55 protein-coding genes, 1 tRNA gene and 2 pseudogenes (3 of these 58 only partly in view) are annotated in these 57320 nt (G+C 53.1%); 29 read left to right on the top strand and 29 right to left on the bottom strand.

Annotation, left to right across the window (positions count from 1 at the left end):
• Positions 1–16 carry the 3' end of an urease accessory protein UreE gene (ureE, locus tag ACZA91_RS07825; RefSeq protein WP_234407068.1) on the top strand. The gene continues 581 nt to the left of window position 1, outside the view, so only the last 16 of its 597 coding nucleotides appear in the window; its start codon lies beyond the left edge, outside the window; its stop codon occupies positions 14–16.
• A protein-coding gene (locus tag ACZA91_RS07820; protein WP_463185890.1) for an urease accessory protein UreF crosses the window boundary here: on the top strand, positions 1–701 show its 3' portion. The gene continues 58 nt to the left of window position 1, outside the view; only the last 701 of its 759 coding nucleotides appear in the window; its start codon lies beyond the left edge, outside the window; the stop codon is at positions 699–701. Before ureE ends, ACZA91_RS07820 begins: the two co-directional genes overlap by 74 nt.
• Before the next feature lie 76 nt (positions 702–777).
• Positions 778–1350, top strand: a complete 573-nt coding sequence (locus tag ACZA91_RS07815) for a Uma2 family endonuclease (RefSeq protein WP_463185888.1) — start codon at positions 778–780, stop codon at positions 1348–1350.
• Positions 1351–1455: 105 nt separating this feature from the next.
• On the top strand, positions 1456–1815 hold the full coding sequence (locus ACZA91_RS07810) for a nucleotidyltransferase domain-containing protein (protein WP_463185886.1): 360 nt from the start codon (positions 1456–1458) through the stop codon (positions 1813–1815).
• A 259-nt stretch (positions 1816–2074) separates the two neighbouring features.
• Here ACZA91_RS07810 and typA read toward each other — a convergent pair whose 3' ends face one another.
• A complete protein-coding gene (gene typA, locus ACZA91_RS07805; RefSeq protein WP_099532669.1) occupies positions 2075–3868 on the bottom strand; it encodes a translational GTPase TypA in 1794 nt (597 codons plus the stop codon).
• 313 nt (positions 3869–4181) lie between these two features.
• Positions 4182–5426: a (E)-4-hydroxy-3-methylbut-2-enyl-diphosphate synthase gene (gene ispG / locus ACZA91_RS07800; protein ID WP_463185883.1), complete on the bottom strand. Its 1245-nt coding sequence runs from the start codon at positions 5424–5426 to the stop codon at positions 4182–4184.
• A 47-nt stretch (positions 5427–5473) separates the two neighbouring features.
• Here ispG and ACZA91_RS07795 point away from each other — a divergent pair, with 47 nt between their 5' ends.
• The 6 genes from ACZA91_RS07795 (at position 5474) to ACZA91_RS07770 (ending at position 10372) form a co-directional block, all read left to right on the top strand.
• Entirely contained in the window at positions 5474–5737 is a 264-nt protein-coding gene (locus tag ACZA91_RS07795; protein ID WP_463185881.1) for a hypothetical protein, read from the top strand.
• Entirely contained in the window at positions 5704–5910 is a 207-nt protein-coding gene (gene tatA / locus ACZA91_RS07790) for a twin-arginine translocase TatA/TatE family subunit (RefSeq protein ID WP_190353443.1), read from the top strand. Before ACZA91_RS07795 ends, tatA begins: the two co-directional genes overlap by 34 nt.
• Positions 5911–6178: 268 nt before the next feature.
• Positions 6179–7177 (top strand): zinc-dependent alcohol dehydrogenase family protein, encoded by a 999-nt coding sequence (locus ACZA91_RS07785; protein ID WP_463185880.1) that lies wholly within the window; start codon positions 6179–6181, stop codon positions 7175–7177.
• A gap of 113 nt (positions 7178–7290) precedes the next feature.
• Positions 7291–7875: a Uma2 family endonuclease gene (locus ACZA91_RS07780; RefSeq protein ID WP_463185878.1), complete on the top strand. Its 585-nt coding sequence runs from the start codon at positions 7291–7293 to the stop codon at positions 7873–7875.
• Positions 7876–8082: 207 nt separating this feature from the next.
• Positions 8083–8658, top strand: a complete 576-nt coding sequence (locus tag ACZA91_RS07775; protein ID WP_463185876.1) for a Uma2 family endonuclease — start codon at positions 8083–8085, stop codon at positions 8656–8658.
• Between the two features lie 25 nt (positions 8659–8683).
• A complete protein-coding gene (locus ACZA91_RS07770) occupies positions 8684–10372 on the top strand; it encodes a glycosyltransferase family 39 protein (protein ID WP_463185874.1) in 1689 nt (562 codons plus the stop codon).
• Positions 10373–10496: 124 nt separating this feature from the next.
• On the opposite strand, the gene ACZA91_RS07765 is transcribed toward ACZA91_RS07770, so the two are convergent.
• Positions 10497–11459: a protochlorophyllide reductase gene (locus tag ACZA91_RS07765; protein WP_099533996.1), complete on the bottom strand. Its 963-nt coding sequence runs from the start codon at positions 11457–11459 to the stop codon at positions 10497–10499.
• A 68-nt stretch (positions 11460–11527) separates the two neighbouring features.
• Here ACZA91_RS07765 and ACZA91_RS07760 point away from each other — a divergent pair, with 68 nt between their 5' ends.
• Positions 11528–11659 (top strand): hypothetical protein, encoded by a 132-nt coding sequence (locus ACZA91_RS07760; protein WP_463185871.1) that lies wholly within the window; start codon positions 11528–11530, stop codon positions 11657–11659.
• Between the two features lie 209 nt (positions 11660–11868).
• Positions 11869–11941, top strand: a tRNA-Met gene (locus ACZA91_RS07755).
• A 973-nt stretch (positions 11942–12914) separates the two neighbouring features.
• Here ACZA91_RS07755 and ACZA91_RS07750 read toward each other — a convergent pair.
• The 5 genes from ACZA91_RS07750 to ACZA91_RS07730 all read right to left on the bottom strand — a co-directional run bounded on the left by ACZA91_RS07750 (position 12915) and on the right by ACZA91_RS07730 (position 17501).
• Complete coding sequence (locus ACZA91_RS07750) at positions 12915–13649, bottom strand: calcium-binding protein (RefSeq protein WP_463185869.1); 735 nt, start codon at positions 13647–13649, stop codon at positions 12915–12917.
• A gap of 216 nt (positions 13650–13865) precedes the next feature.
• Positions 13866–14015, bottom strand: coding sequence for a hypothetical protein (locus ACZA91_RS07745; protein WP_463185867.1), 150 nt, complete (start codon positions 14013–14015; stop codon positions 13866–13868).
• Between the two features lie 462 nt (positions 14016–14477).
• On the bottom strand, positions 14478–15785 hold the full coding sequence (locus tag ACZA91_RS07740) for a dihydrolipoamide acetyltransferase family protein (RefSeq protein WP_463186408.1): 1308 nt from the start codon (positions 15783–15785) through the stop codon (positions 14478–14480).
• 174 nt (positions 15786–15959) lie between these two features.
• Complete coding sequence (gene ilvN / locus ACZA91_RS07735) at positions 15960–16478, bottom strand: acetolactate synthase small subunit (protein ID WP_099533066.1); 519 nt, start codon at positions 16476–16478, stop codon at positions 15960–15962.
• Between the two features lie 300 nt (positions 16479–16778).
• Entirely contained in the window at positions 16779–17501 is a 723-nt protein-coding gene (locus tag ACZA91_RS07730) for an ABC transporter ATP-binding protein (RefSeq protein WP_199858033.1), read from the bottom strand.
• Between the two features lie 115 nt (positions 17502–17616).
• Between ACZA91_RS07730 and ACZA91_RS07725 the strand changes: the two genes are divergently transcribed.
• The gene (locus ACZA91_RS07725) at positions 17617–18474 is read left to right on the top strand and encodes a sulfurtransferase (protein ID WP_463185864.1); all 858 of its coding nucleotides are present in this window, start codon (positions 17617–17619) and stop codon (positions 18472–18474) included.
• A gap of 244 nt (positions 18475–18718) precedes the next feature.
• Positions 18719–19387, top strand: coding sequence for a hypothetical protein (locus ACZA91_RS07720; RefSeq protein ID WP_463185862.1), 669 nt, complete (start codon positions 18719–18721; stop codon positions 19385–19387).
• A gap of 184 nt (positions 19388–19571) precedes the next feature.
• Here ACZA91_RS07720 and ACZA91_RS07715 read toward each other — a convergent pair whose 3' ends face one another.
• A complete protein-coding gene (locus tag ACZA91_RS07715; protein ID WP_463185860.1) occupies positions 19572–19715 on the bottom strand; it encodes a hypothetical protein in 144 nt (47 codons plus the stop codon).
• Between the two features lie 117 nt (positions 19716–19832).
• Between ACZA91_RS07715 and ACZA91_RS07710 the strand changes: the two genes are divergently transcribed.
• Positions 19833–20288, top strand: coding sequence for a Fur family transcriptional regulator (locus ACZA91_RS07710; RefSeq protein ID WP_099531468.1), 456 nt, complete (start codon positions 19833–19835; stop codon positions 20286–20288).
• Positions 20289–20677: 389 nt separating this feature from the next.
• On the opposite strand, the pseudogene ACZA91_RS07705 reads toward ACZA91_RS07710, so the two are convergent.
• Positions 20678–21007: pseudogene (locus tag ACZA91_RS07705) on the bottom strand (winged helix-turn-helix transcriptional regulator); the annotation flags it as partial.
• A gap of 408 nt (positions 21008–21415) precedes the next feature.
• Here ACZA91_RS07705 and ACZA91_RS07700 point away from each other — a divergent pair.
• The 3 genes from ACZA91_RS07700 to ACZA91_RS07690 all read left to right on the top strand — a co-directional run bounded on the left by ACZA91_RS07700 (position 21416) and on the right by ACZA91_RS07690 (position 23220).
• Positions 21416–21670 carry a CDGSH iron-sulfur domain-containing protein gene (locus ACZA91_RS07700; protein WP_463185857.1) on the top strand — a complete coding sequence of 85 codons (255 nt, stop codon included), beginning with the start codon at positions 21416–21418 and terminating at the stop codon, positions 21668–21670.
• Positions 21671–21874: 204 nt separating this feature from the next.
• Entirely contained in the window at positions 21875–22627 is a 753-nt protein-coding gene (locus ACZA91_RS07695; protein ID WP_463185855.1) for a pirin family protein, read from the top strand.
• Between the two features lie 128 nt (positions 22628–22755).
• A complete protein-coding gene (locus tag ACZA91_RS07690) occupies positions 22756–23220 on the top strand; it encodes a YggT family protein (protein ID WP_463185853.1) in 465 nt (154 codons plus the stop codon).
• 109 nt (positions 23221–23329) lie between these two features.
• On the opposite strand, the gene ACZA91_RS07685 is transcribed toward ACZA91_RS07690, so the two are convergent.
• Together ACZA91_RS07685 and ACZA91_RS07680 are read right to left on the bottom strand one after the other, a co-directional pair.
• Positions 23330–24835, bottom strand: a complete 1506-nt coding sequence (locus ACZA91_RS07685; RefSeq protein ID WP_463185852.1) for a DUF3685 domain-containing protein — start codon at positions 24833–24835, stop codon at positions 23330–23332.
• A 15-nt stretch (positions 24836–24850) separates the two neighbouring features.
• Complete coding sequence (locus ACZA91_RS07680) at positions 24851–25429, bottom strand: hypothetical protein (RefSeq protein ID WP_099531474.1); 579 nt, start codon at positions 25427–25429, stop codon at positions 24851–24853.
• Between the two features lie 354 nt (positions 25430–25783).
• Here ACZA91_RS07680 and ACZA91_RS07675 point away from each other — a divergent pair, with 354 nt between their 5' ends.
• Complete coding sequence (locus ACZA91_RS07675; protein ID WP_463185849.1) at positions 25784–28801, top strand: S-layer homology domain-containing protein; 3018 nt, start codon at positions 25784–25786, stop codon at positions 28799–28801.
• A 295-nt stretch (positions 28802–29096) separates the two neighbouring features.
• Complete coding sequence (gene metH, locus ACZA91_RS07670) at positions 29097–32705, top strand: methionine synthase (RefSeq protein ID WP_463185847.1); 3609 nt, start codon at positions 29097–29099, stop codon at positions 32703–32705.
• 230 nt (positions 32706–32935) lie between these two features.
• On the opposite strand, the gene ACZA91_RS07665 is transcribed toward metH, so the two are convergent.
• The 9 genes and pseudogenes from ACZA91_RS07665 to ACZA91_RS07625 all read right to left on the bottom strand — a co-directional run bounded on the left by ACZA91_RS07665 (position 32936) and on the right by ACZA91_RS07625 (position 38027).
• Positions 32936–33571: a hypothetical protein gene (locus tag ACZA91_RS07665; RefSeq protein WP_463185845.1), complete on the bottom strand. Its 636-nt coding sequence runs from the start codon at positions 33569–33571 to the stop codon at positions 32936–32938.
• Positions 33572–33951: 380 nt separating this feature from the next.
• Entirely contained in the window at positions 33952–34287 is a 336-nt protein-coding gene (locus ACZA91_RS07660; RefSeq protein WP_463185843.1) for an element excision factor XisI family protein, read from the bottom strand.
• Positions 34275–34688, bottom strand: a complete 414-nt coding sequence (locus ACZA91_RS07655; RefSeq protein ID WP_463186407.1) for an element excision factor XisH family protein — start codon at positions 34686–34688, stop codon at positions 34275–34277. Before ACZA91_RS07655 ends, ACZA91_RS07660 begins: the two co-directional genes overlap by 13 nt.
• A 42-nt stretch (positions 34689–34730) precedes the next feature.
• A complete protein-coding gene (locus ACZA91_RS07650; RefSeq protein WP_463185841.1) occupies positions 34731–35087 on the bottom strand; it encodes a nucleotidyltransferase family protein in 357 nt (118 codons plus the stop codon).
• Positions 35088–35165: 78 nt separating this feature from the next.
• Positions 35166–35330, bottom strand: a pseudogene (locus ACZA91_RS07645) (element excision factor XisI family protein); the annotation flags it as partial.
• A 57-nt stretch (positions 35331–35387) separates the two neighbouring features.
• On the bottom strand, positions 35388–35630 hold the full coding sequence (locus tag ACZA91_RS07640) for a hypothetical protein (RefSeq protein WP_393012574.1): 243 nt from the start codon (positions 35628–35630) through the stop codon (positions 35388–35390).
• Positions 35631–35765: 135 nt separating this feature from the next.
• Positions 35766–36365 (bottom strand): Tll0287-like domain-containing protein, encoded by a 600-nt coding sequence (locus ACZA91_RS07635; protein WP_463185838.1) that lies wholly within the window; start codon positions 36363–36365, stop codon positions 35766–35768.
• Positions 36350–36679, bottom strand: coding sequence for an ArsR/SmtB family transcription factor (locus tag ACZA91_RS07630; protein WP_393011373.1), 330 nt, complete (start codon positions 36677–36679; stop codon positions 36350–36352). Before ACZA91_RS07630 ends, ACZA91_RS07635 begins: the two co-directional genes overlap by 16 nt.
• Positions 36680–36704: 25 nt before the next feature.
• Positions 36705–38027, bottom strand: a complete 1323-nt coding sequence (locus tag ACZA91_RS07625) for an NAD(P)/FAD-dependent oxidoreductase (protein ID WP_463185836.1) — start codon at positions 38025–38027, stop codon at positions 36705–36707.
• A 160-nt stretch (positions 38028–38187) separates the two neighbouring features.
• Here ACZA91_RS07625 and ACZA91_RS07620 point away from each other — a divergent pair, with 160 nt between their 5' ends.
• Together ACZA91_RS07620 and ACZA91_RS07615 are read left to right on the top strand one after the other, a co-directional pair.
• The gene (locus ACZA91_RS07620) at positions 38188–38628 is read left to right on the top strand and encodes a DUF302 domain-containing protein (protein ID WP_463185833.1); all 441 of its coding nucleotides are present in this window, start codon (positions 38188–38190) and stop codon (positions 38626–38628) included.
• 272 nt (positions 38629–38900) lie between these two features.
• Positions 38901–39881, top strand: a complete 981-nt coding sequence (locus tag ACZA91_RS07615) for an arsenic resistance protein (RefSeq protein WP_190532960.1) — start codon at positions 38901–38903, stop codon at positions 39879–39881.
• Positions 39882–40056: 175 nt separating this feature from the next.
• On the opposite strand, the gene ACZA91_RS07610 is transcribed toward ACZA91_RS07615, so the two are convergent.
• Together ACZA91_RS07610 and ACZA91_RS07605 are read right to left on the bottom strand one after the other, a co-directional pair.
• A complete protein-coding gene (locus tag ACZA91_RS07610; RefSeq protein WP_463185827.1) occupies positions 40057–41136 on the bottom strand; it encodes a sensor histidine kinase in 1080 nt (359 codons plus the stop codon).
• Positions 41137–41143: 7 nt separating this feature from the next.
• Entirely contained in the window at positions 41144–42310 is a 1167-nt protein-coding gene (locus tag ACZA91_RS07605; RefSeq protein ID WP_463185823.1) for an FIST signal transduction protein, read from the bottom strand.
• Positions 42311–43041: 731 nt separating this feature from the next.
• On the opposite strand from ACZA91_RS07605, the gene ACZA91_RS07600 reads away from it, so the two are divergent.
• Together ACZA91_RS07600 and ACZA91_RS07595 are read left to right on the top strand one after the other, a co-directional pair.
• Positions 43042–44427, top strand: a complete 1386-nt coding sequence (locus tag ACZA91_RS07600; protein ID WP_463185820.1) for an ATP-binding protein — start codon at positions 43042–43044, stop codon at positions 44425–44427.
• Between the two features lie 15 nt (positions 44428–44442).
• The gene (locus ACZA91_RS07595; protein WP_463185818.1) at positions 44443–48720 is read left to right on the top strand and encodes a WD40 repeat domain-containing protein; all 4278 of its coding nucleotides are present in this window, start codon (positions 44443–44445) and stop codon (positions 48718–48720) included.
• 92 nt (positions 48721–48812) lie between these two features.
• On the opposite strand, the gene ACZA91_RS07590 is transcribed toward ACZA91_RS07595, so the two are convergent.
• Positions 48813–49361, bottom strand: coding sequence for a hypothetical protein (locus ACZA91_RS07590; protein WP_099534860.1), 549 nt, complete (start codon positions 49359–49361; stop codon positions 48813–48815).
• A 314-nt stretch (positions 49362–49675) separates the two neighbouring features.
• Between ACZA91_RS07590 and ACZA91_RS07585 the strand changes: the two genes are divergently transcribed.
• Together ACZA91_RS07585 and ACZA91_RS07580 are read left to right on the top strand one after the other, a co-directional pair.
• Entirely contained in the window at positions 49676–50971 is a 1296-nt protein-coding gene (locus ACZA91_RS07585) for a vWA domain-containing protein (RefSeq protein ID WP_463185813.1), read from the top strand.
• Positions 50972–51202: 231 nt separating this feature from the next.
• Positions 51203–51616 (top strand): FmdB family zinc ribbon protein, encoded by a 414-nt coding sequence (locus ACZA91_RS07580; RefSeq protein WP_190353510.1) that lies wholly within the window; start codon positions 51203–51205, stop codon positions 51614–51616.
• 62 nt (positions 51617–51678) lie between these two features.
• Here ACZA91_RS07580 and ACZA91_RS07575 read toward each other — a convergent pair whose 3' ends face one another.
• On the bottom strand, positions 51679–52095 hold the full coding sequence (locus ACZA91_RS07575) for a hypothetical protein (RefSeq protein ID WP_463185808.1): 417 nt from the start codon (positions 52093–52095) through the stop codon (positions 51679–51681).
• Here ACZA91_RS07575 and ACZA91_RS07570 point away from each other — a divergent pair.
• Complete coding sequence (locus tag ACZA91_RS07570) at positions 52094–52273, top strand: hypothetical protein (protein WP_463185803.1); 180 nt, start codon at positions 52094–52096, stop codon at positions 52271–52273. The two genes, ACZA91_RS07575 and ACZA91_RS07570, sit on opposite strands and share 2 nt — an antisense overlap.
• 51 nt (positions 52274–52324) lie before the next feature.
• On the opposite strand, the gene ACZA91_RS07565 is transcribed toward ACZA91_RS07570, so the two are convergent.
• Together ACZA91_RS07565 and ACZA91_RS07560 are read right to left on the bottom strand one after the other, a co-directional pair.
• Positions 52325–52744, bottom strand: a complete 420-nt coding sequence (locus tag ACZA91_RS07565) for a type II toxin-antitoxin system VapC family toxin (RefSeq protein WP_463185800.1) — start codon at positions 52742–52744, stop codon at positions 52325–52327.
• Between the two features lie 416 nt (positions 52745–53160).
• On the bottom strand, positions 53161–53325 hold the full coding sequence (locus tag ACZA91_RS07560; RefSeq protein WP_190532935.1) for a helix-turn-helix domain-containing protein: 165 nt from the start codon (positions 53323–53325) through the stop codon (positions 53161–53163).
• An 81-nt stretch (positions 53326–53406) separates the two neighbouring features.
• Between ACZA91_RS07560 and ACZA91_RS07555 the strand changes: the two genes are divergently transcribed.
• Positions 53407–53721, top strand: coding sequence for a sunset domain-containing protein (locus ACZA91_RS07555; protein WP_463185795.1), 315 nt, complete (start codon positions 53407–53409; stop codon positions 53719–53721).
• Between the two features lie 111 nt (positions 53722–53832).
• Here the strand turns inward: ACZA91_RS07555 and ACZA91_RS07550 are convergent, their stop codons facing one another.
• Positions 53833–56010: a Calx-beta domain-containing protein gene (locus ACZA91_RS07550; protein ID WP_463185793.1), complete on the bottom strand. Its 2178-nt coding sequence runs from the start codon at positions 56008–56010 to the stop codon at positions 53833–53835.
• A gap of 329 nt (positions 56011–56339) precedes the next feature.
• Here ACZA91_RS07550 and ACZA91_RS07545 point away from each other — a divergent pair, with 329 nt between their 5' ends.
• Positions 56340–56468 (top strand): hypothetical protein, encoded by a 129-nt coding sequence (locus ACZA91_RS07545; protein WP_463185789.1) that lies wholly within the window; start codon positions 56340–56342, stop codon positions 56466–56468.
• Between the two features lie 607 nt (positions 56469–57075).
• Here the strand turns inward: ACZA91_RS07545 and ACZA91_RS07540 are convergent.
• On the bottom strand, positions 57076–57320 hold the end of the coding sequence (locus ACZA91_RS07540; protein WP_099532664.1) for a hypothetical protein. Its footprint extends 472 nt past the window's final position; only the last 245 of its 717 coding nucleotides appear in the window; its start codon lies off the right edge, out of view — the gene reads right to left on this strand; the stop codon is at positions 57076–57078.

Below are 57320 nucleotides of genomic sequence, written 5' to 3'. Positions count from 1 at the left end.
CCACCACCATGAGTGAGCCACTGTCCCGATCGCTTGCCCTGTTGCAATTGGCTAGCCCGGCCTTGCCCGTGGGAGCCTTCAGCTATTCCGAGGCGATCGAAACCTTGGTGGACAAGGGCCGGGTGCGATCGGCTGCCGATTTGACCGACTGGTTGCGGCAGGAGTTACGGGTGGGCAGCATTCGCCTGGAAGCGGCGGCCCTGTTGAAGGCCCGACAGGCGATCGACCAGGGCGATCGGGACTCCATTCACCACTGGAATCAATGGATTTCGGCCCTACGAGAAACGGAGGAGTTGCGGTTACAAAGTTGGCAAATGGGGCGATCGTTGGTCACCTTGGCCAAAGATCTCAACCCAACCGATGCCACCTTAGTGGCACTGAACTTGCAACCGGTAAACTACGCGATCGCCTTTGCTAGTTTGGCTGCCCATTGGCAACTGAGCCATGCAGAAATGTTGACCGCCTATCTACAATCTTGGGCTAGTAATTTGGTGAGCGCCGGGGTTCGCTCGATCCCGATCGGTCAAACCCAAGGTCAGCAAACATTACTCAATTTATGGCCCGATTTAACCGCCGCCATCGCTGAAATTCAGCAACTCGCCACCGCCGACACCGATGATGATTGGTTTGCTTGCGGTTGGGGTCTCTCGATCGCCAGCATGATCCACGAAACCCAATATAGCCGCCTCTTCAGAAGCTAGTTAGACACTTGGCTGATGTTTTTCTCGTTGACCTGAAGCACAATAGAATCAGCCCAAAAATGCCAGGAGAAAAACAATGGTTGCTGCAAGAGAGAATCAGCCCCATTTCACGCCGGAAGCCTATTTTGAGTGGGAAGCCCAACAGCTCGAACGGCACGAGCTAATTGATGGTTATGTCTACGCCATGAGCGGCGGTACTCAAAATCACGGTGAGATCGCAATTAACATTCTTACGTTGATTCGTCCTAATGTACGAGGTGGTCAATGTCGAGTTTTGAATTCTGATGTGAAAATCAACATTCTTAATACGTTTAATTATATTTATCCTGATCTGAGTGTGACTTGCGATCCACGCGATCGGGAGCATCCACTTTACATTACCTATCCCTGCTTGATTGTTGAAGTTCTTTCCCCTAGTACTGAATCCTATGATCGCTGGAAAAAATTTGAAAAATATCGCCGCAATCCAAATCTGATTGATTACGTGTTAGTTAGTTCCGAAGAGGTAGCCGTTGATATTTATCACAAGAATAGTGCGGGAGATTGGGTGATTTTGAGCTATCGATCGGGCGATCGGGTCGAACTGCAAAGTATTGGGCTGACCGTGGCGATCGAGGAATTCTATGAAGGAATTTTATTTGAGGAATAGTCCAAATCTGCCGATACGAGATCATAAGGGTAAGGGGCTTAAGCTCCTTACAATAAAGTCTGGGAACAAGACAATCAATCACTCTATTTTTATCAGGATTGTTGAATGATAAATTCATCGATTCGTCTGATTACCGATCAACAGATTTCGGGAATTTGTCAAGCTATTGTTGAGCAGTTTCAACCTGAAAAAATCATCTTGTTTGGTTCCTATGCTTACGGTCAACCTCACGAATGGAGCGATCTCGATTTGTTGGTAATTATGGATTTCGAGGGACGGGCAATCGATTTATCTGTGGAGCTTTGGCGAGCAACAAAGCCGGAATTTTCAGTGAATTTTATTGTCAAGACCTCCTATGAAATTCAATGGCGATATCAACAGTTTGATCCGCTAGTGCGAGTAGCGATTGATCAAGGCAAGGTTCTTTATGACGCAAGTTATTCAAGAGTGGCTAAAGCAATCTGAAGAGGATTGGCAAATTGCAAACCTTCTCATTCAGTCAGATTTAGATAGCTATGGATCAAGGTAGTGCCGTAATTCAGTAATAATGAGCTGGTGAAAGTCTTGCGGTGTAGGCGATCAGTCACCAAAAATCATCACCTCACAGGCACTACCCCCATCGAGGCTAGCACAAAATTCTAGACAGCAAAAAGGCAGGAGAGATCAGTGCCTCTCCTGCCAGATGGGGAAGACGATCGCCCCGGAGCGATCGCCCTAAAACGACTTAGCGCTTAGCGAGCTTTTTTGCCGGGAGCTTCCGCAACCGAATCGATTCGGGAGTGACTTCCACCATTTCATCGGAGCCGATATATTCCAGCGCCCGTTCCAGCGTCATTTGTACCGGCGCTTGCAACTGCACCAATTCATCGCCACCGGCCGCGCGGTGGTTGGTGAGCTGCTTGGTTTTGCACACGTTCAGGTCAATGTCTTGCGGGCGGTTGTGCTCACCCACAATCATGCCCTTGTAAACCTTTGTGCCCGGTTCAATGAAGAACACACCGCGATCTTCAGCGTTCTTCATGGCGTAGAAAGTGGCCACGCCTTCTTCAAAGGAAATCATCACCCCGTTGCGGCGGGTGTCGATGTCTCCCACGATCGGGCGGTAGTCATGGAAACTGTGGTTCATGATCCCTTCGCCTCGGGTCATGCGCATAAACTCGCCCCGGAACCCAATCAAACCCCGCGCCGGGATGATGAATTCCAGTTGGGTGCGGCCGTTTTCGCCCACACGCATGTCCTGCATTTCAGCGCGACGAGTCCCCAGCTTTTCGATGCAACTGCCGGATGCATCGTCGGGCACATCCAACACCAACAATTCGTAAGGTTCGCAGGGTTGGCCGTTCACTTCGCGGAAGATCACCTGCGGCTGCGACACTTGGAATTCATAGCCTTCGCGGCGCATGGTTTCGATCAAGATGCCCAGGTGCAGTTCACCCCGACCGGACACGGCCCAGCGATCGGGTGAGTCCGTTTCTTCCACACGCAGAGCCACGTTGGTTTCCAACTCGCGCATCAGCCGATCGCGCACTTGCCGCGAGGTCACAAACTTGCCCTCACGACCGGCAAAGGGTGAATCGTTGACCACAAAGGTCATTTGCAGCGTCGGCTCGTCCACCTTGATCAGCGGCAGCGCTTCGGGGTTTTCGGCGCTGGCCAAAGTTTCCCCAATGTTGGCATCGGCAAAACCGGAAATGGCCACCAGGTTACCGGCCGAAGCCTGCTCGATTTCCACCCGTTGCAGCCCTTCAAAGCCCAACAGCTTGGTAATCCGCCCCTTGGTGATTGACCCGTCTTCCTTAATCAAAGCCGCTTGTTGACCAGCGGTGACCGTCCCGTTATGGATCCGGCCAATCACAATCCGACCCAGGTATTCGGAATAGTCCAGGGTGGTCACTTGCAGTTGGAAGGGTTTTTCGGGGTCGCCCACGGGCGCGGGCACATGCTCCAGAATCGCTTCAAACAAGGGCTGCATATCCTTGTTTTCGTCGGCCAAGTCGTTCTTGGCAAAACCAGCCATCCCCGAAGCAAACAGGTAAGGGAAGTCGCATTGGTCGTCATCGGCTCCCAGCTCGATGAACAAATCCAACACCTTATCCACGGCGGTCATGGGTTCCACACGCGGGCGATCGATCTTGTTGACCACCACGATCGGGCGGAGACCCTTTTCCAGCGCTTTCTTCAGCACGAAGCGCGTTTGGGGCATCGGCCCTTCGTTGGCATCCACAATCAGCACGCAGCCATCAACCATGCCCAACACCCGCTCCACTTCGCCACCGAAGTCCGCGTGGCCAGGGGTGTCAACGATGTTGATCAGTGTTTCTTTGTAACGAACCGCAGTATTTTTTGACAGAATCGTGATGCCGCGCTCCCGTTCGAGGTCGTTGGAGTCCATCACGCAGGTGGGCACTTCTTCGCCCTCGCGGAAAATGCCAGATTGCTTCAGCAGCGCGTCAACCAGGGTGGTTTTACCATGGTCAACGTGGGCAATGATGGCAACGTTACGAATCGGGAGGCTCATAGGTTGATTAGCGATGGGTTCACACGGGCCCCGCTGACAGCAAGCAGTCCAGCAGGTTGGGTCTCGGAAAGACGATTTTTGTAAAAATCTGTAATGATTCTAGCCCAGGATTGCCAATTCGCATGGGCAATGTTATTGGCAAGTGTGATTGGCCACTGACTTTTGCCGCCAAATGTGCCAAACAGTGATGCCAAGTGGCTATGCCAAACCAGCTCGCCAGCGTCCGGCCACCAAGCGCAAAGGCGAGCTTGAGGGACAGTCTGGGAAGCTGGTTTGGGGCTAGGGCCGCATCAAAAACAGTTGATCGCCCGGTTTAACTGGTCGGCGGATCCACCCAACGGCCATCGGCCTTAATCAGTTCAATCAGCGCCGATACGCCTTCGGTTTCCGGCACGCGCTTAATTTCGTCGCGACCCCGATAGAGGGCGATCGTCCCCGGCGTTTTGCCCACATAGCCGTAGTCCGCATCGGCCATTTCGCCCGGCCCGTTCACAATGCAGCCCATCACGGCAATGTCCAAGCCCACCAGGTGTTTCGTGGCTTCCCGCACTTGGTGCAGCACCTCTTCAAGGCTAAACAGCGTCCGCCCACAGGACGGGCAGGCCACATATTCCACCATCGTTTTCCGCAGGCCCAGCGATTGCAGAATGCTGTAGCAAACGGGGATTTCCTTTTCGGGGGCTTCCGTCAGGGATACGCGAATCGTGTCGCCGATTCCTTCCGCCAGCAGGGTGGCAATCCCGGCGGTGGACTTGACCCGGCCATAGTCGCCGTCGCCCGCTTCCGTCACGCCCAAATGGATCGGGTAGGGCATCCCGGCTTCGTCCAGCCGCTTGGCCAGCAACCGATAGGCCGCCAGCATCACGGGCACGCGCGAGGCCTTCATGGAAATCACCAGGTTTTGGAATTGCATATCTTCGCAAATCCGCAGGAATTCCAGCGCCGATTCCACCATGCCCAAGGGCGTGTCGCCATAGGTAAACACCATCCGCTCCGCCAAGGAGCCGTGGTTCACGCCAATCCGCATACATTTGTTTTGCTCGCCCAGGGTTTCCACCAGGGGTTGCAGGGTTTCGCGGATTTTCTTGCCGATCGCCTCAAATTCGGCGGCGCTGTAGTCCTGGTCGGCGCGGGGCTTTTCAAACACATACAAGCCCGGATTAATCCGCACCTTATCGACGTGCTTGGCCACTTCCAGGGCGATTTTCATGCCGTTGTGGTGCACATCGGCCACCAGCGGCACGGGGCGATAGGTGTCTTCCAGGGTTTTGCGAATGCTTTCCATGGCCTTGGCATGGGCCAGGCTGGGGACGGTGACGCGCACAATTTCGCAGCCGATTTCGTGGAGGCGACGAATGGCGGCAACCGAACCGGGAATGTCGAGGGTATCTTCGTTGATCATCGACTGCACCACGACCGGATGGCCGCCACCGATCGTGATGTTGCCCACTTGCACGGGGCGGGTTTGGCGACGATGGATCGTGGTGTCAAACAGTCGATCGTCTAGGTTGGTGGCGATGCTGCCGTTGGGAACGGGGGGTTTCGGCAGGGTTTGCATGGCTTCGCTCCGATCGCGGATGGCGCGGGGTATGTCTGAAGGCGCGGATGGTTCAAGGGGTTGCCCAAATAAATGGGTTTCCCAGTTTTTTAGGTTGCCATACTTTGGGCGATCGCTTGGGGTTTGTGGCGGATTTGACGATTTGTGCTGGTGATGGAGTCAGTCAGATCCGACAATTGGTGCTATCTATGGGGGCAGCGGTACAGGCAGCGATCGGCAATCATGCGACGATCGCAACTGAGATCGCGGGCATTCGTCGTTTAGGAGAGGCGCGATCGTGTTTGGACTGGGCTGGCCGGAAGTGCTGTTGATTTTGTTGGTGGCGATCCTGATCTTTGGCCCCAAGAAGTTGCCGCAGTTGGGCGGGGCCTTGGGCAAAACCCTGCGCGGCTTTCGCGATGAGCTGAACCCCGATGAAAAAGAACTCGATCGCCCCGCTGGCCCGCCGGATGTGGACGGAGAAGTAATCAAGGGCGATCGGTAGCCAACCACAATTCCCAAAATTCCCAGAGCTTCTAGAGCGTTCTGAAAAGCTCTCGAACTGAAGAGCCGATCGCCCCAAGGTCAGTTCAGCCAAATTGAGTTTGATCAAGCCAAGCTTTCTCTTCTAGAAATTAGCTCATAATCAATTCATGCTTGTAATTCTTGAGCTGAAAAACTCAAGATGCTGAATGAGGTTTGAGGCCAGATTAACTAGCTCAGAATCAGCCGGTAAAATTGGATTTTACTGTAAAGAAAACGAGCTGAAATTCATGAAAGCGATCGCCCTGAGTCAGCCCGGTGGGCCGGAAAATTTGCAGCTACAGGATTTGCCCCAGCCGGAGATTACGGCGGGCCAGGTGTTGGTGAAGCTCAAAGCGGCCGGCATTAACCCGATCGATACCAAGCTGCGATCGCGCGGCACGTTTTACCCCGAGGCCATGCCCCAGGTGTTGGGGTGTGATGGTGTGGGGATCATCGAGGCGATCGGCTCCGAGGTGACGGGCTGGCAACCGGGCCAAGCGGTTTATTTTTGCTATGGCGGGTTGGGCGGCCCGGCGGGTAACTATGCGGAATGGGCGGCGGTGGATGCCCGTTGCTTGGCCCCCAAACCCGATCGCCTGAGTTTTGCGGAAGCGGCGGCGGCTCCTTTGGTGTTGATCACGGCTTGGGAGGCCCTACGCGATCGGGCACGCATCACCGCTGGTCAAAAGGTGCTGATCCATGCCGGGGCTGGCGGCGTGGGCCATGTGGCGATTCAGTTGGCCAAGCTCTGGGGCGCGGAGGTGGCCGCCACGGTCAGCACGCCCGAGAAGGCGGATTTTGTGGCTGGGTTGGGTTGCGATCGCCCGATTCTCTATCGCCAAGAGGATTTCGTCAGCGCCTTGCAGGGCTGGACGGGCGGCCAAGGCGTAGATATTGCCTTTGACACGGTGGGTGGCGAGTTGCTGACGGCCACCTTTCCGGCCGTGAAGCCCTACGGCGACGTGGTGACGATTTTGGAACCCGCGGCCAACACCAACTGGAAAGTCGCCCGCAATCACAACTTGCGAATTGGGCTGGAATTGATGCTCACACCGCTGCTGAAGCATTGGGATGCGGGCTTACGGCATCAGGCGGAGATTCTGCGTCAATGCGCGGCCTGGATTGATGCCGGTCAACTCAAAATTCAGTTGCACCAAACTTTCCCGCTCGATCGCGCCGCTGAGGCCCACCAACTGCTGGAGCGGGGCGGTTTGATTGGCAAGCTGGCCCTGGCGATCGATCCCTAATTTCAGACTGAAAGTTAACGACTTTGAGCGGCTGGGCGATCGCGCAGAATCATCCCCGAATGGGATTTGAATTCAGTGGCTATGCTGGAGAGAGTTCTTGCGATCGTCCTGCTATGACTGCTTCTATTGCCGCCCAGTTAATTGCTGCCCGCCTCACACCTGACGAGTATCGCGCCCTTGAAGAAAAAAGCGAAACCCGTCATGAATATTGCGATGGAGTATCAATCCCCATGACCGGTGGCAGCTATCGACATAGCCAAATTATTACTAACTTGATAGTGCTGCTGGCTACAGCCTGGGCCGAAACGGAATATACCGTTCATGCCAATGATTTGCGCGTTTGGTTACCGGAATGGCAAATGGGCACATATCCGGATGTGCTGGTCATTACAGGTGAGCCACGCTTCACCGAAAATCGCACTGATGAAGTGTTAAATCCCACCCTGATCATTGAGGTCTTGTCGCCTTCAACGGCGGATTACGATCGCACGAAAAAGTTTAGTAAATATTGCTCAATTCCTGAATTTCGGGAATATCTGTTGGTGGCTCAGGAAGAACCGGCAATTGATCGATTCTGGTTGGGTGAAGACGGTGACTGGCGCTGGCGAAGAACCGAAGGATTGACAGAAACCTGCTCGATCGCCACCGGCAATTTAGCGTTACCCCTATCCAAAATTTATCGATCGGTTAACTTTTAAATTCGGTTACCCATCAGCATTGCCCATGAACCCGACTCGATCGAGCGCCTCATCCTGGCAAACCGTCATCCGTTGGGTGGCGATCGGCTGTGTTGTGTTGGGCATCGGCCTTCGTCTTTGAACGGCTGGGCGATCGTGTGGAATCATCCCCGAATGGGATTTGAATTCAGTGGCTATGCTGGAGAGAGTTCTTGCGATCGTCCTGCCATGACTGCTTCTATTGCCGCCCAGTTCATTGCTGCCAGCCTCACACCCGACGAGTATCGCGCCCTTGAAGAAAAAAGTGAAACCCGTCATGAATATTGCGATGGAGTATCAATCCCCATGACCGGTGGTACTTCAAGTCATAACCAAATTGGTCTGAACCTGATTCGGCTTCTAGATCTAGATCCACCCTTCACGGTTTTTGCATTGGATATGCGTCTTTGGTTGCCGACCTACAATCACGGAACTTATCCTGATTTGATGGTGATTGAAGGTGACCCCAGCTTTTCCGATGGACGGCGAGATGAAGTGTTAAATCCCACACTGATCATTGAGGTCTTGTCGCCTTCAACGGCGGATTACGATCGCACGAAAAAGTTTAGTAAATATTGCTCAATTCCTGAGTTCCGGGAATATCTGTTGGTGGCTCAGGAAGAACCGGCCATCGATCGATTCTGGTTGGGTGAAGACGGCGACTGGCGCTGGCGAAGAACCGAAGGATTGACAGAAACCTGCTCGATCGCCACCGGCAATTTAGCGTTACCCCTGTCCAAAATTTATCGATCGGTTAGCTTTTAAATTCGGTTACCCATCAGCATTGCCCATGAACCCGACTCGATCGAGCGCCTCATCTTGGCAAACCGTCATCCGTTGGGTGGCGATCGGCTGTGTTGTGTTGGGCATTGGCCTGCGTTTTTGGGCCATTGATCACAATATCCTTTGGCACGACGAAGTACTAACGGCTGTCAGTGCCGCCGGCCATCGTTTGCCGGTGCTCCAGGCTCGTGAATTTGCCAACAAGCTGGTCATGCAGCCGGAGTTGGTCGCCTATTTGGGGCCCAAGGGACAGCCTTGGCACACCGTTTTTGCTTCCGTGATTGGCAATCCAGAGCATCCACCGCTCTATTACCTGTTAACGCGGTTTTGGATGGAATGCTTTGGCAGCAGTGCCCTCGCCCTTCGGAGCTTGCCCACGATCTTTGGGCTGGCGGTTTTTCCTGCTCTGTACTGGGTCTGTTGGGAATTAACTCGATCGCCCTTGGTGGGTTGGGTGGCCATGGCGCTGGTGGCCCTGTCCCCGTTTCATGTGCTGTATGGGCGAGAGGTGCGGGAATATAGCCTGTGGGCGGCGTTGCTGTTGGTGTTGGGGGCGCTGCTGCTGCGTGCTTTGCGGTTGGCAGAGCGGGCGGCCACTTGGGGCGATCGGGTGCGGGCCTGGTGGCCCTACAGCTTGGTTTTGGCGCTGGGGCTATACACCTCCCTGTTGACGGTTTATGTGTCCGTAGGTCAAGGGTTGTATGTGCTGTGGCTCGATCGGGGGCGACTGGGCTGGCGGGTGCGATCGCTCATCCTGGCTGGCTTGGCCGGTGGGTTGCTGTTCTTGCCTTGGGCGCTGGTGTTATTGAACCATTGGGAAGCCGCTCGCCAGCTCACCGCCTGGATGACCGCCTATGAAGAGCCGCGCATTCAAGTGCTCCGCCGATTGGTCATCCAAGTGTTGCGAGGGTTCACGGATTGGGTTCCCGTGGGCGCTGGTTGGTGGGGGGCGGGGCTGTTTTGCGCGATCGCCCTGGGAGTCTTGATCTGGCTGCAACGGCAGTTTCCCCTGCGGGTGAGCGGTTGGGTGCTGACCCTCACGTTGGTCTCCACCAGCCTATTGGTGATCCCCGATCTGTTCGATGGCGGGCTGCGCTCCATCTCAACGCGCTACTGGACTCCGACCTATCTGGGGCTGCAAATTGCCCTCGCGATTCTGATTGCCCAATCCCTGACCCAAGGGCAAACCCTGCGCCGCAGTCTCGCCGCGATCGGGGCCAGCCTGTTATTAACCATTAGCCTGCATGGTAGTTGGCAATTAATCACCGCTACCACCAATTGGGCCAAAGGTATTAGTGTTAGCTTGCCTGCGTTTGCGGAACAGATTAACGCCGCCGCGAACCCCTTGGTGATTGCGGATGGATTTGGCTATCGAGTTGGCAACACCATCGCCCTGGCCCTACGTCTGCGGCCCAATGTGCCGTTCTATTTGGTCTCAGATTTTCGACAGGTCAACCCCGGTGATTTGCAGTTGTTGAAAACGGCGATCGGGCAAATGACTCCGCCGATTAGCGATCTGTACGTCCTGAACCTGATGCCCTCGTTTCGCGAGGCGATCGAGGCAGAATTAAAAGGGCAAATTCAACCCCTTGGCGGTGACAACATGGCTTGGCTCGATCGATTGCAACTGCCTTCCCCGATCGCTGCCCAAAAGCCCATGCCATTAAATTCAAACCTTGAGCAATTCAAACTTTAACGAAATTCAAACTTCAACAAAAAAGACAAGCATCAAAAAGATCAGAACAAAAAAGACAAGAGGTTTAAACCCCTTGCCTTTGAACGATTGCCATTGATCGCAAATTGCTAATTGCTAGCAATTTCTAGGCCAAATTCACCAGCTTCAGGGTCAAATCCCACATTCTTTGACCCCGTTGCTCATCGCGGGCCTGAGGTGAGACCCGTTGCAGGAAGGCTTCGCGACCCTTCTTCTGGCGGTTGCCCCAGCTAAAGTAAGCCCCCGACTGCTTGAAGTCAGGATCTGCCACCACCTGAGCCACTCGATCGCCCGCCAACTCCTGGGACACATAGCCCCCAGTGATGTTCTTTTGGAACCAGGGGAAGATGGTTTGGAACAGGGGATAGTGATTGCGGAAGAGGGGCGTATCGGCCACGCAACCGGGATAGAGCGAAGAGAACGTAATCCCAGTGGACTCATGGAAGCGACGGTGCAACTCGCGCATGGTCAGCACATTGCAAACCTTGCTTTCCTTGTAGGCCCGCACCGGCTCAAACTTCTTGCCATTGGCCATGCAAATCGGATTTTTGAAGCCCTGTGCAAAGCCTTCCAGATTGCCCAAATCGGGCTGAGGCGGAATTTTGCCCCCCAATTCGTCGGGGTTGTGGGTCACCGTGCCTAAAATCACCATCCGCCGATCGGGATAGTTCGAGAGCTTCATGTCATCCAACATCAGATTGCACAACAGGAAGTGGCTCAGATGGTTGGTGGTCATGGTCAGTTCATAGCCCTCAGGACTCCAAAGCGGTTCCTTAATCAAGGGCATATAAATAGCAGCGTTACAGACCAGCGCATCGAGCGATCGACCCAGCGATCGAAAAGCACTGACCAACATCCGCACGCTGGTGAGGTTCCCCAAGTCCACTTGGAGCACCGTATAGCTATCTTGAGGAATGCCCGCCTCGGCCGCCGCCGCGTGGGTTTTTTCCAAATTCCGGCAAGCCATCACCACATACCAGCCACGATTGACGAGGGCCTTAGCGGCGTACAGCCCGACTCCCGAGGAAGTACCGGTGATGAGGACGGTGGGTTTTTGCTGTTCTGCCATTGCTGTTGTGCGGTTTTATCGTGATGGGTTACTAAAAAAGGGGGCAGAGCAACTGGCTCTTGCGCCTCATGCCGATCGAAACCGACGGTAATCGCCTCGATCGCGATCGGGAACGCTTTGCTCTGTTGAATGATGCCACCGGGCCCAAACGGGACCAGGCGATCGCATCCTATCGAGAATCGCCTAATTGCGCGTCGTGAAAGGCGAAAACCTCAACCAATCTTAAAATCTTGACCGGTTGTTGAGAATTTTGCAGGGTGGCATCCAAATTATTTGGCTAGCACCCTTGCGATTTTTCATCCATGGCGTATAATACATACTCGCGTCAAAAATATTGAGTTTTGTTCCGTTAGCCAAACGATCACCACTCAATCAATCTCCGTAACCTAGAGATTTGAAGACGCATTAAGGCTCAGTAGCTCAGAGGTTAGAGCAGGGGACTCATAAGCCCAAGGTCGCAGGTTCAAATCCCGCCTGAGCCATCGCTAAAACGCTTGCGTTGCGAGACTTTTAGATTGCTTGCAACAGTATTCAGAACTGTAAAAGTAAGATCCATTTAAGATCATTGGCCATCGAGCTGATTTTCAAATGGTCAGACTCCCTGTTTGCCGCACTAGCAAGCTTGAAGCGGAGCACTAGGTCAGTAGACTTCTTTCACGAATCAGTTAGAAGCCCTCATCCTTAACCCCTTTCCCAAAATGGACTGATCAACGGTCATTTTGTAGGTTAGGTTGAGGCACGAAACCCAACAACAGTAAGGCTCGTGGTGATTGAGTTGGGTTGAGCTTTGCGAAACCCAACCTACCGGAGAACTGCAAGCGATCGAAATTTAGCCTCCAACAAGAACGCGATCGACTGTTTAGGTCGATCGCGCTAATGGTGCTCAACGAAAAAATGCAAGCGCACCCAGGGCATGGCCACCTCCAAGCTGGCCCGCGCCATGCAAATTCCCGAGTCCTAAGATTGAGTTGAGCTTTCTAACCCAGATCGATTCTTGAAGTACTTATAGGTGTTAGCCTTTGTACCTCGGCCTAACCCTATGCTGCTACTCCTTACCTGATTCCTTTTTTGCGGTGACGGCAATCAAAAGAATCGGAAAATTGATATTGATCTGATGAGGCACTGAGTCAGACTGCTTCAAGACCGTAGTCAGAAATACTAAGCATGAAGCGAGAATATTCAGCCAGCGATTGGATGGTTTAGACATGGTTTTGACCCATCTAATTCGCCCTGAAACGCAAAACCGCCGAAAGGCGCGGCGCATTGCGTTCCTTTCGGCGGTTTATGACTTTATTGTAATCGCGCGTACCCGTTTGTCAAGATTGGGGCTGAGGATTACGGTCTGACTTTTGCTGACTGTTCCCAAATGCTCTGTACCTTATTCCCCAGTACTGATAAAGACGCAAAGCATCGAAAAATCGCTCCCATGCAGGGCAACCAATATGAGTATCAGTATCAACTGACAAAGTTGCTGGCTGTAAAGGATTGTGGGGTGAGGAGTGGTGACGAGCCAGTGAGGTCGAAGACAGCAAGAATTTGTCCTGAGCCTTTCACCCTAATCACGACATCAGATGGACTGACTGATGAAAGGCTAGAGAAATTTTTCCTAACCTCACTGGCCACAAGACCTGCTTGAGCAACGGTGGAGATGACTAAATTATCCAAAGTTAGTCCTCCGCCCAATTGAATGACATCTTGACCGGGCACAAAGTCGGTGATGTAGTCAAATGAGTTATCAGCCAAAGGAGATATAGCAAAGGTATCTAGCCCACTTCCACCCACTAGGACATCAAATCCTAAATCTCCTGAGAGGAAATCATTGCCGAGATTGCCGCTTAAGTAGTCGTTTTCGCGTCCACCAAACAGTTGATCATTACCATCATTGCCCCACAATGTATCTTGGCCCAGGTTACCGAATAGGAAATTGCCATTCGATTCTCCTGGCCCTAGTTGGACTCTGCCATAGATCACATCATCGCCACGCCCACCATACAGTGAGTCTTCTCCCAACCCCCCAAAAATGGTGTCATTGCCTTCATTTCCAAAAATTTCGTCGTTGCCACCCTCTCCAAAAATCTCATCGTTGCCGCCAAGTCCCAGCGTGCGGCGGCCCAAATCAGTGTCGTAGATGGTATCAGCCCCAGAAGTTCCCTGAGCGTCAGGATTATTCAGAACAGAAATGATTGCCATTGGTTTTTGTGAGAGCTTTTGAAATCCTAGCACAAAGGGTCAGGACTCAGTATTAGTCCTGACCCACCATGGTGATGCTTCAAGTATGATTGCTCTCGCAATTGGAGTGGGAAGGCTAGATCGGGTGCTCTGCGCTCCTTGGAAGGTGGGGGCTACGATGCAGAGCATAGGAACGATTCAAAACGATCCAATGATCAAAATAATTTAGAGGCGGCATCAAAGGAACTCAGAAATCCACTGGGCATTCTCGGCTGGCATCCCCACGCCCATAAATTCTTCGACACTAGACCCATCCACGACTCCTCGGTAGGCCCAGCGGTTTGCCCGGTCATCCCATTGCATGATGATAGTGACTTGGTAACCCATAGGGTCACTAGGGCGTTCCTTGATGAAACAAATTGCTGCCCCCCATTCCACGTAAGCTTGAAAGCGATCAATGGTTACCTGTCCTGATCTCGGGACTTTCATCACCCGTACTACGTGGTTAAAAGCGGCGCGCTGGAGATCGAAGAGCTTGTTGATCCGAGGATCAGCGGGGTCAACGAGTCGCTGAGCAACCACCGGGGATACCAGAGGAACCGGAGTAGGCGGTGCAGGCAGAGCGGAAACGGGGGAAATTAGGGGGAACATAGGGGTGCATAGTACGTAGTCTGATTTTCCCACGCAGATGGCGGGAATACCGGATTCGGACGATCTGCATTACCCAAGTCAAGATTGCGGGCTATGATGCAGGGCTTCTGGGATGCGTTCCCATGCAGAGCATGGGAACGATCTACGACTTAACGACTAGCCAGGTTAGGTTTGCGGCTTGCGTCAGCCTCCCAGGGTTTACAGCGTCAGGGATTGCACATCGCCTTCGATCAGGGCGGCCAAGTCGCGCAGGAAGCCTGCCGAATCTGCACCGTAGATGATCCGGTGATCAGCGGTCAGGTTCACTTGCATCACCCGCTTCACGCCCAACAAACCGTCATCGGTGGCCACCACAGTCGGCTTGGAAGCGCCCACCGCCAAGATCGCCCCTTGGCCCGGCGGCAAAATCGCATCAAAGCGATCGACCCCGAACATCCCCAAGTTCGACAGGGTGAAAGTGCCGGTGGTGTACTCATCCGGCTGTAACTGCTTGCTGCGGGCGCGGGTCACCAGGTCTTGCCAGTTGCGCGACAGGGAATAGAGATCCACCTGATCGGCATTCTTCAGCACGGGGGTGATCAGTCCACCATCGGGCATGGCCACGGCCACGGCGATGTTGATGTCGCTGCGGTAGGCGATCGCGTCAGGGGCATAGGCCGCGTTCACCACCGGGTGCTTGCGCAGGCTGAGGGCCACGGCCTTGGCCAGCAGGGCGGTCATGGTCACGCCCTTGGACTTCACTTGTTTATAGAGTGCGTCCAGCTTGTCGGTGGTGATTGAGTAGCCCACGCGGAAGGTGGGAACGCTCAGGCTCACCATCATGTTGTTGACCACGGCCTTTTGCAGGGTGGTCATGGCCACGGCTTGACCGGGCATGGGTGGCAAGGGTGCAGCAGCAGCGGCAGCCGGAGCGGGAGCAGCGGCGGGCACGGCTACGGGTGCGGCGATCGGGGCGGGGGCAGCGGCCGGGGTGCGACCGGCGGCCCGTTCCACGTCTTCAGCCACGATCCGACCGTTGGGGCCCGAACCGGTCAGGCCACTCAGGTCAACTTTCAGTTCTTTGGCCAGCTTCTTGGCGCGGGGCGAGGCGATCGTGCGGCCGCTGGGGCTGGCTGCGGGGGCGCTGGCTCCATTGCTGGGGGCAGCGGCCACGGCCACCGGGGTGGCAACGGGCGTGGCGGCCGGGGCCGAAGCGGCGGCCGGGGCGGCGCTGGTTGCGCCACCGGACAGGCCGGCCGCTTGGGCCTTGGCGGCTTCAATTTCCGCTTCGGTTTCGGCAATCAGGGCGATCGTGGAACCCACAGGGGCGGAACCACCGGCATCAACAACGATCGCGGCCATGTAGCCCTCGTTAAAGGATTCCACGTCCATGTCTGCCTTGTCGGACTCGACGATGAGGATCGTTTCGCCTTTGGCTACTTTGTCGCCCGGCGCTTTTTCCCACGAGACGATTTTGCCTTCGGTCATCGTGGAGCTAAGGGCAGGCATGAAGACTTCGTGAATCATGGGCCGATCGTACCGGGGAACGCTAGGACTTGAATGGTTGGGCTGCAATTCGCCAAAGTCAGATTTTACCGTCTGTTGGGGACGGTGGTGGCGTTGGTTGGCGATCGAGCCGTCGGAGTCAGGGATCGATCGTGTCACGCCGGGTGCTCACCGGTCGGTGGCCCCGGAAGCGCCCTAGTTGCGGAGGTCAGCAGATTTCAGATATTCCGTGTTCACGCCCGATTCACGGGTGAGGGCAATTTTGCCGGTGCGGGCCAGCTCGCGCACGCCAAATTTTTCCAGCAATTGCAGAATGGCTACCATCTTGCCCGGGTCGCCCACCACCTCGATCGTGAGGGAGTCGTCAGACACATCCACCACCCGCGCCCGAAAAATTTGCGCCAGTTCAATAATTTCCGATCGGGCACTGCTCGGCGCATTCACCTTCACCAACATCAACTCCCGTTCCACACAGGGCACTTCGGTGATGTCTTGGACTTTGATCACGTTGATCAGTTTGTAGAGCTGTTTAACGATTTGCTCAATGATCCGGTCATCGCCGGACACGATCATCGTGATTCGCGATACGCCCCCTTGCTCGGCAGGGCCGACGGCCAGGCTTTCGATGTTGTATCCCCGGCGGGCAAAAAGACCCGCGATGCGCGTCAAAACGCCGGCTTCGTCCTCGACAAGTACAGAAAGGGTGTGTTTCATGGTTCGGTGAAAGGCTGATGGCCAGAGCGGGCGATCGATCGGGTGCATCCCAAAGGTGAATCACACCCAATTAAGGTGAATCGCACCCAATGCTGATCCCAATTCCCAATCGCATTCCAAATCTTGCGACAGCCTTTCAGTATAGAAGGCTGGCGAGATCTGTGGGTGCAAGGCCCTGGTTCGGAGTCTGTGGACTGTTCTTGGGGATAACCGATCGAAGATCGCACCGCCAACGGATCTTGAAGGCGTGATTAGAGCAACGGAATGGAAGGACGAGCGGCCAACCAACTATTGGGCGGCCTAGTGGGCGGCAGCGCCACCGAGGTAGAGTTCCGCCACCTTTGGATCGTTGAGCAGATCGCGGCCGGGCCCCGTGAAGCGATCGCGCCCTGCTTCTAGCACATAGCCCCGATCGGCCATTTCCAAAGCCTTGCGGGCGTTTTGCTCAACCAAGATAATCGAAGTGCCTGTGCTGTTGATGGCCTTAATTTGCTCAAAAACGTCGTTGACCAAAATAGGCGAAAGCGCAGCGGAAGGCTCATCCAACACCAGCAACGCCGGTTCCAGCATCAGGGCCTTGCCCATGGCCAGCATTTGCCGCTCACCGCCGGACAATGTGCCCGCTCGCTGGTGGCGGCGCTCGTGCAATCGGGGGAACATGGTGAAGATGCGTTCCTTCAGCGACCCGATCGGTTGTTCTAGGATGAATGCGCCCATTTCCAGGTTTTCTTCGACCGTGAGCGATCGAAACACGTTGGCAATTTGCGGCACGTAGCAAACGCCCCGTTGCACCACCTCATTGGCCTTCAGGTGCCCGATCGACTCGCCATGGAACAAGATCTGGCCCCGATTGGGGTTCAGCAGCCCCGCGATCGTTTTGCCCAAGGTGGATTTACCCGCACCGTTGGGGCCAATGATCGCCACCAGTTCCCCAGGGGCCAGGGTCAAATTCACCCCTTGTAAGATGTCGAGGCCCTTCAGGTAGCCAGCGTATACGTCTTGGACTTCAAGGAGAACTGACACGATCGAGCAGGGGTGGAAGTTTCAACTAATCGTAATACCATTTTTGGCAAATGCCATTTCTGGCAAATGCCTTGTTTTGGCGAATGACCTGGGGTTCAGCATGGAAAACTCAACCATGGCCGCGAAATTGCTGTTGGAGCAACTGATTTCTCCGGAACAGTTGGCCCCAATGCTGTCGGATCCGGATTGGGTGGTGGTGGACTGTCGGTTTTCCTTGGGCGATCGCAACTTGGGACAACAGCAATACCAAACTGCCCACATTCCCGGCGCGGTCTATGCAGATTTGGAGCGGGATTTGTCTGGGCCCGTTGGCCCCCACGGCGGTCGGCATCCGCTGCCGGTGATCGATCGCCTGGTGGATCAATTGGGCTTTTGGGGCATTGACACCGATCGGTGGGTTGCGGTCTACGACGATTCCCAATTTGGGTTTGCGGCCCGGTTCTGGTGGCTGTTGCGCTATTTGGGCCACGATCGAGTGGTGCTGCTGGATGGCGGTTGGTCGGCCTGGCGAAGAGCTGGTTTGCCCACCACCAGCCAACCCAGCCACCCGATCGTCCGTCAGTTTGTGCCCCGCCCGCGCTTGGAACTGCTGGCCTCGATCGACACCATCAAACAAGCCCAGCGGTTGGCAGAAGGAACCATCATTGACTCCCGAGAACCCGCTCGATATCGCGGTGAAGTGGAGCCGATCGACCCCGTAGCTGGCCACATTCCCGGAGCCATTAACTATCCTTGGGTGCAGGTTTGCGACCCAGAAGGCCGCGCCCACTCGATCGCCTCCCTGAAATCCCACTTTCAGGACTTGCCCCCCAATCCGCCCCCGATCGTCTACTGCGGTTCCGGCGTGACGGCCTGCGTTAACCTGTGGGCCCTGGCCCGCGCCGGGTTGCCCCAAGCTCGTCTCTACGCTGGCAGTTGGAGTGACTGGTGTTCCTATCCGGATTTACCCAAAGTCACTGCTCCGGCTGAGTGAGTGTGTTTGAGGAGCCTAAATGATGATTCTGCTGACTGATCGATCGTTGAGGACAAGGGGCTAGCAATCACCAAAAACAAGGGGCTAGTAATCACCAAAAACAAGGGGCTTAAGCCCCTTGCCCCTGCGGTTGTTGTTCTTTGAATCAACTTTTCAAGGTAATTTTTCTAATCAAATCTAATCAAAGAGCTTCTCAAGAATTTCCCTCAAAAGAGCTTGAATCTTCCAACGGAGCATGATCAACATGGCCCTTTCTGAAAAACTCATTGAACTGGTTGTCGATAAAGTGCTCATTGGCGGCATTGTGCTGATTGCCGGTTATTGGTTAAACAAGCGATTTGAAATTTTCAAAAGTGACATCAATGAAAAATATCGCCAGCGCCAAATCCTAGTCGATTTAAAAAATCAGCAGAAACAGCGCGTTGCCGAATTAGAGCAAGAAATTGTGCTGGCTCGTCATCAAGCGGAACTGGAATTCCTGGAGCGCCAAATTTCCGAATTCTATTGGCCAATTTACTTACGCCTTGAAAAAGATAACGCCATGTGGCAGAGAATCGCCACTTTGGGCGCAAGAGACCATGCATTGCCGGATTCTGCCGGAGAAATTATTGAGCGGGACTTTATTTTAAAAAATCACGATGAAATTGTTGCAATCATCGAATCCAAAATTCACCTAGCTGAACAGGCAGAGAATAGCCAAGAGTTGATTGAAGAATTGCTGAAATATCTGAAACATGTGGCAATTTACAAAGCTGTGCGATCGATCGAATCCATGCGCGGGGTGAACCCAATGGATTTAAACGAACCCTTTCCGTCCAAGCTGTTTCCCCTCATTCAGCACAACTTTCGATCGCTCCAAGCTCGGTATGAGCAACTGAAGCAAGCCAAATTCCGGGACTTGAACCCCTCCTGAATCAATCCGGGCGATCGCCCAGGCCTCGGCGGCCAATTCACCAGCCATGGCCAGCGCGATCGCTGCAATTTCTCCTTTTTGGTCGCTTTAGCGTCCCGATCGCGCCCATATTTGCAAAGATCTGCATTTAAACAGGGTGGTTGTCGCCCTTAATCGCAAGTTAATCGCTCTGATTCCTCGGGATCTATAAACTTTTGCAAAGGGGCGATCGGCCTTCAATTGACCCGGCCCGATTCCGGCGCGATCGCCCTAAAGCCCCACCCCTCAACAACTTGATGGTCAACCCGATCGTCAGGGCGATCGGCCCGGGAAGACTCCAGCGACCCATTCTCTGAAACTCGACTTAAGATTTATTCTCAATAATGCGAGCTTCTTGCAAATGCTCATTTGTACCTGTTACCATTTGGCAGAGGGAAACGCTTCAGGTCAAACCTCGCCAACCCCTATGTTTTCCTACACACCACAGTCCCTAAAAGCCGAGTTAAACGAGCGCGGTTGGCGGATGACTCCCCAACGCGAAGTGATCCTTAATGTCTTCAAGGATCTGCCCGAAGGTCGCCACCTCAGCGCCGAAGATCTGTATCACTTGCTTGAAGAGCAAGACCAAGGCATCAGCCTTTCTACGATCTATCGAACTCTGAAATTAATGTCGCGCATGGGCATTTTGCGCGAACTGGAATTAGCAGAAGGCCACAAGCACTACGAACTGAATCAGCCCTATCCCCATCATCACCATCACTTAATTTGCGTCAAGTGCAACAAAACGATCGAATTCAAGAACGATTCGGTTTTGAAGATGGGAATTAAGCAATCGGAAAAAGAGGGCTACCATCTGCTCGATTGCCAGTTAACCATCCACGCCATTTGCCCCTCCTGTCAGCGATCACTCTTGCCGCTTTAGTCTGTGAATGATGATCCTAAATTAGGGGTTGGCTGAGTGGAAAACCATTGAGCCAACCTTTGATTATGATCGGGCGTGCTAGGCTTTGGTGTTCTGAAATTTCGGTATTTTGAAACTCGGTTGTTTTAGGGGCTTAAATTTTGGTTCACCTGATTGATTCGGGGCTATAAAAACGGTTTCAGCACCTTGAACTATCTGAGAACTATCTGAACCCAGTGAACTAATCGAGTGAACTAATCGATCGAGTCTTGATCATCCAGATTGCGATCGCCAGAGTCTTGATTGTCTAAGTCTTGAGCGCCATAGCCTGGATTGCCATAGTCGATCGGCAAACGTGCCAATGCTGGTTCCCCATGAACCGGATGATCAGCGATGCCTTGGGCGGTTTGATAGTGCAGCCCCCAGTTGTGCATCGCTTCCAGCACTGACCACAGGGATTCGCCCAGCGGCGTGAGGGAATATTCCACTCTGGGCGGCACTTCTGGATAAACTTGCCGGTGAACAATGCCATCGGCTTCCAACTCCCGCAACTGCTGAGTCAGCATTTTTTGCGTCACGCCCTGAAGCGCTCGCCGCAGTTGAGCAAAGCGCATGGTTCCTGCAAATAGCTCGCGCAAAATCAGGACTTTCCATCGCCCATCAATAATGTTGAGTGTTGTCTCAACGGCACAACTGAGGCGCGTGAAGCCTGTGGTGGGTGCTGGATTCGGGGTAATCATGGGCGATCGATCCTCATACAGCGAAGGAAGCCATAGCAAACCATATCAAAAGCAATATAGATCAATTTCTTCAAGTTGATGGTTGAAATGTTTCTTGAATATGCCCTTGAATACTCGCTTGAGTTTTTTAGAAACTGCGCTGAAAAATTACACTTAGAAACTGCACTTAGAAATTGCATTTTCAAGAAAATCTAAAATTGAATTTTGACTTAAGAATATTCTCAAGCTTTTCCTATTCTTAGGTCTCTTCATTGAATTAGTTAATTCGGTTGATTGCGTTGATTGAGTGGCCGGGTGGTTTCTTTTTGGTAACTACCGCACTTTTTTGTGCGTACTTGTTGCTGCCAAGGGAAGCCCCTAGGATCAATTCAATCGCCTAGTTTACTGAACCGAGAGAGAGTTTTAAGCATGACTGCTTCTAATGAGGCTGTGATTGCTGATACAAAGCCTGAAGTGATTGAACTGACACCGGGAAAATATTTCTGGTGTACTTGTGGTCGATCGGCTGCTAAGAAATTCTGCGATGGTTCCCACCAAGGAACGAGCTTCACGCCCTTCGCCTTTGAGGTGACAGAAACGAAGAAGGTCGCGATTTGTAATTGCAAGCAAACTCAAAATTCACCTTTCTGTGATGGTTCTCATCAGCCGCTGGTGGCTCATTAGGACTCGAATTCGGTAAAAATGGCTGATTTTTCGGTGCATTGAAATGGTCAAAGGCTGATCAGATCATGATCCTGAGGTGAATCGGCGTTACCAGTGGTTTCGGTTGTTGATGTGATTTGCTGATTGCTGGATTTTGCGTTTCTGAGTTTTGCGTTTCTGGATTTTGCAGGGTTTGATTAGGTTGAACAGTGGAGTAATTGAGCCATGACTATTTCGTCTTCTGCTGCTGCCTCGATCGCCCTGACCGCTGCGGGCAACATCACGATTCGGCGATCGGGCGATCGGGGCCATGCCAATCATGGTTGGTTGGATAGCTATCACAGTTTTTCGTTCAGCAGTTACTACGACCCCAATCACATGGGATTTCGGACGTTGCGAGTGATCAATGAGGATGTGATTGCCCCCAAGCAAGGGTTTGGCACCCATGGCCATCGCGACATGGAAATCGTGACCTATGTGCTGAGTGGGTTGCTGGAGCACCGGGACAGCATTGGCAACGGCTCCCTGATTCGGCCGGGCGATGTGCAACGGATGAGCGCCGGAACGGGCATTTTGCATAGCGAATTTAATGCGTCGGATTCGGAGCCGCTGCACCTGTTGCAAATTTGGATTTTGCCCGATCGCAACAACTTGCAACCGGGCTATGAGCAGGTGTTCTTTGCGCCGGAAGACAAGCAGGGGCGGTTACGAGTGGTGGCTTCGCCCGATGGTCGCGATGGCTCGGTGACGATTCATCAGGATGCGCTGATTTTTGCCAGCTCGTTGGCGGCGGGCGATCGGGTGGTGCATCAATTTGCCAGCCCTGAGCGTGGCGGATGGTTGCAGGTGGCTCGTGGGGCGATCGCCCTGAATGGGGTGACGCTGGAGGCGGGCGACGCGGCGGCCATCACGGCCCTGGAGCAGGTGGAAATTACGGCTTCCGAGAATGCGGAGCTGTTGCTGTTTGACCTGGCTTAAGGCTGGCTTAAGGCCGAGCCAATGGCCGCTGCGTGGATCATGGATTCGGAGGGGCGATCGCTTGACGACGGAGCCGCAAAACGATTGCATGGATTCGATCGCTGTTTTTAGGGCCTGATCCCGAATCCATGAGCACCAACGGCAATCCGTTTCACGATCGCCCCTCTCAACCGGGCGCTGATAGCCTGCCGGGTGACCAACTGCCCCCCGAAGACTACGCCCGCAAGCTCTATGAAGTGCAGTTGCGGGCGGAGGAGCGCCGCTTGCGGGAAGAGGCCCGGCAAATGGCGATCGCGCGGCGCAATGAGGTGTTGCGGCGGGTGCAACAGGGAACCTATTACCTGATTGTGGCCCTGGAAATTTTGATTGGGATGCGATTCCTGTTGCAATTGACGGGAGCGAATCCCCGCAGTCCCTTTGCTCAGGGCATTGAGTTTTTGGCCAGTCCTTACATTGGCCCCTTTTCAACGTTATTCCCGGTGTTTCGGTTTGGTCAGTTCAATGCGTTGGATCTGAATGCGATCGTGGCGATGCTGACCTATGCCCTGTTGGGGGTGCTGTTTGTGCGGCTGCTGAAGATTGTGTCGGATTAGCCGATCGGGGCCAGTGATGACCATCGAAGGCGAGCGATCGAGGGCGTTGGGTCGCAGGGGAGCAATGCCCATCCGGCAGCCCCAAAGAAAAGTCTTGACTCGCGATCCATCAAGTCTTGCGGCGATCGAGCGCATCGCCCAATCCTTGAATGATGCCGCGGCCAATGAAGCCGAGGCCTCGGCCGATCGCCTGGAGCACCATCAGGGCCCCACGACCGGCCAGGGTGACCGTGGCCCGCACCCGAGGGGCGATCGCGTCGCGGGCTTCAATCAGCAACGTGACCCCCAAGGGCACACCGGACAGGGCCCGCCACTCCTGGTTGCGGGGCGCATAAACCGGCAGGGCCACAATGCCCCGATCGCTGGCCGTCAGCAGCCAATAGCGACTTTCGTAGATGGCTTTGGGTTCGCTGACCCAGCGTTGCACTCGATATTTCCAAGCCAGGTCATTCCGAAACCGTTCCACTTCCCGGGTGGGCAACCAGCGCCGATCGAACAGAGCCAGCTTCAGGCCTTCCCGATCGCCATAGCGATTCAAAACCGGTTGCACCACGGCGCAGGCCAAACAAAGCACCAGGTTATGCAGCAGGGCACTGGCCCGATCGAGGGCGGCCCCGGTTCCCGCCTCCACCGTCACCCCATCCACCGTTAGGGGCAGACCCCACAGCAGATGCTCTAGCAGGGGGCCCAATTCCACGGCGCGATTCAGAATGTCTGTGGCCACGATCGGCCAATCCTGAAGCAATCGATCACGTTGGAGCCGCAAGGCCCCACTGCCCGATCGCAGGGTTGAGCGCTCCGTGAGCCAGTCGCCTAAAAAGTCATCCAGAAGCTGAACCCACCAGGTTTGCAACAAGGCTTCCTGTTGGGCCAGCAGCCGATCGCCCCGCAGTCGATCGCGGCGCACTTCCTCCAGACCCCGTTCCACCCGCCGCAACACCAGGGCCAACAGTTCCCGGCGGCGATCGGGATGCAAAATTTCAATTTCCAGGGGGGAACCGGTCAAATTCACCAGTCGATCGACCGTCAGCCGGGCCACCGCATCGTCAAAGAGGGTCGATCGCCAAAGGGTCAGGTCTAGGGCGGTTGGTGTGGAACCACCCGCCGGATCCTCAGGGGGTGGGGGTGGATTACGGCTGGAGTCGATCGCTCCGAAGCCGATTGGGCGATTGGGTGGCGCATTGGCCGATGGATTGGCCCCACCCGCAGCCTGATTAGCGGCTGAATTGGTCGGTTGCGTTGGTGGGCGGTTAATCGGGCGCGTTGCCGATCGACCCAAAGGCGAATTGAGCACCGATGCTGACGATGCCGTATCGTCCTCTGGATCCCAGCCGCTCCCGCCCCGATTCGTTGGATCCACATTGGTTGGATCCAGATTGGTCGGATTGGTCGGATCGATATTGATCGATGGGTCGGGAATGCCGCCCGCCAGCCAGCCCAAAACCGAGCGGGCCGCCCGCAACTCGCGCTGCCGGCCCGCCAAGACCCACTGATCCCACCAAGGGCGATCGCGTCGTTGGGCCAACGTGGCCCCGTCTCGTAGGGCCCGATCAACCTCCAGCCACTGGGATTGGAACCAGCGCTGCCGATTGCTGAGGGCTGGCGGTCGGCTCAATTGTCCCTACCCCAACTAGCGAGGTGTGGCAGCGGGAGCCGGTGCGGGCGCTGGACGCAGGGCCCCCGGACTGATGAAGCCCAGCTCCGCCAGTTGTTGATAGGCCTTGGTTCCCAAATCTCGCGTGGGGCTTTGGCTCGAAACAATCTGCACCAACAGAGGAATGGCTAATTCCGGTTGATTTTGGGCCCGGTGAACCAAGGCAAGCTGATAGGTCGATAAATCGCGCATTTGGGCCGCTTCAAGGGCGTTCTTGCGCTGTTCTTGGGAAATGCGGTTGTCGATCGCGGAAAATGCACCAGACAATTGCTGATGGAAGTTCGACAACTGGTTAAACACCTGTCGAGCTTGCTGCAAGCGCTGTTGAGCCAAACCGTAGTTTTGGGACTCGATCGCGCGGGCAGCTTCGTCCATCAAGCGTTGACCGCCGGCCATGCTCAACAGTCCCGTTGCTTGAACCACCGCCGGTTCAGGGTTAGCTGGCGTGGCATCGGGCAAATTCGTTTCTTGGGCCCGCACGCTGGGGGCCAGCGCGGCAACTGCCAACAAGGGAAAAACAACACGCAGCAACCGGGGGAATCGAAGGGCTAGCATGGGCTGGGTGGATTGATTAGGAGCCGCTTGACATCCTCCCCACCCCAAAGGCGTGGGGATTCTGGTGCTAACCAAGCAACCGAGGTTGCTCGACTAGACCATGGGTTGACGCTTCATGGGCCGCCACCAGCGAACTGGATTCACGCTGGCCTCTGCGTCCGTTTTGAGTCTCGGACTGCCCGCCCGCGACTGGGATCAAGCCACTCTCCAAGGGCGAGGCTTGTATCCATTACTTTGGTCAAATCGGCTCTATTCTACGACAAGGTTCGATCGCCCTTGGGCCCCTCCGCGCCCGATCAGCCTAGATTGGTGGCGGCATTGACCATTCTGGCTGGCTGATTTCCGTCGCCGTCGATGACCCCCCTGTCGTCTTCAGGGCAATCTGCTTCCCAGCCTGTTTCCAGCCTGTTTCAGGAGATATTCCCCGTGGCGGATTTGCAACCTTCTTCTCATCCCGTGCCGTCCGATTTGGACTCTGTGGGGGCCGTTGGTGTGCCGCCCCAGTTTCTGGGCCTGGTGTTGCAACGGGGCGGAGATGAAGTCCTCCTAGAAAAAGTGCCCGATCGCTTCGTGGTGCGCCCCAAAGCCGCCCAGCCGATCGATCCCACCCGTCTGCCGGACGTAACCCAGGTGCGACCTCTGGGGCGAGGCGTGGCCCTGGTGGAGTTGCTGGTGGCTCCGGCCCAGTTGGATTCGGTGATGGATGAGGCTCGCCGATCGGGAGCCTTTGACTACGTGAGCCATGTTTATCAGTACCAAGGCCAGGGGGCCACAAGGGTTTATTTGGGGGATGAGGTGACGATCGTGTTCCATCCCACCCTGGTGGCCCAGGCGGTGGATGCGATCGCCCAAGGCCTGGGGCTGGTGTTGGTAAAACCCCTGGACGGCGTTCCCAATGCGTTTATCTATCGCCTGAGCGATCGAACGCCCCTCAACCCCCTGAAAATTGCCAACACCCTGCTGGAAAATCCGGCCGTTCTAAGCGCCGAACCCAACGCCATCCTCGAAAGCCAGCCCTTCTACCGGCCACGGGATGGGTTTTACAGTTCCCAGTGGTATTTGCAAAACAATGGGGGCAGCAGCATCACCGCCGGTTCCCACATCGATGCGGAAAAAGCCTGGGACATTACCCGGGGCGATCGATCCATCATCATCGCGATCGCCGACGATGGCATCGACCTCAGCCACCCGGACTTTCAGGGAACCGGCAAAATTGTCAGCCCCAAAGACTTTAAAGACAACGACTTTAACCCCCTGCCCGGCACGCGGGACGACAGCCACGGAACCGCCTGCGCTGGGGTTGCCGTGGCCGAAGAAAACGGCAGCGGCATTGTGGGCGTGGCTCCCCGTTGTGCCTTGATGCCCATTCGCACCACCGGCTATTTAGATGACCAAGCGGTGGAAGAACTGTTTGATTGGTGCGTGTCCCGGGGGGCCGCCGTGGTTTCCTGTAGCTGGGGCCCAGGCAGCATTTACTTTCCCCTGTCCACCCGGCAGCGAGCGGCCCTTAACCGAGCCGCCACCCAGGGCCGCAACGGCAAAGGCTGTGTAATTGTGTTTGCGGCCGGCAACGCGAACCGGCCCGTGAATGGCACGGTGAATGAGCAGGGTTGGCCCAACAAGGTGTTGTCGGGATCCACAGAATGGCTGTCCGGGTTTGCGGCCCACCCGGACGTGATTGCCGTTTCCGCTTCCACCAGCTTGAACCGCAAAGCCGCCTACAGCAATTGGGGCGATAACATTTCCGTTTGCGCCCCCAGCAACAATGCACCGCCGGGAATTTGGTTGCCGGAAACCGGCGCAATTCTGACTCCGCCCCAGGTGACCAGCAACCTGGCCGGAGCCGGAGTGTTCACGACCGATCGCCTGGGGTCAGCGGGCTACAGCAGCACGGACTTCACCGCCGACTTTGGGGGCACATCCAGCGCTTGCCCGGTGGTGGCGGGTGTGGCGGCCCTGGTGTTGTCCGCGAATCCCAACCTGACGGCGCGGGAAGTGAAACAAATTCTGGAATCAACGGCGGACAAAATTGTGGACACCAACGCCGATCCACAGTTTGGATTTCGCTACGGTTCCTATGACAGTCGCGGGTTTTCCCGGTGGTTTGGCTACGGCAAGGTGAACGCTTACAAGGCGGTGTTGGAGGCCCGAAGACGGGCGGGCGGCGGCAGTCCGGCTCCGAGTCCTGGCCCAACCCCCAGTCCTGGCCCGCTGGGGGATGACGTGACGGGCCATTGGGCCGAAGCGTTTATTCGCCAGTTGATCCAACGGCAAATCATGAGCGGCTACAAGGAGGATGGCACCTTTCGCCCCAACACCAACCTGACGCGGGGGCAGTTTGCGGCCCTGTTGGTGAAGGCTTTTCCCAGTTTGCCTAACCTGCGATCGGGGGCGAAATTTTGGGATGTGCCGGCCAGTTTTTGGGCCGCCGGGGCGATCGACCAATGCTATCGACGCGGATTGCTGGCAGGGTTTCCCGACGGCAGCTTTAAGCCCAATGCCAACCTCACCCGGGCCCAAGCGTTGGTCGCCCTGGTGAATGGCCTGGGGTTGACGGGGGGAACCTTGAGTGTTTTGAGCTATTACAGCGATGCGATTCGGATTCCCAACTTTGCCCGCGACGCGATCGCCACGGCCACGGTGCGGCGCATGGTGGTGAACTATCCCGACCTCACCCGCCTGGAAGCCGAGCGGGCCATCACCCGGGGCGAAGTGTCCGCCTTCCTTTACCAAGCCCTGGTCACCAAGGGCCTGGCCAGCGCCCTGCGATCGCCCTACATTGTCGATTTGGGCAGCAACAACGCCAACAGTGATCCGGCCAGCAGCGCCTTCAGCGACATCACCGACCATTGGGCCGCCCCCTTCATCAATACCCTGGCGGCACAGGCCATTCTCAGCGGTTACGAGGACGGCTCGTTCCATCCCGATGAGCCGATTAACCGGGCCCAATTGGCGGCGGTGTTGGTCAAAGCCTTTGATCCAGGCGATCGGCGATCGGGCAAGGTCTTTCAAGATGTGCCATCGGGCTATTGGGCGGCGGCGGCGATCGATCGCGCCTACCGGGGTCAGTTCCTCTCGGGGATGGATGCCGATCGATTTGGCCCCGAGTTGGGTGTGCCCCGTTGGCAGTTGGCCGCGGCCCTGGCCGGGGGGCTGGCTTGGCCCGATGAGTCCCCCGAAGGCTTGGCAGTGCTGGACGATCGCGCCGAAATTCCCAGCGCCGTGCAGGGCAAAATTGCCGCTGCCCTCAAGCGCCAAATCCTGCAAGGGCAACCCAGTCCCGATCGCCTGAATCCCAACCAACCCACCACCCGCGCCGACCTGGCCAGCTTCATTCACCAGGCCCTGATCGCTGAAGGGCGATTGTCTTAGAAGTGGTCTGAGGAGTTGCCTGGGTGATTGGCCAAGTCCTCGTAGGCCTGGGGGCCAGGGCTTGAGCATCTGGTCTCTGCTGATTGATGAGGCTCACCCGGTGGCGGTTTGGGCTGTTTAGACCTCCTGGGCGATCGGTGCTCCCTGGTTGTGGAAATCACGCCGGGCCTAGACCTCTCGGCCAAATCCGGCACAATAGGGACATTGGCCCCATGGGCTAATCAACCGCGCTGGTCAACAGTACAGTGCCACGCCCCAACCCATTCGCATTCCAATTGCTGCTCCATCCCTGACCATGACTCATCCCTTTTTGGAACGGTTGCATCACCCTTCGCGTCCGGTCATCGTTTTTGACGGCGGCATGGGGACGCTCCTCCAGGCGCAGAACCTGACGGCCGATGACTTTGGCGGCCCGCAGTATGAGGGGTGTAATGAGTATTTGGTGCAAAGCAAGCCGGAAGCCGTGGCCTATGTGCATCGGGAATATCTGAAGGCGGGCGCAGATGTGATCGAAACCGACACCTTTGGGGGCACATCGATCGTCCTGGCGGAATACGATTTGGCCGACCAAGCCTATGCCCTTAACCGCAAGGCTGTGGAACTGGCCAAGGAACTCACCCGCGAATTTTCGACCCCAGAAAAACCGCGTTTTGTGGCCGGTTCCATGGGGCCGGGAACCAAGTTGCCGACCCTGGGCCACATTGACTACGACACGATGAAAGCGGCCTACGCGGAACAGGCTCGCGCCCTCATCGATGGTGGGGCTGATTTGTTGATTGTTGAAACCTGCCAAGATGTGTTGCAAATCAAGTCAGCACTGAACGCGATCGAAGAGGTTTTTGCCGAGCAAGGATCGCGGATTCCGCTGATGGTTTCGGTGACCATGGAAACCACCGGCACGATGTTGGTCGGGACGGATATCAACGCCGTGGTGGCGATTTTGGAACCCTACCCGATCGATATTTTGGGGTTGAATTGTGCCACCGGCCCCGATCGGATGGCGGAGCATATTCGCTACCTTTGCGAGCGATCGCCCTTTGTGGTGTCCTGCATTCCCAACGCGGGCTTACCGGAAAACGTCGGCGGCCATGCCCACTACCGCCTGACCCCGCTGGAATTGCGGATGGCCCTGCACAAATTTGTGGAAGATTGGGGCGTGCAAGTGGTGGGCGGCTGCTGCGGTACGCGCCCCGATCACATCAAGGAATTGGTCGGTATTTCCGAATCCTTGCAACCGAAAGCCCGCGAGATTCGGGTTCCTGAAAACTTGGAACCGGGCCGGTTCGATCGCAACCCATTGCATTACGAACCCGCCGCCGCCTCGATCTATGGAACGCAGCTTTATCAGCAAGATAATTCCTTCTTGATTGTGGGTGAGCGGCTCAACGCCAGCGGTTCCAAAAAATGCCGCGAACTGCTGAATGCGGAAGATTGGGATGGGCTGGTTTCCCTGGCCAAAGCCCAAGTTCGCGAAGGAGCCCACGTGCTGGATGTGAACGTGGACTATGTGGGCCGCGATGGCGAACGGGATATGCGGGAGTTAGTTTCACGGCTGGTGAATAATGTCACTTTGCCGCTGATGTTGGACTCCACGGAATGGCAAAAGATGGAAGCCGGTTTGAAAGTGGCCGGCGGCAAATGTTTGCTGAATTCCACCAACTATGAAGACGGTGAAGAGCGCTTTTTGAAAGTGCTGGAGCTGGCCAAAACCTACGGCGCTGGGGTGGTGATCGGGACGATCGATGAAGACGGGATGGCCCGCACCGCCGAAAAGAAATTCGCGATCGCCCAGCGAGCCTATCGGCAAGCGGTGGAGTTTGGGATTCCCGCCCATGAAATCTTCTTTGATACCCTGGCCTTGCCGATTTCCACCGGCATTGAAGAAGACCGCAAAAACGGAGCCGCCACGATCGAATCAATTCGCTTGATTCGGGAAAATCTGCCCGGCTGCCACATTTTGCTCGGTGTTTCCAACATCTCCTTTGGTCTGAATCCGGCGGCGCGGCAGGTACTGAACTCGATGTTCCTGCATGAATGTATGCAGGTGGGAATGGACTCCTCGATCGTCAGTGCGGCCAAAATTTTGCCCCTAGCCAAAATTGAGCCAGAACACCAGGAAGTCTGTCGCGATTTGATCTTCGATCGCCGCCGGTTTGAGGGGGATGTTTGTGTTTACGATCCCCTGACCCAGTTAACTCAACTCTTTGAAGGAGCCACCACCAAAAAAGCAGCGGGTGTAGATGAAAATCTCTCCCTAGAAGAGAAACTGAAACGCCACATCATCGATGGCGAACGGTTGGGTCTCGAAGCCATTTTGCAACAGGCGATGACCCAATATCCACCCCTAGAAATCATCAACACCTATCTGTTGGATGGGATGAAGGTGGTGGGGGAATTGTTTGCCTCGGGTCAAATGCAATTGCCCTTTGTGTTGCAATCGGCGGAAACCATGAAAGCGGCGGTGGCCTTTTTGGAACCGCACATGGAGAAATCCGAAACCAGCAACAACGCCAAGGGGACTTTCGTGATCGCCACGGTCAAGGGCGATGTGCATGATATTGGCAAAAACCTGGTGGATATTATCCTCACTAACAATGGCTATCGGGTGATTAATTTGGGCATTAAACAGCCCGTGGAAAACATCATTGATGCCTACGAGCAACACAAGCCCGATTGCATTGCCATGAGCGGTTTGTTGGTGAAATCGACGGCGTTTATGAAGGAAAACCTGGAGACCTTCAACGATCGCGGCATTACCGTGCCCGTGATTTTGGGCGGCGCGGCCCTCACGCCGAAATTTGTCTATGAAGATTGCCAAAAGACCTATCGCGGTCGGGTGATCTATGGCAAAGATGCCTTCTCGGATCTCAGCTTTATGGATAAGTTGATGCCCGCGAAAGCCGCTGAACAATGGGATGATTTCCAGGGCTTTTTAGGGGAATTTGCCGATGATCCGGCGGCGCTGGGTCGCTATGGCCAAGCTAAAGCAGATGGCGACGATGCGGCCGAAAAACCCGCTAAAGCCGAGAAGCCAAAGGTGATTGACACGCGGCGATCGGACGCGGTTGATCCGCATATCGATCGCCCCCAACCGCCGTTCTGGGGCAGCCAATTGTTGAACCCATCGGACATTGCGATCGAGGAGGTGTTCAACTATCTCGACCTGCAAGCCTTGTTCGTCGGTCAATGGCAATTCCGCAAACCGAAGGAGCAATCCCGCGAGGATTACGATGCCTTTATTGATGCCAAAGTGCGGCCGATTTTGGCGGAATGGAAAGCCAAGGTGCTAGCGGAAAACCTGTTGCAACCGCAGGTGATCTATGGCTATTTCCCCTGCAATGCGGAGGGGAATACGCTCTATATCTACGACCCGGAAGCAGTCAGTGCGGGGCAAACCAACCTGGAGCCGATCGCCCAATTTGAGTTTCCGCGCCAAGGTTCCCTGCGTCGCCTTTGCATTGCTGATTTCTTTGCGCCGAAGGAGTTGGGCATCTTTGATGTGTTCCCGATGCAAGCGGTGACGGTGGGCGAAATTGCCACGGAATACGCTCAAAAACTATTCGGGGCGAATCAATATTCCGATTATTTGTACTTCCACGGGATGGCGGTGCAAACGGCGGAAGCACTGGCGGAATGGACGCACGCTCGCATCCGTCGGGAGTTGGGGTTTGGCGCGCAGGAACCGGATAGTTTGCGGGACATTTTAGCCCAGCGTTATCAGGGATCGCGCTACAGCTTTGGCTATCCGGCTTGTCCGAATATTCAGGATCAATTGATTCAGTTGCAGTTGCTGCAAACCGATCGAATCAACATGTATATGGACGAGAGCGAGCAGCTTTATCCGGAGCAGTCCACTACGGCGATCGTTGCTTACCACCCGATCGCGAAGTACTTCACCGCGTAGGCGCAATTTTCACCTGAATGACCAGGGACTGAGATTTTTCTCAGTCCCTTTTTATTGAGTAATAAGTAGATCAGAGTCAATTTTTGGGTAATGAAAACTGTAGCTTGTAGAGTAGACCAGACCCACCATTATCCAAGTCAAGTAACACTTACTCTTCAAAGCAAAAATTACCTATTCTCGAAACATTGTCAAATTGCTTCGGTATGGGCTATGGGTGTACATGGACTACCCTACAAACTAGGATTTGTTAATGATTCAGTTTCCTGCTCAAGGAGATGAACTTGTCGATATCCTAGTGCTTTTTCAGGATCAAAAGAAACAGTAAATATCAAGTGAGCGTAATTCATTTCTTGACTAACAGAAGTAAATGGAACAGCATGACAAATAATTGGAAATCGATTATTGGGAAGGTTGATTAAACATTTTGATACATGGGCAAGAATTCGACTGCCCCCAAAAATATAGCTCCGCTCTTGAACGACTTTCAACTCAGGTAGAGTCCACCAATTAAAAATAATTTCACCATCAGACTCATCAGTCAGTCCCCAGAGTAGGCGATATTTTTTTGGTGTAAGAGTGAGTAAACCTGCTCCATTTTCAAGCTGTCTTCGCCTCGCCATATAAATAATGGAAGAGTCAGATGCAAGATTAATAACTGTTTTGAAACTCGCCAATCCGCCAACAAGGTCACTATAATTTAATAATGTGAAAATATCACCAACCACTGCATCATCGTCTGCAATTATATTTGTCATCAAAATCAAATTACCCTTAGCTAGTCCCTCAAAATCAAACGTTTTTCCAAGTCCATCTAGCTTGGAAGGTTGACCAAAACCTTTTCCACCTTTGCGTTTTGCTTTCGTCATTATTTTCTCCTATTCACAAGTATCAATAAATCAATTTTGATCGGAATATAAGTTTGAAAATTTGCAGAGTGGATATAACTAAGTGTCACCTAATTATAGTAGCACTTACTTCTCAAAGTAACAATCATCTGCTCCCAAATCATAATCAAATTGCTTCAGTGAGTAGGGTGAGCAATGCCCACCGCTATCCAGCCAGAAAGCACTCATCCACAAAACAATGATCGCTTCTTCCCACAGTGCGATCAGATTGCATTAGCGATGGATTGTAGGTATAGGTGGGCAATGTCCACCCTACTGCTACTCTCACTGAATTTCAAGACAATCGAGAGTGATAATCTACAAGGCTTGCTTCACGATGCGTATAAGCGTTCTACTGATCGTCAACTCACCGCGAAGCCATCATATTGGCGCATGAGGGGCGAGTGATAAGCCAGCACAATTTCTTCTTTGGGAATTCCACGCTCGACTAGCTCGTTGGCAACCCCAACTTCTGTGCCGTCATATTGAATCCAAACTTTTTCTTGCTCTAGATCAATGTGAATTAATGTGCCATAGACCCGGCGTTCTTCAAGCCAGCCTGTGCGCAGCAGTTGATAGCGATCGCGCTCCACATCAAACATCAACTTCATCTGAATTTCGCCATAGGCAGGCTGGATCTGACTATGTTCAACCAGAACCTCTTGAATGATTTTCCGATAGCGTTCTAGTTTATCCATTGAATCCCTCCGGTTTTGATGTTGTAAACCACAATCAAAATCTGCTGCTCTTTCACAATTTCTTCAACAAATTTAAGTCTAAAAAACTGATCATATATTTGACTAGGTACAGCTAGATATAACTTTCTATGCGCTTCCTGAGCACGCAACGCATGGCGATAATTGAAATATTGACCGACAGCCGTGTGGAACTCGGAAATAGCTGAGGGGTGAGTGAAGCTTTTGACCTCGACGGCAATTTTCTCGGAATCGCGTTGAGCCGCAAGTAAGCGTTCTGCCCCCAGATCAATTTGCATTTGCACATCACCATAGTCCACAGGAAAAGGATCATGGGTAATCTCCCAGCCCTCAGCCATCAGGGCTGACTTGACAATATGGTGAAACAGATCTTTTGCCATCAGTGACCACCTCCGACACCACACCCCTCGACGGATTGCAGCATGTTAAGCAGAGATTGCAGATCCCGTTGCATAAATCACCTGAGCAGAAGAAAGAATTTCGTGGCGGCGTAGATAGTTGCGACTGCTGGCAATTCCTTGGCGGGTAATTAAATCAATCTCCCGATCGAACATAATTTTCAGCTTTGCTTCCATACGGTCTAAGGTGCTGAATGTGGGGCGAGCTTCTGGATGAAACTCAACCATAATATCGATGTCGCTGTCGGGTCGGAAATCGTCGTGGAGAACAGAGCCAAAGAGCGCGAGTTTAACCATTTTCCATCGTTGGCAAAACTCAGCAAGCTGTTCTGGAGTAATCCCTAATCGAGATTGCAGTTTAGGATTGAGTTGCCGTGTAGTCATTAATCGTCGTCTCTGTTGTCTCTAATTCAATGGTTTACAGGGTTAGATTAATGTCATGCGTGAAAATCTTATTGCTAGTCAACTCACTGCAAAGCCATCATATTGGCGCATGAGGGGTGAGTGATAAGCCAGCACAATTTCTTCTTTGGGAATTCCACGCTCAACTAGCTCGTTGGCAACCCCAACTTCTGTGCCGTCATATTGAATCCAGACTTTACCTTGTTGTAGATCAATGTGAATTGTGGACGATCGAGCCGATCGAGCAATAGGTCTCAATGGTCGATCGCCCTGTGGCCTAATTTAATCCTCCGTTGTTACCAAATCCAACAGCGATCGCCCCAATAGCCGCGCGTCCTCATCAGACATCACCAAACACAGCGATTCCGTTTGCCCCAAGCAGTCATCCAAGGCTTGAGGCTGCTTCAACGCAAAGCTCAAATGAACCTCATTCGTTAAATGACAGATCCGTTTTCCCACGATCGTCACACTGGTGCGATCGCTCATCAAAGTCATGTCATGGGTCACCAGCGTTTGAATCTGCATTATCCTTCTCTCCTAATGATTTGGGGGTGTTTTGGAACACTTGGGGATACTTTGAAAAGGCTTGAGGACTAAACTTCAACCCAGAATCCAATTAGCCCTTCAACACTTGACACATCAGCCAGAGCAAACAGAACATTACGACTCGGATTCATTCAAGGCAGCCGTTAGATCGGGAATAAAAGTGGCGTACATTCCCCGTAAATCACCGGGCTTGAAATCGTAAGCCAAATCTTCGGGATAGTTGTTGGCTACGAATTGGGGCCGACGCGATTTTTGCCCATGACAAGCTAGGCAACCGGGAGATACATTAATGCGGCGAAAATAATGCGTTCCGGGCTGACCATTCACTTGGCCACGCTGCCACAAGCCTTGTAGTTCGGAATTAGCTGAAAACTGTTCTAAGGCCGCCAATTCTGTGGCGTTTTGGGGCCGGTGTTCTGGATTTCGATACTTCTGGGAAACTTGGCGCAGTTGCCAACCTTCCGTCTGGGCGATCCGTTTGGCTTCCATCCCCACCGGCTTGCACACGGTTTTCATGGTTTCGGCGGTGGGGGGTTCAGTTTTGCCTTCCAAGGTGGAAGCGAGTCCCGATCGCAGGGCATCGAGATTTTCAATGGCTTCCACGGCTTTGGCCAACTGATCGGGGCTGGTATTGGCTTGGGCCGTCGGGGCGATCGCGCCATTCAGACCGATCGCCCAAATGAAAGCGATGCCCAACATTAGGATTCGTCGCATGTGGATATCTCCGGTGGGGAAAACGTTGCAAGATCAATCAACGATTGAGCGCAAAGTCCTAAATACTTCGGATCCGAAAGGAAATAAATTCGGGCATTTCCTTCCTTCCGACAAGCAACCACTCGAGCCATTCGCAGCATTTGCAAATGCTTAGAAACATTGGCTTGGCTCAGGTTGGTTGACTCGCTAATTTCAGTTACGTTGCACTCACCTTGGCAAATGCGCCAAAGAATTCCTAATCGACTGCGATCGCCCAGCAATTTGAATAGGTCAGCTAGCCGATCTAAATCAGGATTGGCAGCAGCAGCAGCCATTTCAGCCGACAAGTTCAACACAGAATCAGGTGTGGTGCGGGGCATGAAGATTGGGGCCAAGGTTTGGCCGAACAGATTGGGTTACGGGCCGCAGGAGCGAAAGACCAAATAAAAGCTTCAGCCCCCACAGTTCAAACCAGGGTAGCCCAATTCCCCATTGCATTTTGAGTAGGAAGTAGCGTTCAAAGGCGGCTTTTGCCCAATTCACCCAAGCGCCTCGGGTGGCGTAGGAATAGCGTCGTTGACCATTGGCAGGATCGGGCAAGATGGGAGCAGCAATATAAGCAATGCCGGTTTGGCCAAACTCCGCAAAGCAAAGGGCTTCAAGGGTGGGAATTTGGTGCGGACTGGGCAAGGCTCCCAAGTCCACGGCGATGTTGTAAGCCACCGCAGCGCCCATGGCTTCGGTCATTTGACCACTTTTGGGCAGCCCGATCGGGACAGGTGTGTGATAGGGCTGCTCTAGATGCACACTCACCCCCAGGGCATAAATCCGCTCGTGGTCTTGGTGGCGCTGGGTGGGCAGGATCGAGATAAAGCCCCGATCGTTCCCTAGCCCAGAAGCCTGCACGTATTCCGCACCTCGGAAGGCGGGCAAAATCATCGCGTAACCAAAGGGAAATTGGCGACCATCACTGAGTTCCACCCGATCGGGCAGCACTCGGGCGATCGCCGCATCGGTCACCACCTGCACCCCCTGTTCTTCCAAAACGCCTTCCGTTAGCTCGCGAGCCATGTACAGATCCGGCAGGCCCAAATAGCCCGCATAGGGTTCCGGCGTGATGTAGGTGATCGTTACCCGATCGCGCAGGCCGCGTTTACGTAATTCCTCATCGGCCAACAACGCAAACTCATAGGCCGGGCCCAGGCAACCGGTTTTAGGCGCAGCTCCCACCACCAAATCCGTCGGATTTTCCAGAAAAGCTTCCCAGACCTCCCGGGCTGTCAGCGCATGGGCCGGACTACAAACAGACTGGGTATAACCCCCGTGGGGCCCCGACCCGGGGATTTCATCAAAGGCCAACGAAGGACCGCTGGCAATGACTAAGTAGTCGTAGGAGAGTACCTGATCATTGGCGAGTTGCACCGTTTGTCGATCGGGATCCACCCGCACCACCGCACTGTCCACCCACCCCAACCCATGGCGCTTGCAGAGGGAAGCCACATCAAGCTGCACATGCTCCAGGGGAATTTTGCCCAGGGCCACCTGAATCAGGCCCGGAATGAAGGTGAACTGGGGACGGTCAGACACCAAGGTAATTTGATGCCCGCCCTTGAGCCAATGTCGCAGTTCATAGGCCGTGGGCAAGCCGCCTAATCCTGCGCCGATCACGATTACCTGTGCCATTGCCGGGTGCTCCCTTGTTTCATACTTGCTTATTTAGTTATATAGTTTATTATACAGAAAGCGGCAAGGCCCGATCGCACCCCCAAGGTTCAACCGACCAGTTCGATCGCTCCTTACATTGACCCCCTGTTGATTGATTCCTGGTCGCCGGTCGGTTCCCGTGGCTGACCGAGCCACCCCTCGCCGCCTCATCCCCCATTGCGGAGTTTTTTTTCGGATGTATCACCTCAGCAAAGTCTTGAATTTGTCCTTTGATGAAGCCATTGCCCACACCAAAGAAGCCCTGAAACAGCAAGGCTTTGGAGTGCTGACGGAAATTGATGCCAAAGCGGCCTTTAAACAAAAACTCGATGTGGAATTCCGGCGCTACACCATCTTGGGAGCCTGCCATCCACGCATTGCTTACAGCATCTTGCAAACGGAAGACAAAGCTGGCGTTTTTTATCCCTGCAACGTGGTGGTGCAAGAACAAGAGGGCGGAGCCGTGGAAGTGTCCGCGATCGACCCCACAGTCATGTTTGCGGCCCTCGAAAACCCCGGCGCAAAGGGGATTGCTCTGGAAGCGAAAACCCTGATGGACAAGGTGATGGAGCAGCTTTAATCGCCTCCCTCAGAAACCCTTGGGGCAAGCCTGAACCTGAATGAGACTGCATCGCAATTGGGCGATCGGGCAGGGCGTGGCCCGCCAAACAAGGCTTCAGGCTGTCTCAAGAATTTGCCCCAAGCATTCAGTCCTAAAGTTTGACCATTTTCAGGATTGATGATTCTCAGGATTAATGACTTTCAGGGTTGATAATTCATCACTCAACCGCTGGGAGATTGATCACGCCAAGATTCAGAGTTTGGAGAAAAACAAATCGGAGAAAAATGCATATGTGGACATTACTATCACTGTTGCAAAATCAACTGATTTGGTCAGTTCCAATCAGCATGATTGTCGGAATTCTATTTGGCTTAGCAACAGACCCCAGCGGTCTCAAGGATCTGATTGTTCCCCTAACTTTCTTAATGGTTTACCCGATGATGATTAACTTGCAATTTGGCAAGTTAGTGGCCGGGGGAAACTGGAAGCTGCAAGGGGTCGCCCAATTCATTAACTTTGGAGTTGTGCCCTTTTTAGCCTATGGCATCGGCTGGCTCTTCTTCCGCGATCAACCACTGATTTGGCTAGGGTTGCTGTTAACGGGATTACTTCCCACCAGCGGCATGACCATTTCTTGGACAGGCTTTGCAAAGGGAAACCTAACAGCCGCAATTCAAATGACCGTGATCGGCTTGATTTTAGGTTCTCTAGCCACTCCGCTCTATGCTCAAGCTTTGCTGGGACGAGCTATTGAAATTCCTTTGATGGAAACCTTTAAGCAAATTGCGATCGTGGTGTTTTTGCCCATGATTTTAGGTTTGGTCACGAAAAAAGTGCTGATTTCAACGGTGGGAAAACAAAAGTATGAGGGGAACCTGAAGAAAAAGTTTCCGGTCTTTTCAACCCTGGGCGTGCTGGGAATTGTGTTTGTGGCAATGGCCCTGAAGGCCAAGGCAATTGTGGCTTCACCACTGGTGTTTTTGGGCTATTTCGGGCCGTTGGTGCTGATTTATCTGATCAACTTTGTGTTGAGCACGGTGGTGGGCAAAGTCTGGTTTTCGCGCGAAGATGCGATCGCCCTAGTCTATGGCACGGTGATGCGCAATTTGTCGATCGCTCTGGCCATCGCCATGACAGTATTTGGGGCTAAGGCCGGCGCTGAAATTGCTCTGATTATTTCTATGAGCTACATCATTCAGGTGCAAGCGGCGGCTTGGTATGTGAAACTAAGCGATCGCTGGTTTGGCAAACCCGTAGCGGAAGGTCTGTAGCGACTGGGCTGTTTTGAGGCGATCGAGGGCAGTATAAATCGATCGCCAAGTGTTTCGCGAGGTTAGTTACCAGTTAATTGGAGATTGTGCCTATTTTCATGGGTGCAATCTTCGGCAGTGAAAGGGCGATCGCTTGCTGTATTGGAGTGCGATCGATCGCCACAGCGCTATTGTGTTATCGAGAGGTTGGGGACTGTTGCCGCACAGGAATTTCAATCATAAACTCCGTGCCCACCCCCTTTGTTGAGTGACAGTAGAATTTGCCTTTGTGTTTCTCAGTAATAATTTGATAGCTAATGGAAAGTCCTAAACCTGTACCTTTACCTACGGGTTTTGTTGTAAAGAAAGGGTCAAAAATACGTGATTGCACCTCTTCAGGAATTCCTTGGCCATTATCAGCGATCGTAATTTTAATTTGATCTTGACCATTAACTTCTGTGCGTAACCAAATTGCATGAGGATTATGCTGTAGCTCTTGATCAGTGCAGGCTTGATTGGCTTCTTCAATCGCATCAATAGCATTATTCAGCAAATTCATAAACACTTGATTGAGCGATCCGGCATAGCACTCCACTGGAGGTAAGTTGCCATATTGCTTTCTAACTTGAATTTCCGGGCGAGTTGCCGTTGCTTGAAGCCGATGCTGCAAAATCATCAGAGTATTATCCATTCCTGCATGGATATCAACTGCTTTGAATTTGGACTCATCTAACCGCGAAAAGTTGCGTAACGAGAGCACAATTTTCTGAATTCGCTCACTCCCAGTTTGCATTGATCTGAGAATGTTAATCATGTCATCTTGCAAGAAGTCAAGATCAATTTCTTCACTCAAGTCTTGTAATTCTTGAATGGGGCTAGAAATATATTTTTGATAGGCTGTAACAAGCTTTAATAAATTTTGAGTATAAGTTTTGATGTAAGTTAAATTGCCATGGATGAAATTAATGGGGTTGTTGATTTCATGGGCAACGCCAGCCACCAGCACACCCAAGGCTGACATTTTCTCAGACTCAATTAGTTTGACTTGTAACTGCTTGAGATCCCTCAGCGCCACCTCTAGTTCGCGAGTGCGATGTTCTAGATTGGCTTGGGATAGTTCAAAGTCTCGAATAACAACTTTAAGGATACGTTCTCTCTCTTCGCTCGCATCTTCCAGTTGTCGTCGATCAGCCTCTGAACGCTCTAATTTTTTCGTGAGAACCCGTACTTTTTTCTCTAACTCTCGTAGCTTTTGCTGATCAGCATTGGCTTCCATAGGACTTTTATGCTGTGCCTAAAAGCAGAGTGACGAAAGTTTCTTGGTGATAGTAATTAGAACCCTGTTGTTGAAGTGGTGCAAACTCGCCGTAGGTATAAAAGCCCGCGATCGGCATGACTTTGGGCAGCGCAGTTTTAACTAAATCATATTCTTCCTTGGCTCTTGTTCCCAACAGCCAACGACGACAGCAACAAGAAAAGATCAGCACTGCTTCTGGTTCGGTTCCAGGATAATTGTCTAGGGCCATCTTGAAAGAAGTTTCAGAGGCAGCAATCACTTGGTCCCGGCTAATTTCAGCCAACTGCACGATCGCGCCTTGGGGAATATTTCCCAAAAAATTAATGCTGCCTGTTTCTAAGTCGCAAGTGTTGGGAACTCGGAGATAGCAGCGATCGCTATCTCCTTCATAAACATAGAGAGGATGCTCTGCGGTAGGAGGGCGATCGCCCAAATATTTTTGGTAAAAGTTCAGCGCCGATTGACCATCAATTTCATACAAAACTGTGTTGTGAGATTTGGTGACCGTGCTCTTAGAGCCAATGGGCTGCCAACCGCAGCCAGTGCCATGGGAAAAGCGCAAATCTCCAGCAAAAATCAGAACCGGCAGAGCATCGGTGAAGACCTCTGTTCCAAAAAATTGATAGGTTTTCTGGAACCGAAACTGATCGCCTGCGGTTCCACCCACAACGGGGACATTTTTCCCTAAAGCTAGCTCCAATCCTTCCAAAATTTGCTCGCCGCTGGTTGTTGAACCATCAGCCGTATAACTGGCTGGAACTGTGATGCAGAGTTTGGCGGGGGTTAGGCTTTTTTCGGTGGCTTGCTGCACGGCCTGGCGAGCAGCGGCGATCGCGTCCTGTTCGGTTTGGCGACCCACACCCGCGTAAATTTCTACGGTGTCTGAGCAAAATAGCGTTAGGGTCAGCGAGTCTTGTTGAAACCCTAAAATTGAAGATATTTCTCCATCGGTGGTGCAACCAATGAGTTGCAAACCCGGGAAAACCTGATTGATTTTTTGTAAAATTAAGGCATGATCAAAATCAATAGCCGCAAATAACAATCCTGCCTTGGGCAGCATTCCTGCCAATTCACGGGTACATTGCTCTAGCACTTCTTCAATAGCATCTTGGGAGTCAGGATCATCACTATGACCAAGAACTGTTTTGAGCATGTGTCTTTCCTCTGCAAGGGGACTGATCAACGTGATTAGCTTGATTGTCCTGAAAGCTTTACGATGTCAGTCATCTTTCAACAGGAATTATTACCTGACCGACACTGACGATCAAGTTAAGTTTCATGAGCAAAAAATAATAAATGCGCTGCTTAATCTGTAATGGAGAGCACATTTGGCTTAGCGCTCTGCGTCGTTATTACGGTCTGATCAATAATTGCATGGCGAATGTATAAATAATTACCAGCTATTCAGGCATTACAACTATGCATTAAACCGCAAATTCGGGATGATTTCCATCTAGGGGTTGCGGTTCTGAAATATGAAATAACTGACCCGATGCGATCGCCTGGCTGATGGGTGGCGCTTGTGATGGGGGCTTTGGCTGAGGCGGGTTAATTTACCCTCTGGCTCGGCGCGATCACGGGTCGTGGCTGTTTCGCTGCATAGGCTGGGTGAAGCTGTTATGGAAGGTCTGTAGCGGCTGGGCTGCTTTGATTAACATGGATTTAATATTTAATTAATCTGCACTTAATAATAGATCAATGAGAACAAGCAGCTTTATCCGGGGCAGGCCACCACGGTGATCGTTGCTTACCACCCGATCGTCAAATACTCCATGGCATCACTTGTTAATAACTAAATGCGATCGTGTCGGGGGTGAAAGGTATTGCATCTCTCCCGGATCAGTGGGCTATGGTTGAAGCAATGCCGTTCTCACATCTGCCGCCATGACCGATTTGCGCGCCTTTTATCGGGCTACAGACCCCAGCCAAACCCTGAATGTGGCTGATCCCAACGATGCGCGACTCTATGTGGACTTTGCGCCCGTGCGTGGCGGCGAAATTATTAAGAAAATTCGTAATCGGATCTCGTTTCTGAGTCCCGACCAACCCACTTGTACCCTGTTTACGGGCCATGTGGGCTGTGGCAAATCCACGGAGTTGCAGCGATTGGTGAAGGATTTGCGCGGCGATCGCTTCCATGTGGTGTATTTTCAGGTCGATCGCGACTTGGAAATGACCGATGTGGACGCGGGCGATGTGTTGCTGTCGATCGCCCGGCAAATCAGCCAAAGTTTGGACAATATCGATCTCGGTGAACCCAAAGGATTTCGCAAAATTCTCGATGATGCGGCACGGATTCTCACCACGGAATTTGAGTTGAGCAATCTGGAATTGGGTTCCGACAAAATCCCCGGTTTGCCCCAAGGTCTGAAAGTTTCTGGTAACAACAAAGGCGAAGTTTCCCTAGATTTTTTGATTGGCAAAGTCACCGCTAAAACCAAAGACAATCCCAAGCTGCGCGAGAAACTCCATCAGTTTTTGGGGTCGCAAACTGGGCAACTGCGAGATGCGATTAATGCAGAACTGATTGAACCGGCGATCGCCCAACTCAAAGCTAAAGGATTCCAGGGCTTGGTGGTGATTGTTGATAACCTGGAAAAAATTGATAACCGCCTATTACCCAATGGTTATCCCCAACAAAATTATCTGTTTGTGGAGCGGGGCAATCTGCTGTCGGCGCTGAATTGCCACCTGATTTACACCATGCCGTTGCGGTTGCGGTTTGATGATAGCTATGGCTTATTAACCCAAAAGTTTCCCGAAGAACCCAAGGTGTTGCCGATGGTTCCGGTGCGTCATCGCGATGGGCGATCGCACGAGGCCGGGCTACAACTGTTGCGGCAGATGGTGTTGCTGCGGGCAGATGCGGCCTTTGACCCGGCGGGCGATGCGACCCAATGGCAGATGGCGATCGCAGCGGTGGTGGATGAGCCGGCCACGCTCGATCGGCTCTGCCAAGCCAGCGGCGGCCATGCCCGAGATTTGCTGCGATTACTGAACAGTTGGATTCAGGAGGAAATGAGCTTGCCCCTGACCCGATCGACTCTGGAGCAAGTGATTCGATCGCACCGCAATGAAATGAAACTCTCCCTCAGTGATCCGGAGTGGGAATTGTTGCGGGCCGTGCGTAGTCGGGGCAACAAGGTTAGTGATGCGGATGGCTATGATCAACTGATTCATAAGCGGTTTGTTTTTGAATATTTAGAAGCCGGTGAATCGTGGTTTGAAGTGAACCCGATTTTGCTGGAAGCCGAAGAAATGCAGGGCTAAATCAGGACTGGATCTATGACTGCCGATCGCCCAGGATTTGACTCAGCAGCGCTCTCGCCAGACCAGGAGCGCGCGTTGCAGCGGCTGGCCTTTGCGATCGAGGCCGGTCAAGGGCGATTCAAGCTCCTGATTGCCCGCTGTAACTATGGGGATTTAGTCGATCGCCTATTGGTGCGGCTGCAAACCCTGTGCGAGGTGGAAGTGCGGCGGCTGGTGCTGCAACCGGGCGATCGGCAACTGTTTGCGGCGATCGAGCGGGCGATCGACTCCAACCCGCCGGGAGCCTTGGCTGTGGTGGGGCTTGGCGAGCTGACCGATGCCGACCTGCGCGAGCTGTTTGCCCAGGCCAACCGCAGCCGGGAAGCCTTTCGCGATCGCTTCCCCTTGCCGTTAGTGTGGTGGCTGGATGATCGGGCGCTTCGGCAATTGCAAACCACCGCCAGCGACTTGGCTAGTTGGACGACAACCCAAACCTTTGAGGCCACGGCTACCCAGCTTGCTGATTGGATACAAACAATGGCCGATCGCATACGCGCTTGGGTTTTAGAAACCAATTTCACATCAGCAATTCAAAACCCTAAAATTTGCGTTCATGAGCTGACTGAGATCGCGGTTGATTGGTCAACTCTGTTGCAATGCCCTGACCTTACTAGCCAAGATATAGCCGTTCAAGAAGCCAACGTAGCTTGGTTGCAAGCGCTAATAACTGCCCAGCCTAACTCAATAGCAGAAGCTCACGAGGGCTATCAAAAAGCAAGCCATTTTTGGTGGCAAAACGGTGACTTGATCCAATTTGGAGCAGTTCAAATTACATTGGCACAATTTTGGCAACGGTGCGCTCGTTTCAGCCGTCGTCATTACAAAGACTATTTAACCCAGTCAAGCGAAGCTTTTGAAATTGCCATTACAACTTTTAACCAAGCCAATCGCCTAGATCTTTGTGCCAAGTTTATTAATAGTTGGGGAGATACACTCCTTCAACTGAATCAATGGCATTCTTTGCAGTTAGTAACACAACAAGCACTAGAGCTACATCGTCAATATCTCAACCCTTTTAAGCAGGCTAAGGTGTATGGCTTATGCGGTGAGCTTGCACTCCAAAACCAAGACTGGCAAATTGCAATTAGGTGGTTTGAACAGGCAATAGCAACTATCCAAGGTCTATCAGTTGGATCTCATTGGCTACCGGGAGATCCAGAGTCAAAGGACTGGGTGCGATATCGAGATGAAGCTAGCTATTGGTTTGGGAAGGGGCAAGCACAATTTGGACTTGAACAGTATGAGGAGAGTCGTGAGTCTTTGGCAACAGCTCACAACAAGGGTGAACCAGATTTTGATCCACGCTTATCAATTGCTATTCTCAAAAAATTAGCTGAAACGGAGTGGCAATTGCGAGACTATCGTTATGCTTTTTCATATAAATTCTTATATCAATCTCTAGAAGAAGAATTTAATTTTCGTGCTTTCGTAGGAGTCAGCCACTTAGCAACTCCAAAAGTCAAAGAATTACAAGGATCAAAACTTGATCTAGAGTTTTCATCAAGAGCTATTTCCGCTGCTGGGCGCAAGCATGATGTAGAGCGTATCCTAGGGCGCTTAAAAAATGACCGAGGTAACTCGATCACTGTACTATTTGGCTTCTCTGGTTCTGGCAAAAGTTCTCTGCTCAATGCGGGCATCATTCCAGCAGTAAGACAGGAGACATTGGGATCTCGTAGTGGTCTACCAGTGGTGCTGCGTGACTATAGCAACTGGGAAGAAAAGCTGTGGCAGTCACTGAAACAGGCTTTGTTGGCAGAACATCAAGGGAGAATCGAACCGCCGACGGATGGCAACTGGCAAGGGGCGATCGCCCGGGAATTGGTACGGAATGCGGAGCAACGCAACCTGGCCACAGTGTTGATTTTTGATCAGTTTGAGGAGTTCTTTTTTGAGCATGGCCAGCGCCAAGGGCGATCGCCCCTTTTTGCATTTTTAAGTCAATGTTTGGACATTACGGGCCTCAAAATTATCTTTTCGATTCGTCGGGAATATATCTATTACTTGCTGAATCGAGCGGAGTTGGATCAGCGGATTGATGGGGGCTTACTCAGTACCCATGTGCTCTATCGGATTGGGAATTTCCGGCTGGAGGAAGCCAAGCAGGTGATTCGCGATTTGATCGATCGCGCTGAACTGGATTGGGAGCCGGAGTTGATTGAGGCGATCGTCTCGGATCTGTCGGGCAACTATTACAAAGTCCGCCCGATCGAGCTGCAAATTGTTGGGGCGCAGGTGCAAGCGGAGGGAATCACCACGGCTGCTGGCTACGCGAATTCGGGCGGCAAGGTGGCGTTGGTGCAGCGCTATCTCGATGCGGCAACGGGGGATTGTGGCCCGGAGAATGTGGAACTGGCAAAATTGATTTTGTTTTTGCTGACAGGCGATCAACCGATCCGACCCCTGAAAAGCCAGTTGTTTCTTCACCAAGAGGTGACAGATTTAGAGCAAGATCCAAGTGCTCTAAATCTGGTTTTAGAAATCCTGACTGATTCTGGTTTACTTCTTAAAAATCACTCTCAAAACAAGGTCACCTATCAAATTGTTCATGACTATATTGCAGAGTTTATCCAGAAACAGACTAAGGTCACCTTTTTAGCAGAAATTGCTCAAGAAAAAGCTCAACGCCAAGCTACCGAGCTGAAACTACTGAAGCAGCACCAAATCGCAAAGCGGCGATTTGCAAGCTTAAAAAGCAATATTCAACGAATGAAGAAACTTCAAAAAAGAGTAAATGTAGTATTTTTGGCTAGCCTTATAATGACAATTATTGCTTCGTTTTTGTCGTGGGACTCTTCTCAAGACCTTAAGCAAATAATTGAGCGCGAACAAACAATTTTACGAACGATATCTACTCAGGATGATCAATTAGCCCAATTGTCTAATCTCTTACGCATCGGGTTTACTGCCAAGCAACTAGGATTGGACTCTCAATCACTGATATCTCTTCGAGAAACTCTTGGAAAGTATCTTCTGACTGTCCAAGAAATCAATTTGCTCAAGGTAGATAACCAAGCCCATATTCGGGATATCAAACTCAGCCCAGATGATCAACTGTTAGCTATTGCCCTAGAAGATGGAACAGCAAGAATTTGGAATATTAAGGAAATGCAGGAAATTCGTAGATTAAAACACTCTAGTGTTAAAAACGCACAGACAGTTTATAGCGTCAGCTTTAGCCCTGACAGTCAATGGCTATTAACTTCTGCTCAAGATGGAACAGCTAAAATTTGGGACTTGACTGATCCCGAGTCTCAAAGACCATTCTCAACTCTTAACCATAGTGTTTCAGGAGAAATTAGAGCAGCCAGCTTTGATAGTACTGGTAAGTGGATCATAACTCTTGGAGATGATGGAGAGGCTAAAATTTGGCAATGGAATAAGCAACGCAAAAGTGTTCATGCTCCTCTTATTACTCTTGTTCATTCAGCCAATCAATGGCTAAGTTCTGCCAACTTCAGCCCCGATGGGAGACTGGTTTTTACCGCTGGAGGTGATGGAGTAATCAAAGTTTGGGATTGGCAAAAAAATGAGAATTTAAAAATCTCTAATTCTATAAAGTCCAAAAAATTTGACAGTAGTATTCTGAGTGCAGATTTTAGTGCAGATAATCAATGGCTTGGAGTTGCCTTGAAAAATGGCGTTGTTAAGCTATGGAACTGGTCAGCGAATGGAAGAACAATTTCACTGACGAATCACTCGGATTCGGTGAGAAGCATCTCTTTTGGAAAAAAAAATCAATTCCTGTTAGTCACTGCTTCCAGTGATAAAAGTGCCATGGTATGGGAGTGGAATCATTTTATTGGCGAAAATAATTCTCATCTACACAAAAAAACAATCACTCTCCCACATCCAAATTGGGTTGAGCGCGCAAGGTTTAGCTCTGACGAGAAGCAAGTTATTTCTGGTTCCAATGGTGGAGTGATTCGATTCTGGAATGTTTATCAAGGAGCAGTGAACCTTGAATCACTGAGAGATCGAGCGATGAAAAAAATGAGTGCAGAAAACTTGTTGCAGCTAGATGTTGCAAAAAATTTAAAATTAAATAATGCTAGTATTTCGAACAGTCTCTTGCATACTAATCTAAACAATTTTACTGAATCTGATTGGTTAAGAGTCCTCTCCCAAACAGAAGATCTGGATGGCTTGCTACAAATAGGATGTGATTGGTTGCGGGATTATTTGACGACGAATCGGGATGCGCCGGCGGATTTACAGCAATTTTGTCGCGTCAAACCATCCCAAAAACCGTAAGGTTCCGGGTGGCTCATATGTGATCACCCCCGATCGACCGGTTTTCCCATTCACTACAAACCGATCGCCCCGCAAAATTTCTGGAAAAGGTTTTAAGGAGTCGATCGGGGAAGTGGCGGCAAAGAGCGCGGCGGGCCGCCGCTGTTGAACATGTTGAACGGCGAAGCGGCGCGGCTTTGGATGAGGGCCTTGAGGCGATCGATCTCCGTCACCAGGCTGAAGGGCCGGAAATCGTTCAAAGAAGCCACCTGATCGAGATGAATCAGCGACACATGAATTGGCGTGCTGCCATTGACGGCGGCCGGTTCCGTAATGCTGCCGGGCATGACACGGTAGGCAACCAAAAAGCGCTCGCCGCCCACCTCCGCAATTTCGCCCTTCGTGTAATAGTCGCTGGGAGATGCGCCAAAAACCGCCGCCGTCAGAGACAGCATATTGCTGGTTTCAATTTGCCCCGTGACACTAAACACACGCCACCGATCGTCCAATTCCTGAAGCGTGAGGCTGAGGGGAGTCGATCCTTGGAAAAAGCTGGGCGCAACGGTCTCTGCTTGGGCCGGCAACCCGATCGCCCCGATCATCACCACGGGACTCACGAAGCCCAGCAACCATCGCCGCAGATTCGGGTGAATCTTCTGCATAGAATTTTGTTAGAACCGGAGAAAGCGGGACGATTCAGAATAGATTCCGGTCGCGCTTCAGTCATAGCCTAGAAAAAAGCCATCGCTCATGACTGCTCAATGGTTCTCAATCAATGTTTGCGGTGGTAGTTTGCTGTGGGTGGTTTGCTGTGGGTGGCGATTCCTGGAGCTGCCGGTGCGTTGGTTGCCGGGGCGATGAGTGGTCTTCGGTGCGGTTGCAGGTTTCAGCGTTGGGTTCCTTGCTATCGTTTTGATGGCGATGGTTGAGGCCCGCCAGCGTTCCATGCGTTTTTCTCCGGCAGGAGGTGCAAATCATGCCAGCCCTTGTGCAATGTGCCCTCAGTGATGCCAATTTGGATGCCAAGTTGGCCCGCAACCAGCGGCAACTGGCGATTTCGGTGGCGGCCCAGGCCGGCCATGGGCGGGTGCGATCGAACCTGTGTCTAATTCTCGATCGCAGCGGTTCCATGCGCGGCCGACCGATGGAGATGGTGAAAGCGGCGGCGCGTCAGTTGGTGGGTCAGTTGGCCCTGGGCGATCGCCTGTCGTTGGTCGCCTTTGACCACGAGGCCCAAGTGATTTTGCCCTGTCAGGAAGTGGCCCCGGAGCCGCTGTCAATTTTGCAGGCGATCGAGGGCTTAACGGCCGGCGGCGGCACTTGCATTGATGAGGGTCTGAAGCTGGGCATTGAAGAACTGGCGCGATCGCGTAAGGAATCGGGCCTTTTGGGCAATGTCAACGCCGATCACAGCGGAATTTTGCCCACTGCACCCTCGGTGTCGCAAATTTTCCTGCTAACCGATGGGGAAAACGAGCATGGCAACGATCCCCGCTGCTTAAAGATGGCGGAATTGGCCGCGAGCTACGGCATTTCAGTCCATTGTCTCGGGTTTGGCAGCCATTGGAACCAAGACACCCTGGAGCAGATTGCCGACGCGGGATCCGGGGCCCTTTGCTACATCGAACAGCCGGAAGATGCGCCCGCCGCCTTTGAAAGGCTCTTGGCCCGGGTGCAGTCGGTGCAATTAACCAATGCGCGGTTGTTGTTGGCGTTGGAGTCACCTGTGCGCTTGGCGGAGCTGAAGCCGATCGCCCAGGTGGCCCCGGAAACGGTGGAACTGACGGCGCAGGAGTTGCCCGATGGTCGGCTGGAGGTGCGGTTGGGCGATTTGATGGTGGACGGGCCGCGGGTGGTGTTGGTGAATGCCTATGTGGCCCAGTTGCCGCCGGGGGATCATCGGTTGGTTCAAGTGCAGGTTTGTTATGACGATCCGGCGACGGGTCAGGTGGATCTGCTGTCGGAGCCGATCGCGGTGATTGGGCGATCGCTGGAACTCTTTCACCCAGCTCCCAATGCCCCGGTACAGGCTCACATCGGCGCATTGGCCAAATATCGCCAAACCCAAATTGCCGAAACCAAGCTGCAAACGGGCGATCGCCAAGGTGCGGTGACCATGCTGCAAGCGGCGGCCCAAACGGCTTTGCAAATGGGCGATCGCAACGCGGCGACGGTGCTGCAAACCCAAGCCACCAAACTCCAGGCGGGCGATGACCTGTCGGAGGCCGATCGCAAAAAGACCCGTATTGCCTCAAAAACCACCCTTCGCTAGGGGGGCGATCCCGCCCGATCGCGCCGGGCAACCCCACCCCCGATCGGCTTGGGTTGGCCACCCCTGCGGCCCATACTGGAAATGGGGTATTTTCTGCATTCCAGACAGCTCAGCGCTGAACATGGCATTGCTGCACTTGGGATTATTTTTGGGGTTATTTAATGAGGTTAAATAACCAATTCTGAGGAACCCCGATCGCCCCCATTGTTTCGCTGAGAGGCTGACCCGATCGTGAACCGTTTTAATTGGAAATCAACCCAAGCTTGGCCCATTCTGATCGCGGCCCTGGGGCCCTGGTTGCTGATTTTAGGGGCGATCGGGCTGCTGAATGCGATCGGTTTAGGGGTGGTGGTGCAGGCGATCGGTTGGTTGCTGTTGCTGGTGATTTTGACCCCGATCGTGCTCAGTGTGGTTGGTTTATGGTGGCTGCGGCGCAACTTAGTGGCCGGCCCCTGCCCCGCCTGTGGCTATCCCGTCACCACCCTGCGCGGCTTCAGCAGCAATTGCCCGAACTGCGGCACTCCCCTCAGCGGTTTGGGGCAAACGGTGCAGCGCCAATCGGCCCCCGGCACGATCGATGTGCAAGCGGTGGAGGTGGGCAAACGAGAGCTAAGAGATGCCACCCCACCCGACCAACGCTATTGAACGCTCTTACAGTTCTCGAATACTCATCTTGAGCACTCATCTTGAGCACTAATTAGTGGGAATTAATTAGTGGAAATCGAGAGTTGATAGGGTTGGCGGCCGCTGGGGTTGCGATCGCCCACAAAGATGTCATAGTTGCCCGCGCCCCAATAGCCCGGCATTTCCGCCACCCCGTTGGCCGCCGGAATGCAAAATTGACCGCTCGGCCCCACCACCAACAGCGTTAAACCATCACCCCCCTGCACCTTCACCCGCAGGGAGCCAAAATCCTGACCCACCGCCAAGCGATGGTTGGGCGCACCGGCCACAAAGCCACAACTAGTGCTAGTGCTGCCGCCGGCCGTGCCCGATCGAAGAATCGGCTCACTCATGCCCGGCCCCAGGGCAATCAAATCGGCCCGAACCGGCGCTGCCCAAGGCACGATCGTGACGATCGCCAGGCTGGCGGTCAAAATTGAGAAAAATCGGTTGGTTTTCATGGCAGCATCTCCTGATGGTGAGCAGCCGGGCCTCCAAAACTTGGCAGAACGCCGGATCGCGAATAAATCCAGTATGCGGCCCACGCTCCACCCGATCGTGGAGGCACTTCCTGTTTATGAACTGGCCGCCCTCAGGGAACCCACTCCCCACAAATTCCGCGCGATCTCATGCCGCTAGACTTCACTAGCGAGTAGATAGTGGGTAATGCGTAACCTGAGTTTGATCAAGTTAGGGGCGAAAGACCCGAATAAAAGGCTCTTTGCGGTAGCGACGATAAACATCGAAATCCTGATCTAAAGTTGCAATTTCTGCAATTCGTAATCGTTCTGAAATAGCTACCAATGCTAAATCTGCAAAGTCTCCAGGCAAATCTGAGTATTGTTCATTGAGTTCTACAATTCTTTGAAAATCATGACGATTTAATGACTCACAGCGATAAATATTCTGTGCTATATGGTTCAGAAAAATATTTTGAACTTGCCAGCTTTTATTCAATAACCAAAGTACTTCCGTGACACAAGCCAAAGTTGTAATCAGTTCACTTCGACAAGTTCTAAAGAAATCAACAACTCGACTGTGGTATCGATCCTCAGCATTATAAAAAGCAATTAAAACGCCTGAGTCCACTAGCACTTTTGCTGGCTTCATGATTGATCTGTAGTGGATTGATGGAGTCGATCGGCCAAGGCTACTCGTCTTAAATCTCGATCAGCCAAATCACCATCATGCAGCCAATGCTCTGGTAATCCACCCATGCGCTCAAGGATCGTCGGTGGCATTTCCTGTGGTTTGAACATGAAGAGCGATCGAATGACAGTCCAAAGTAGTAACCACCGATCTCGCCATGGCAAGGCTAAGGTTGCTTCACGAAGTTCCAGTAAAGTCATGCTTGTGTTTTTCTAATTAATGTTATTTGGGGTTCTGAGCAAGTAATATCTTACACTTCAAACATCCCTCGCCAGGCCCAAGTACGCCCTAAAAAAAAGGCTGTTTAATCCTGCAACTGGACGAGCTTTGGTCATTTGTTGGTTCCAAAAAGCAGAAAGTTTGGCTTGGGTAATCAGTCATTTCTGAAGCTCAGTGTCGCCAACTTTTTCCCCTTGCTGATAGAGGTCTTGACGCAACCGAATTGCATCGTTGCACACCATACGAGCGCAACCAAATGTTTTCGCCAGCATTATTCTTTGTAGGCGATTGGGATAGATTCGGTAGCGAAATCGTGCTTTCATAGCTAGCATTATAGAAACTGATCATAGAAAAAGCCGCCTTAAAAGGGCGGGGCTTCAGACCCTTTTCTTTTGGTGATCTCAATGCTTCATCAGCTTTTATGCGGTGCGATCGCCCTGGTTATCGGCTCCACGGCGATCGCACCGGCCCAGGCCCAACAGCGACCCAACACCCAATCAGCCCCCAGCAGCCGTTCCACCACCCCACCCGATCCCAACTGCCCGATCAAAGGCAACATCTCCCAAACCACGGACGGCCAAAACACCGGGCGACGGCTATATCACCTGCCAGGAATGCGGGACTATGAGCGCACCGTGATCGACCTATCGCGAGGGGAACGCTGGTTTTGCTCGGAGGCGGAGGCGATCGCGGCCGGCTGGACAAAGGCCCCACGCTAACGACCAAAGAAAGGGGCCAGGTCGATCGACCCAGCCCCTCCAAACAGAAGTGAAATTTTTGGCAGTCTTCGCAGGACAGAATTTCTCCGTCCTGCCTCAACTCATGCGGTTCTAGATCGTGAACGTGCTCGCCGCAACGTTGGTCACATTGGCTGCCGCTGTGAAAGTTCCGGTATAGTCCACCAACACGGCCAGATACTTCTTCGTGTTATTCGCATCCACGTAAGACAGCGCCAAATCAGCCGTGCCAGCCACGCCAGCCACATTAACCACTTCTGGCGTAATCACCAAGCTGGTTAAGCCAGGGCCAAGACCAATCTTGTCAGCAGCCTTGAAGTTAGTAATCTGGTCGGCCGTCAAGAGGCTGCCTGTTGTGTCGCTAGCTTGATAGGCATAGGTGTTAGCACCAGCACCAGTACCACCAACAATTCGATCCAAGCCAGGGCCGCCCACGACAGTTGCACCCCCAGCAGTACCAACATTGATGATGTCATCACCAGCGCCACCCAACAGCTTGTCACCAACCACGGTACTACCCGTAATCGCATCATTACCATCACCGCCATCAACGGTCATGGCGGCAGTGGCTGCTGTGCCACTGATAACATCATTTCCTGCCTCGCCGCGAACCGTTGCAGCCGTTGCAGGGGTAGTAGCAGGAACCGTCAGTTGATCGTCCCCAGCTCCGCCGTTAACACCACCAGGAAAGAGATTGAGTAATCCAGCATCAATCGTGACCGCATTCGGATCACTGTTGAATTGCAATGTGTTGCCAACTGCTGAGCTACCAGGGGGCAGAGTTGTGGGAGGGGCCGAAGCAACATCCTTGATCGTCAGCACCGAAGTGGCCTGAGTGCCCAACGTACCGCCAGTGGGAGCCGTCAGAGTCAGGTTAACTGTCTCATCGGCCTCTGGCGTAATCGCATCGGACAACACCGGCACATTCACAGTTTTCACCGTTTCACCCGCCGCGAAGCTCACCACTTGGTTTGCAACCGCCGTGTAGTCCGAGCCAGCCGTCGCCGTGCCGCCTGTACCGGTCGAGAAGGTGACGGAGCCAGCTTGGGAAGTGTCGCCCGTGCGGGTGATGTTGATGGCCGCTTGTACCGTGGCCGTGCCTTCCGTCGCCGTGTAGGTTGCGCCGCTGAATTGGAAAGTGGAAGAGCCAGTGGTTCCGCCGCCGCCCGTTGCGCCCTTGTCCACGATCGTCAAGATTGCCGAATCCTGCTTGCCCAAGATTGCGCCGCCCGTGGGACGAGACAGCAACATCCGAATCGTTTCACCGCTGTCGGCCAAAGGCGCATCGTCAATCAGATCCACCTTGAAGGTTTGGCTAATTTGACCCGGCGCAAAGTTCAGGGTTTGGTTGAAGGTTTTGTAGTCTGCGTTGGCCGTTGCCGTGCCGCCCAACACACCCACATCCACGGAAACCGCGCCCGCCGATTGGTTCACATCCCGCGTCACGGTCACTTCCACTTGGGAACCTTCCGTGCCGGTCAGGTTGGCCACCGAAAATTGCAGTGCGCCTTGGGGTGGCACAGATCCAGGCTGCACACCATCGGAACTGAACGTGCCGGGGGTGTTCATCAGTTGGTTGGCGCTGACCCCTTTCACCACCGCCAAAATTTGGTTGTTGCCTTTGTCGCGAATGATGGCGCTGCCAGCGGTTTGACCGGAACCATCAAAGATTTCCAGGTCAGACATGGTGACTCCGCCAATCAGCCGAATTTGGTCTTGGCCAAATTGGTTGAAGTCTTCAATCACGTCGGCTTCCAGGATGGTGGAACCGCCGGTGGAAATTTGACCGGTCTGGGCCGAGAAGCTGTCGCTGCGGCGACCGATCACAAAGGTATCGTTGCCTTGACCGCCGCGCATGGTGTCTGCGCCCAGGTCGCCGGACAACACATCGTCGCCGTCTTCGCCAAACAGCAGGTCGTTGCCTTTGCCGCCATACAGCTCGTCGCCGCCGCTGCCGCCATACAGTTGGTCGCTGTCCATGTTGCCGAACATCAGGTCATTGCCGAGTCCGCCCAACAACAGGTCATTGCCAGCACCGCCGAGCAATTCATCGTCGCCGGATTCCCCTTCCAGGGTATCTACGCCTTGGTTGCCAAACAGGCGATCGTTGTCGTTGCCGCCCAGGATGCGATCGTCTCCGTTATAGCCCCGGATGATGTCGTTGCTATCCAAACCGCTGATCACATCATTCCCGGCCAGGCTGTCGAGAGCGGCTTGGGTTTCAGTAATGGGGATGACATCGGGAAAGTTGGTTCCGTTAATAACAGCCATTGACTCCTCCAGTGGACTTGAGTTGCAAAAGGTGAGCTGTTGAGTTGAAGAGGCGCGGACGAACAGCCGCAACCATTGCGGTCACGAGTTCGAGTCCCAAACGCTGGTGCAAGTCCTGCATTCTTGGGTGCTTAGGGGCCGGTGGAACCGGAACCGCTATCGAGGTGCAAGTGAATTGCTGTTGCGTTCCCTGTGCGGGTTGGTGAACTGTGGTTCGCTGCCTATTCCTTCGGGAAGCGATCGAAGAATCCGGAAGTGGGGAAATTTTTTTTGGGGAATTTTGCGGGAACAAAATGTTCTGAAAAGTTTTCAAAAAGTTCCCGCAATTCTTGATTTTTCTGGAAAATAATCGGGAACGATCGCCCTGTCTGGCTCGTCTGGGGAGCGACTGTTGGGAACCGGATTTTCAGGATCGGCTGGATGGCGATCGCGTCTTGGCCAACGCTCCGGTGGAGTGATCGCTCAATCCGCCCAATCCCATCGGGGCGATCGGCTCGGGTTGTTTGGGGATAGCAATGGTGTGGGGTTGGGGCCTAAGGGGCGATCGAACCAAAAGGAAGGCATCCCAGGCGGATTGATCCTGAAGGGCTGAGGAGATTTATGGGCGATCGATGGCCGATCGATCCCGTCCTTCGGTTAGGGATCATCAACCGCAATCCCCCCAAGCCTCCTGCCCATGCCTGGGGAATGCAGCTTAAGGCTAGGGTTTTCTATTAATAGTTTTCTGGTGGTTGCAGCTTAGAAATTTTATCTAATTGATTCAGTCAGTTTCTTGATTTTAAGAATTACTGAAAACAAAATCCAGTGGTTGGATTGATTTTAAAAGCAGGCTTTGATAGTGACTGGAATTAGAACCCAGGGGCTTGATTCTTTTCAGTAAATCGTGGCCATGGGCTATTTTTCGATGGCTCCTCAATTAAGGACGTAACCAGTATCACCAGGTTCCCAAGGGCTGGCCCGGTTCCTCAGGACAATTAGGGTGATGCAGGATGATTAGGGCAATTTGGGAAGGTTCAGGCAACGGTTACGCCATCGGCCAGCCATCGATCGCAAGGGGGATGGCGCTCAGGATCCGTCCGACTCCAGCTCATCGGGGCCGCTGTGGATGTAGTCCCGCTCGAAGGCTAGTTTTTCGGCATATTCGCCCAAGGCAACGATTCGATCGAGATCGAACACATCAAAGACAAAATCCATCACCTCGGAATGATCGAGGCTGGGCCGCCGATAGTAGTGATTGCCGGATGGATCTCGCGTCACCACTCGTTCTCGAACTAACTTGTCGCGGATGGGGCGAATGTAGTGATAAAACA

This window comes from Limnothrix sp. CMB-01, from assembly GCF_055193175.1.
The sequence above is the reverse complement of the archived record's forward strand: the minus strand, read 5'-3'. Positions and strand labels throughout refer to the sequence as shown.

Coding starts and splice junctions, on each gene's coding strand:
- ACZA91_RS07815 (WP_463185888.1), top strand. CDS start 778: ATGGTTGCTGCAAGAGAGAATCAGCCCCATTTCACGCCGGAAGCCTAT.
- ACZA91_RS07810 (WP_463185886.1), top strand. CDS start 1,456: ATGATAAATTCATCGATTCGTCTGATTACCGATCAACAGATTTCGGGA.
- typA (WP_099532669.1), bottom strand. CDS start 3,868: ATGAGCCTCCCGATTCGTAACGTTGCCATCATTGCCCACGTTGACCAT.
- ispG (WP_463185883.1), bottom strand. CDS start 5,426: ATGCAAACCCTGCCGAAACCCCCCGTTCCCAACGGCAGCATCGCCACC.
- ACZA91_RS07795 (WP_463185881.1), top strand. CDS start 5,474: ATGGTTCAAGGGGTTGCCCAAATAAATGGGTTTCCCAGTTTTTTAGGT.
- ACZA91_RS07785 (WP_463185880.1), top strand. CDS start 6,179: ATGAAAGCGATCGCCCTGAGTCAGCCCGGTGGGCCGGAAAATTTGCAG.
- ACZA91_RS07780 (WP_463185878.1), top strand. CDS start 7,291: ATGACTGCTTCTATTGCCGCCCAGTTAATTGCTGCCCGCCTCACACCT.
- ACZA91_RS07775 (WP_463185876.1), top strand. CDS start 8,083: ATGACTGCTTCTATTGCCGCCCAGTTCATTGCTGCCAGCCTCACACCC.
- ACZA91_RS07770 (WP_463185874.1), top strand. CDS start 8,684: ATGAACCCGACTCGATCGAGCGCCTCATCTTGGCAAACCGTCATCCGT.
- ACZA91_RS07765 (WP_099533996.1), bottom strand. CDS start 11,459: ATGGCAGAACAGCAAAAACCCACCGTCCTCATCACCGGTACTTCCTCG.
- ACZA91_RS07760 (WP_463185871.1), top strand. CDS start 11,528: ATGCCGATCGAAACCGACGGTAATCGCCTCGATCGCGATCGGGAACGC.
- ACZA91_RS07750 (WP_463185869.1), bottom strand. CDS start 13,649: ATGGCAATCATTTCTGTTCTGAATAATCCTGACGCTCAGGGAACTTCT.
- ACZA91_RS07745 (WP_463185867.1), bottom strand. CDS start 14,015: ATGGGTTACCAAGTCACTATCATCATGCAATGGGATGACCGGGCAAAC.
- ACZA91_RS07740 (WP_463186408.1), bottom strand. CDS start 15,785: ATGATTCACGAAGTCTTCATGCCTGCCCTTAGCTCCACGATGACCGAA.
- ilvN (WP_099533066.1), bottom strand. CDS start 16,478: ATGAAACACACCCTTTCTGTACTTGTCGAGGACGAAGCCGGCGTTTTG.
- ACZA91_RS07725 (WP_463185864.1), top strand. CDS start 17,617: ATGGCCGCGAAATTGCTGTTGGAGCAACTGATTTCTCCGGAACAGTTG.
- ACZA91_RS07720 (WP_463185862.1), top strand. CDS start 18,719: ATGGCCCTTTCTGAAAAACTCATTGAACTGGTTGTCGATAAAGTGCTC.
- ACZA91_RS07715 (WP_463185860.1), bottom strand. CDS start 19,715: ATGGGTCGCTGGAGTCTTCCCGGGCCGATCGCCCTGACGATCGGGTTG.
- ACZA91_RS07710 (WP_099531468.1), top strand. CDS start 19,833: ATGTTTTCCTACACACCACAGTCCCTAAAAGCCGAGTTAAACGAGCGC.
- ACZA91_RS07700 (WP_463185857.1), top strand. CDS start 21,416: ATGACTGCTTCTAATGAGGCTGTGATTGCTGATACAAAGCCTGAAGTG.
- ACZA91_RS07695 (WP_463185855.1), top strand. CDS start 21,875: ATGACTATTTCGTCTTCTGCTGCTGCCTCGATCGCCCTGACCGCTGCG.
- ACZA91_RS07690 (WP_463185853.1), top strand. CDS start 22,756: ATGAGCACCAACGGCAATCCGTTTCACGATCGCCCCTCTCAACCGGGC.
- ACZA91_RS07680 (WP_099531474.1), bottom strand. CDS start 25,429: ATGCTAGCCCTTCGATTCCCCCGGTTGCTGCGTGTTGTTTTTCCCTTG.
- ACZA91_RS07675 (WP_463185849.1), top strand. CDS start 25,784: ATGACCCCCCTGTCGTCTTCAGGGCAATCTGCTTCCCAGCCTGTTTCC.
- metH (WP_463185847.1), top strand. CDS start 29,097: ATGACTCATCCCTTTTTGGAACGGTTGCATCACCCTTCGCGTCCGGTC.
- ACZA91_RS07665 (WP_463185845.1), bottom strand. CDS start 33,571: ATGACGAAAGCAAAACGCAAAGGTGGAAAAGGTTTTGGTCAACCTTCC.
- ACZA91_RS07660 (WP_463185843.1), bottom strand. CDS start 34,287: ATGGATAAACTAGAACGCTATCGGAAAATCATTCAAGAGGTTCTGGTT.
- ACZA91_RS07650 (WP_463185841.1), bottom strand. CDS start 35,087: ATGACTACACGGCAACTCAATCCTAAACTGCAATCTCGATTAGGGATT.
- ACZA91_RS07640 (WP_393012574.1), bottom strand. CDS start 35,630: ATGCAGATTCAAACGCTGGTGACCCATGACATGACTTTGATGAGCGAT.
- ACZA91_RS07635 (WP_463185838.1), bottom strand. CDS start 36,365: ATGCGACGAATCCTAATGTTGGGCATCGCTTTCATTTGGGCGATCGGT.
- ACZA91_RS07630 (WP_393011373.1), bottom strand. CDS start 36,679: ATGGCTGCTGCTGCTGCCAATCCTGATTTAGATCGGCTAGCTGACCTA.
- ACZA91_RS07625 (WP_463185836.1), bottom strand. CDS start 38,027: ATGGCACAGGTAATCGTGATCGGCGCAGGATTAGGCGGCTTGCCCACG.
- ACZA91_RS07615 (WP_190532960.1), top strand. CDS start 38,901: ATGTGGACATTACTATCACTGTTGCAAAATCAACTGATTTGGTCAGTT.
- ACZA91_RS07610 (WP_463185827.1), bottom strand. CDS start 41,136: ATGGAAGCCAATGCTGATCAGCAAAAGCTACGAGAGTTAGAGAAAAAA.
- ACZA91_RS07605 (WP_463185823.1), bottom strand. CDS start 42,310: ATGCTCAAAACAGTTCTTGGTCATAGTGATGATCCTGACTCCCAAGAT.
- ACZA91_RS07600 (WP_463185820.1), top strand. CDS start 43,042: ATGACCGATTTGCGCGCCTTTTATCGGGCTACAGACCCCAGCCAAACC.
- ACZA91_RS07595 (WP_463185818.1), top strand. CDS start 44,443: ATGACTGCCGATCGCCCAGGATTTGACTCAGCAGCGCTCTCGCCAGAC.
- ACZA91_RS07590 (WP_099534860.1), bottom strand. CDS start 49,361: ATGCAGAAGATTCACCCGAATCTGCGGCGATGGTTGCTGGGCTTCGTG.
- ACZA91_RS07585 (WP_463185813.1), top strand. CDS start 49,676: ATGCCAGCCCTTGTGCAATGTGCCCTCAGTGATGCCAATTTGGATGCC.
- ACZA91_RS07570 (WP_463185803.1), top strand. CDS start 52,094: ATGGCAGCATCTCCTGATGGTGAGCAGCCGGGCCTCCAAAACTTGGCA.
- ACZA91_RS07575 (WP_463185808.1), bottom strand. CDS start 52,095: ATGAAAACCAACCGATTTTTCTCAATTTTGACCGCCAGCCTGGCGATC.
- ACZA91_RS07565 (WP_463185800.1), bottom strand. CDS start 52,744: ATGAAGCCAGCAAAAGTGCTAGTGGACTCAGGCGTTTTAATTGCTTTT.
- ACZA91_RS07560 (WP_190532935.1), bottom strand. CDS start 53,325: ATGAAAGCACGATTTCGCTACCGAATCTATCCCAATCGCCTACAAAGA.
- ACZA91_RS07555 (WP_463185795.1), top strand. CDS start 53,407: ATGCTTCATCAGCTTTTATGCGGTGCGATCGCCCTGGTTATCGGCTCC.
- ACZA91_RS07550 (WP_463185793.1), bottom strand. CDS start 56,010: ATGGCTGTTATTAACGGAACCAACTTTCCCGATGTCATCCCCATTACT.